Annotated in this window: 63 protein-coding genes (2 of these 63 only partly in view); 11 read left to right on the top strand and 52 right to left on the bottom strand. The window is 59.5% G+C overall.

Annotation, left to right across the window (positions count from 1 at the left end; genetic code table 11):
* The 3 genes from VWY60_RS03160 to VWY60_RS03150 form a co-directional block, all read right to left on the bottom strand.
* Positions 1-1,160: the 5' portion of an acetolactate synthase 3 large subunit gene (locus tag VWY60_RS03160; RefSeq protein ID WP_340545911.1), read on the bottom strand. 592 nt of this gene lie to the left of the window's left edge; the window shows 1,160 of its 1,752 coding nt (coding positions 1-1,160); the start codon lies at positions 1,158-1,160; its stop codon lies beyond the left edge, outside the window.
* 462 nt (positions 1,161-1,622) lie between these two features.
* The gene (locus tag VWY60_RS03155) at positions 1,623-2,267 is read right to left on the bottom strand and encodes a response regulator transcription factor (RefSeq protein WP_416534233.1); all 645 of its coding nucleotides are present in this window, start codon (positions 2,265-2,267) and stop codon (positions 1,623-1,625) included.
* 91 nt (positions 2,268-2,358) lie between these two features.
* Positions 2,359-3,792: a cache domain-containing protein gene (locus VWY60_RS03150; protein WP_416539803.1), complete on the bottom strand. Its 1,434-nt coding sequence runs from the start codon at positions 3,790-3,792 to the stop codon at positions 2,359-2,361.
* A gap of 252 nt (positions 3,793-4,044) precedes the next feature.
* On the opposite strand from VWY60_RS03150, the gene VWY60_RS03145 reads away from it, so the two are divergent.
* The 3 genes from VWY60_RS03145 (at position 4,045) to VWY60_RS03135 (ending at position 8,611) form a co-directional block, all read left to right on the top strand.
* A complete protein-coding gene (locus tag VWY60_RS03145; protein ID WP_340545908.1) occupies positions 4,045-5,127 on the top strand; it encodes a TRAP transporter substrate-binding protein in 1,083 nt (360 codons plus the stop codon).
* 183 nt (positions 5,128-5,310) lie between these two features.
* A complete protein-coding gene (locus VWY60_RS03140; protein ID WP_416534232.1) occupies positions 5,311-6,237 on the top strand; it encodes a TRAP transporter small permease subunit in 927 nt (308 codons plus the stop codon).
* A gap of 16 nt (positions 6,238-6,253) precedes the next feature.
* Positions 6,254-8,611 carry a TRAP transporter large permease gene (locus tag VWY60_RS03135; protein WP_416534231.1) on the top strand — a complete coding sequence of 786 codons (2,358 nt, stop codon included), beginning with the start codon at positions 6,254-6,256 and terminating at the stop codon, positions 8,609-8,611.
* A gap of 208 nt (positions 8,612-8,819) precedes the next feature.
* On the opposite strand, the gene VWY60_RS03130 is transcribed toward VWY60_RS03135, so the two are convergent.
* From VWY60_RS03130 to VWY60_RS03115, 4 genes are all read right to left on the bottom strand, one after another.
* Positions 8,820-9,203: a VOC family protein gene (locus tag VWY60_RS03130; RefSeq protein WP_340545905.1), complete on the bottom strand. Its 384-nt coding sequence runs from the start codon at positions 9,201-9,203 to the stop codon at positions 8,820-8,822.
* A 4-nt stretch (positions 9,204-9,207) separates the two neighbouring features.
* Complete coding sequence (locus VWY60_RS03125; RefSeq protein ID WP_340545904.1) at positions 9,208-10,029, bottom strand: arginyltransferase; 822 nt, start codon at positions 10,027-10,029, stop codon at positions 9,208-9,210.
* A 208-nt stretch (positions 10,030-10,237) separates the two neighbouring features.
* On the bottom strand, positions 10,238-10,669 hold the full coding sequence (locus VWY60_RS03120) for an RDD family protein (RefSeq protein ID WP_340545903.1): 432 nt from the start codon (positions 10,667-10,669) through the stop codon (positions 10,238-10,240).
* A 172-nt stretch (positions 10,670-10,841) separates the two neighbouring features.
* The gene (locus VWY60_RS03115; RefSeq protein WP_416539802.1) at positions 10,842-11,309 is read right to left on the bottom strand and encodes a DUF2852 domain-containing protein; all 468 of its coding nucleotides are present in this window, start codon (positions 11,307-11,309) and stop codon (positions 10,842-10,844) included.
* A gap of 627 nt (positions 11,310-11,936) precedes the next feature.
* On the opposite strand from VWY60_RS03115, the gene VWY60_RS03110 reads away from it, so the two are divergent.
* Together VWY60_RS03110 and VWY60_RS03105 are read left to right on the top strand one after the other, a co-directional pair.
* Positions 11,937-12,770, top strand: a complete 834-nt coding sequence (locus VWY60_RS03110; RefSeq protein WP_416539801.1) for a hypothetical protein — start codon at positions 11,937-11,939, stop codon at positions 12,768-12,770.
* A 538-nt stretch (positions 12,771-13,308) separates the two neighbouring features.
* Positions 13,309-13,821 (top strand): thermonuclease family protein, encoded by a 513-nt coding sequence (locus tag VWY60_RS03105; protein ID WP_416539800.1) that lies wholly within the window; start codon positions 13,309-13,311, stop codon positions 13,819-13,821.
* A gap of 39 nt (positions 13,822-13,860) precedes the next feature.
* Here the strand turns inward: VWY60_RS03105 and VWY60_RS03100 are convergent, their stop codons facing one another.
* From VWY60_RS03100 to VWY60_RS02890, 43 genes are all read right to left on the bottom strand, one after another.
* Positions 13,861-14,841, bottom strand: a complete 981-nt coding sequence (locus VWY60_RS03100) for a phage late control D family protein (protein WP_416539799.1) — start codon at positions 14,839-14,841, stop codon at positions 13,861-13,863.
* Positions 14,838-15,047 carry a tail protein X gene (locus tag VWY60_RS03095; protein ID WP_416539798.1) on the bottom strand — a complete coding sequence of 70 codons (210 nt, stop codon included), beginning with the start codon at positions 15,045-15,047 and terminating at the stop codon, positions 14,838-14,840. Before VWY60_RS03095 ends, VWY60_RS03100 begins: the two co-directional genes overlap by 4 nt.
* Positions 15,047-15,472 carry a phage tail protein gene (locus VWY60_RS03090; protein WP_416538862.1) on the bottom strand — a complete coding sequence of 142 codons (426 nt, stop codon included), beginning with the start codon at positions 15,470-15,472 and terminating at the stop codon, positions 15,047-15,049. Before VWY60_RS03090 ends, VWY60_RS03095 begins: the two co-directional genes overlap by 1 nt.
* Complete coding sequence (locus VWY60_RS03085; RefSeq protein WP_416539797.1) at positions 15,472-18,309, bottom strand: phage tail tape measure protein; 2,838 nt, start codon at positions 18,307-18,309, stop codon at positions 15,472-15,474. Before VWY60_RS03085 ends, VWY60_RS03090 begins: the two co-directional genes overlap by 1 nt.
* Positions 18,310-18,330: 21 nt before the next feature.
* Entirely contained in the window at positions 18,331-18,459 is a 129-nt protein-coding gene (locus VWY60_RS03080) for a GpE family phage tail protein (RefSeq protein ID WP_260079512.1), read from the bottom strand.
* Positions 18,460-18,485: 26 nt separating this feature from the next.
* Positions 18,486-18,806 carry a phage tail assembly protein gene (locus VWY60_RS03075; RefSeq protein ID WP_260079511.1) on the bottom strand — a complete coding sequence of 107 codons (321 nt, stop codon included), beginning with the start codon at positions 18,804-18,806 and terminating at the stop codon, positions 18,486-18,488.
* An 84-nt stretch (positions 18,807-18,890) separates the two neighbouring features.
* Positions 18,891-19,391 (bottom strand): phage major tail tube protein, encoded by a 501-nt coding sequence (locus VWY60_RS03070; RefSeq protein WP_260079510.1) that lies wholly within the window; start codon positions 19,389-19,391, stop codon positions 18,891-18,893.
* Between the two features lie 12 nt (positions 19,392-19,403).
* Positions 19,404-20,585 (bottom strand): phage tail sheath C-terminal domain-containing protein, encoded by a 1,182-nt coding sequence (locus VWY60_RS03065; protein ID WP_416538860.1) that lies wholly within the window; start codon positions 20,583-20,585, stop codon positions 19,404-19,406.
* Positions 20,586-20,627: 42 nt separating this feature from the next.
* Positions 20,628-21,110, bottom strand: coding sequence for a hypothetical protein (locus VWY60_RS03060; protein WP_416538859.1), 483 nt, complete (start codon positions 21,108-21,110; stop codon positions 20,628-20,630).
* 10 nt (positions 21,111-21,120) lie between these two features.
* Entirely contained in the window at positions 21,121-22,014 is an 894-nt protein-coding gene (locus VWY60_RS03055) for a hypothetical protein (RefSeq protein WP_416538858.1), read from the bottom strand.
* Complete coding sequence (locus tag VWY60_RS03050; protein WP_416539796.1) at positions 22,011-22,337, bottom strand: hypothetical protein; 327 nt, start codon at positions 22,335-22,337, stop codon at positions 22,011-22,013. Before VWY60_RS03050 ends, VWY60_RS03055 begins: the two co-directional genes overlap by 4 nt.
* Positions 22,338-22,341: 4 nt before the next feature.
* Complete coding sequence (locus tag VWY60_RS03045) at positions 22,342-22,956, bottom strand: phage tail protein (RefSeq protein WP_416539795.1); 615 nt, start codon at positions 22,954-22,956, stop codon at positions 22,342-22,344.
* Positions 22,956-23,660 carry a phage tail protein I gene (locus VWY60_RS03040; protein WP_416539794.1) on the bottom strand — a complete coding sequence of 235 codons (705 nt, stop codon included), beginning with the start codon at positions 23,658-23,660 and terminating at the stop codon, positions 22,956-22,958. Before VWY60_RS03040 ends, VWY60_RS03045 begins: the two co-directional genes overlap by 1 nt.
* Positions 23,653-24,660: a baseplate assembly protein gene (locus VWY60_RS03035; protein ID WP_416539793.1), complete on the bottom strand. Its 1,008-nt coding sequence runs from the start codon at positions 24,658-24,660 to the stop codon at positions 23,653-23,655. Before VWY60_RS03035 ends, VWY60_RS03040 begins: the two co-directional genes overlap by 8 nt.
* A complete protein-coding gene (locus VWY60_RS03030; protein ID WP_244918460.1) occupies positions 24,657-24,989 on the bottom strand; it encodes a GPW/gp25 family protein in 333 nt (110 codons plus the stop codon). The genes VWY60_RS03035 and VWY60_RS03030 overlap by 4 nt, the downstream gene beginning before the upstream one ends.
* Before the next feature lie 5 nt (positions 24,990-24,994).
* Complete coding sequence (locus VWY60_RS03025; protein WP_416538853.1) at positions 24,995-25,180, bottom strand: hypothetical protein; 186 nt, start codon at positions 25,178-25,180, stop codon at positions 24,995-24,997.
* A gap of 1 nt (position 25,181) precedes the next feature.
* On the bottom strand, positions 25,182-25,472 hold the full coding sequence (locus VWY60_RS03020; protein ID WP_416539792.1) for a PAAR domain-containing protein: 291 nt from the start codon (positions 25,470-25,472) through the stop codon (positions 25,182-25,184).
* Entirely contained in the window at positions 25,472-25,870 is a 399-nt protein-coding gene (locus VWY60_RS03015; protein ID WP_416538851.1) for a phage baseplate assembly protein V, read from the bottom strand. The genes VWY60_RS03020 and VWY60_RS03015 overlap by 1 nt, the downstream gene beginning before the upstream one ends.
* On the bottom strand, positions 25,863-26,420 hold the full coding sequence (locus tag VWY60_RS03010; protein WP_416539791.1) for a hypothetical protein: 558 nt from the start codon (positions 26,418-26,420) through the stop codon (positions 25,863-25,865). The genes VWY60_RS03015 and VWY60_RS03010 overlap by 8 nt, the downstream gene beginning before the upstream one ends.
* The gene (locus VWY60_RS03005) at positions 26,417-26,863 is read right to left on the bottom strand and encodes a phage virion morphogenesis protein (RefSeq protein WP_416539790.1); all 447 of its coding nucleotides are present in this window, start codon (positions 26,861-26,863) and stop codon (positions 26,417-26,419) included. The genes VWY60_RS03010 and VWY60_RS03005 overlap by 4 nt, the downstream gene beginning before the upstream one ends.
* A gap of 3 nt (positions 26,864-26,866) precedes the next feature.
* Positions 26,867-27,310: a gp436 family protein gene (locus VWY60_RS03000; RefSeq protein ID WP_260083097.1), complete on the bottom strand. Its 444-nt coding sequence runs from the start codon at positions 27,308-27,310 to the stop codon at positions 26,867-26,869.
* Between the two features lie 96 nt (positions 27,311-27,406).
* Positions 27,407-27,796, bottom strand: a complete 390-nt coding sequence (locus VWY60_RS02995; RefSeq protein ID WP_260112269.1) for an HI1506-related protein — start codon at positions 27,794-27,796, stop codon at positions 27,407-27,409.
* Between the two features lie 14 nt (positions 27,797-27,810).
* The gene (locus tag VWY60_RS02990; protein WP_416539789.1) at positions 27,811-28,725 is read right to left on the bottom strand and encodes a Mu-like prophage major head subunit gpT family protein; all 915 of its coding nucleotides are present in this window, start codon (positions 28,723-28,725) and stop codon (positions 27,811-27,813) included.
* A gap of 2 nt (positions 28,726-28,727) precedes the next feature.
* On the bottom strand, positions 28,728-29,711 hold the full coding sequence (locus VWY60_RS02985; RefSeq protein WP_416539788.1) for a phage protease: 984 nt from the start codon (positions 29,709-29,711) through the stop codon (positions 28,728-28,730).
* Between the two features lie 337 nt (positions 29,712-30,048).
* Complete coding sequence (locus tag VWY60_RS02980; RefSeq protein ID WP_416539787.1) at positions 30,049-31,257, bottom strand: phage minor head protein; 1,209 nt, start codon at positions 31,255-31,257, stop codon at positions 30,049-30,051.
* The gene (locus tag VWY60_RS02975) at positions 31,250-32,821 is read right to left on the bottom strand and encodes a DUF935 domain-containing protein (protein ID WP_416539786.1); all 1,572 of its coding nucleotides are present in this window, start codon (positions 32,819-32,821) and stop codon (positions 31,250-31,252) included. Before VWY60_RS02975 ends, VWY60_RS02980 begins: the two co-directional genes overlap by 8 nt.
* Complete coding sequence (locus VWY60_RS02970; RefSeq protein ID WP_416539785.1) at positions 32,821-34,179, bottom strand: terminase large subunit domain-containing protein; 1,359 nt, start codon at positions 34,177-34,179, stop codon at positions 32,821-32,823. Before VWY60_RS02970 ends, VWY60_RS02975 begins: the two co-directional genes overlap by 1 nt.
* 279 nt (positions 34,180-34,458) lie before the next feature.
* Complete coding sequence (locus VWY60_RS02965; protein ID WP_416539784.1) at positions 34,459-34,995, bottom strand: phage protein Gp27 family protein; 537 nt, start codon at positions 34,993-34,995, stop codon at positions 34,459-34,461.
* A 2-nt stretch (positions 34,996-34,997) separates the two neighbouring features.
* Complete coding sequence (locus VWY60_RS02960; protein WP_040170660.1) at positions 34,998-35,297, bottom strand: hypothetical protein; 300 nt, start codon at positions 35,295-35,297, stop codon at positions 34,998-35,000.
* 6 nt (positions 35,298-35,303) lie between these two features.
* Positions 35,304-35,642 (bottom strand): DUF2730 family protein, encoded by a 339-nt coding sequence (locus tag VWY60_RS02955; RefSeq protein WP_036766944.1) that lies wholly within the window; start codon positions 35,640-35,642, stop codon positions 35,304-35,306.
* Positions 35,639-36,208, bottom strand: a complete 570-nt coding sequence (locus tag VWY60_RS02950) for a holin family protein (RefSeq protein ID WP_416539783.1) — start codon at positions 36,206-36,208, stop codon at positions 35,639-35,641. The genes VWY60_RS02955 and VWY60_RS02950 overlap by 4 nt, the downstream gene beginning before the upstream one ends.
* Positions 36,209-36,275: 67 nt before the next feature.
* Complete coding sequence (locus VWY60_RS02945; RefSeq protein WP_416539782.1) at positions 36,276-36,887, bottom strand: holin-associated N-acetylmuramidase; 612 nt, start codon at positions 36,885-36,887, stop codon at positions 36,276-36,278.
* A gap of 85 nt (positions 36,888-36,972) precedes the next feature.
* Positions 36,973-37,359, bottom strand: a complete 387-nt coding sequence (locus tag VWY60_RS02940) for a hypothetical protein (protein ID WP_416539781.1) — start codon at positions 37,357-37,359, stop codon at positions 36,973-36,975.
* A complete protein-coding gene (locus tag VWY60_RS02935; protein ID WP_260079485.1) occupies positions 37,356-37,811 on the bottom strand; it encodes a gp16 family protein in 456 nt (151 codons plus the stop codon). Before VWY60_RS02935 ends, VWY60_RS02940 begins: the two co-directional genes overlap by 4 nt.
* Complete coding sequence (locus tag VWY60_RS02930; protein ID WP_260079484.1) at positions 37,811-38,062, bottom strand: hypothetical protein; 252 nt, start codon at positions 38,060-38,062, stop codon at positions 37,811-37,813. The genes VWY60_RS02935 and VWY60_RS02930 overlap by 1 nt, the downstream gene beginning before the upstream one ends.
* 11 nt (positions 38,063-38,073) lie before the next feature.
* The gene (locus tag VWY60_RS02925) at positions 38,074-38,739 is read right to left on the bottom strand and encodes a DUF3164 family protein (RefSeq protein WP_260079483.1); all 666 of its coding nucleotides are present in this window, start codon (positions 38,737-38,739) and stop codon (positions 38,074-38,076) included.
* Positions 38,740-38,779: 40 nt separating this feature from the next.
* The gene (locus tag VWY60_RS02920) at positions 38,780-38,974 is read right to left on the bottom strand and encodes a hypothetical protein (RefSeq protein ID WP_260079482.1); all 195 of its coding nucleotides are present in this window, start codon (positions 38,972-38,974) and stop codon (positions 38,780-38,782) included.
* Positions 38,971-39,348, bottom strand: a complete 378-nt coding sequence (locus VWY60_RS02915; RefSeq protein ID WP_260079481.1) for a hypothetical protein — start codon at positions 39,346-39,348, stop codon at positions 38,971-38,973. Before VWY60_RS02915 ends, VWY60_RS02920 begins: the two co-directional genes overlap by 4 nt.
* Entirely contained in the window at positions 39,348-40,223 is an 876-nt protein-coding gene (locus VWY60_RS02910) for a hypothetical protein (protein WP_260079480.1), read from the bottom strand. Before VWY60_RS02910 ends, VWY60_RS02915 begins: the two co-directional genes overlap by 1 nt.
* Positions 40,217-40,963: an AAA family ATPase gene (locus VWY60_RS02905; protein ID WP_416539780.1), complete on the bottom strand. Its 747-nt coding sequence runs from the start codon at positions 40,961-40,963 to the stop codon at positions 40,217-40,219. The genes VWY60_RS02910 and VWY60_RS02905 overlap by 7 nt, the downstream gene beginning before the upstream one ends.
* 57 nt (positions 40,964-41,020) lie before the next feature.
* On the bottom strand, positions 41,021-43,159 hold the full coding sequence (locus tag VWY60_RS02900; RefSeq protein WP_416539779.1) for a transposase domain-containing protein: 2,139 nt from the start codon (positions 43,157-43,159) through the stop codon (positions 41,021-41,023).
* Positions 43,156-44,124 (bottom strand): ParB/RepB/Spo0J family partition protein, encoded by a 969-nt coding sequence (locus VWY60_RS02895; RefSeq protein WP_416539778.1) that lies wholly within the window; start codon positions 44,122-44,124, stop codon positions 43,156-43,158. Before VWY60_RS02895 ends, VWY60_RS02900 begins: the two co-directional genes overlap by 4 nt.
* Positions 44,124-44,429 (bottom strand): hypothetical protein, encoded by a 306-nt coding sequence (locus VWY60_RS02890; RefSeq protein ID WP_416539777.1) that lies wholly within the window; start codon positions 44,427-44,429, stop codon positions 44,124-44,126. The genes VWY60_RS02895 and VWY60_RS02890 overlap by 1 nt, the downstream gene beginning before the upstream one ends.
* Positions 44,430-45,099: 670 nt before the next feature.
* On the opposite strand from VWY60_RS02890, the gene VWY60_RS02885 reads away from it, so the two are divergent.
* The 3 genes from VWY60_RS02885 to VWY60_RS02875 all read left to right on the top strand — a co-directional run bounded on the left by VWY60_RS02885 (position 45,100) and on the right by VWY60_RS02875 (position 46,804).
* A complete protein-coding gene (locus VWY60_RS02885; RefSeq protein WP_416539775.1) occupies positions 45,100-45,408 on the top strand; it encodes a hypothetical protein in 309 nt (102 codons plus the stop codon).
* Between the two features lie 120 nt (positions 45,409-45,528).
* Entirely contained in the window at positions 45,529-46,167 is a 639-nt protein-coding gene (locus tag VWY60_RS02880; protein ID WP_416539774.1) for an autoinducer binding domain-containing protein, read from the top strand.
* Positions 46,168-46,228: 61 nt separating this feature from the next.
* Positions 46,229-46,804 (top strand): acyl-homoserine-lactone synthase, encoded by a 576-nt coding sequence (locus VWY60_RS02875; protein ID WP_416539773.1) that lies wholly within the window; start codon positions 46,229-46,231, stop codon positions 46,802-46,804.
* Positions 46,805-46,989: 185 nt separating this feature from the next.
* Here VWY60_RS02875 and VWY60_RS02870 read toward each other — a convergent pair whose 3' ends face one another.
* Together VWY60_RS02870 and VWY60_RS02865 are read right to left on the bottom strand one after the other, a co-directional pair.
* Positions 46,990-48,111, bottom strand: coding sequence for a hypothetical protein (locus VWY60_RS02870; protein ID WP_416539772.1), 1,122 nt, complete (start codon positions 48,109-48,111; stop codon positions 46,990-46,992).
* A complete protein-coding gene (locus VWY60_RS02865) occupies positions 48,111-49,280 on the bottom strand; it encodes a hypothetical protein (RefSeq protein ID WP_416539771.1) in 1,170 nt (389 codons plus the stop codon). The genes VWY60_RS02870 and VWY60_RS02865 overlap by 1 nt, the downstream gene beginning before the upstream one ends.
* Before the next feature lie 1,125 nt (positions 49,281-50,405).
* Between VWY60_RS02865 and VWY60_RS02860 the strand changes: the two genes are divergently transcribed.
* From VWY60_RS02860 to VWY60_RS02850, 3 genes are all read left to right on the top strand, one after another.
* Positions 50,406-53,222, top strand: coding sequence for a glutamine-synthetase adenylyltransferase (locus tag VWY60_RS02860; protein ID WP_416539770.1), 2,817 nt, complete (start codon positions 50,406-50,408; stop codon positions 53,220-53,222).
* Positions 53,212-53,505, top strand: a complete 294-nt coding sequence (locus tag VWY60_RS02855; RefSeq protein WP_416538958.1) for a hypothetical protein — start codon at positions 53,212-53,214, stop codon at positions 53,503-53,505. The genes VWY60_RS02860 and VWY60_RS02855 overlap by 11 nt, the downstream gene beginning before the upstream one ends.
* Before the next feature lie 110 nt (positions 53,506-53,615).
* Positions 53,616-54,734, top strand: the 5' portion of a protein-coding gene (locus VWY60_RS02850; RefSeq protein WP_416539769.1) for an RSP_2647 family RNA methyltransferase. Its footprint extends 96 nt past the window's final position; the window shows 1,119 of its 1,215 coding nt (coding positions 1-1,119); its start codon is at positions 53,616-53,618; its stop codon lies beyond the right edge, outside the window.

Genomic DNA, 54,734 nt, shown 5'->3' with positions numbered 1-54,734 from the left:
TCCTTGGTCAGGGCTTCCAGACGCTCCAGCGCGTATTGCGGTTTGATGGAGGTCTCCGAGGCGGTGTAGGACAGACAGCGAATATTGCGCCATTCGGTGATCTGCTCCTGCCATTTTGCGATGGCAGCGCTGTTCACCTTGCGGCCGCGGCTCTTCCAGACTTTCAGAACGTCTTCCAGCACGTGGCCGATGTCGCCGACGATCGGAATATCGACGCGGATCACCTTGTTGATCGACGAGGGGTCGATGTCGATATGCGCCTTGGTCGATTTCGGGCTGAAGGCATCCAGACGACCGGTGATGCGGTCATCAAAGCGGGCGCCGATATTGATCATCAGGTCGCAGCCGTGCATGGCCATATTGGCCTCGTAAAGACCGTGCATCCCCAGCATCCCGAGCCAGTTCTTGCCCGAGGCCGGATAGGCCCCAAGCCCCATCAGCGTGGAGGTCACCGGAATGCCTGTGGCCTCGGCCAGCTCGCGCAGCAGCTGGCTGGCGCCGGGGCCGGAGTTGATCACGCCACCGCCGGTGTAGAATACCGGGCGTTTTGCGGTTTCCATAGCCGCCACCAGCTCGGTGATGGCCTCCAGATCGCCCTTCACCGGCGGCTGGTAATGCGACGCGGCGGGTTTCGGCCCCTGATAGGTGCCGGTGGCAAACTGCACATCCTTCGGGATGTCGATCAGCACCGGGCCGGGACGACCCGCGGTGGCGACATGAAAGGCCTCATGCAGGGTGCTGGCCAGCTTTTCGGTGTCTTTCACCAGCCAGTTGTGTTTGGTGCAGGGGCGGGTGATGCCCACGGTGTCGGCTTCCTGAAAGGCATCGGAGCCAATCATGAAGGTTGGAACCTGACCGGTGAGAACAACCAGCGGAATGGAATCCAGCAGCGCGTCGGTCAGGCCGGTCACCGCATTGGTGGCGCCGGGACCGGAGGTCACCAGAACAACACCGGGCTTGCCGGTTGAGCGGGCATAGCCTTCGGCGGCGTGAACCGCGCCCTGTTCATGGCGCACAAGAATGTGCCGGATATCATTCTGCAAAAAGATCTCGTCATAGATCGGCAGAACGGCACCGCCGGGGTAGCCAAAGACGGTGTCCACCCCCTGATCCTTCAGGGCCTGAACAACCATTTTTGCGCCGGTCATCTCACGTTTCATCTGCTTTAGCTCCAATTGGCGGCATCGTCCGTTTCGCATAAAAAAAGCCCCCGATTTCTGGTCGGAGGCGCATGGGTTCGATTATGGTCTACCGTTACCGGCCCATGCGCGTGGTTCCTACGATTACGACTAGGATATTCATCGTGTTGGCTCCTTTAGCGTTGCAGCGGACCTTAGGACCGGTGGCCGGGGGCGTCAACAGGGAAATGAACCGAAAATACCCCAGTTTCGGACATTTTGTTGCGCTGGCGGGGTTCCTGGCGACATTTTCGCCTTTCGCACGGCCGAAAATCGGACCACTTCGGCCCTAAAGTCGAAAATCTCCCTGAACCAAAGGCCAAGGTCAGATCACGCGCGACGGCGTTTTGCCAAATTGCGAGGCGCATCGGACCTAGTTTGCGGGAGTTTCTGCTGCATTGCGGCGCAATTTTAGCTCTGCCACCAGGCGGCGGGGTGGGCGGGTCAGAAACTGTGACCGGTGCCCTGCAGCACGCCATGTTCCAGCGCGTAGCGTGTGAGACCGGCGGTCGAGGAAATGCCAAGCTTGCGTTTGATGTTCTTGCGATGGGTTTCCACTGTGCGCACCGAGATATCCAGCGCCAGGGCAACGTCCTTGTTGGATTTGCCCTGTGCGAGTTCGAGCAGAATGGTCTGCTCACGTCCGGTCAGCGCCTCGCGGGCGGGGTCGTCTTTCGGCTTCAGCGAGCCTTCGGCGCCGGTGCAGAGATAGGTCTCGCCACGCATCACCGTGTCGATGGCCTGGCGGATCTCCTCGGTTGGGACATCTTTCAGCACATAGCCCATGGCCCCATGCGCCAGCGCGCTGGAGATATATTCGGGGCTGTCGTGCATGGACAGGATCAGGATGCGGGTGGCAGGGGTCTGCTCGAGGATGATTTCCGTGGCGCTCAACCCGCCCAGTTTCGGCATATTGAGATCCATCAGGATCACATCGGGTTTCAGCGCGCGGGCCTCGGCCACCGCCTCTTCGCCGTTGCCGGGGATGCCGACAACCTCGATATCGTCATAGCTTTCAAGGATGGATTGAATGCCCTCGGCGACCATCGGGTGATCGTCAACGATCAGAACGCGAATGGTATTTGGCATGGTCTCCCCCCTCATTTGGCGTGGCGCGGTCCAGCCCGTCGCGTGCATCCACCGGTGCGGCGGCGACAGTCTGGCAAGAGCGCCGATTGGCTCAGGACACCCGCTTGGACGCCGGTTTGGAGGCATCACCCGGGGGCAGCAGATGGCTCAGCGGCAGCAGGACCTCGATCACGGTGCCGCTTTGCGTGCCCCGTGATGACAAAATCCTGAGGGTGCCGTCAAGCTGTTCGATTCGTTCCTGCATATTGCGCAGCCCGATGCCCGGGCCGCTGCGGTCCTGAACCGGGGGCAGGCCGCGGCCATTGTCGGTGATCCGCATAGTGGCGCCGCGCGCGTGTCCGCGCAGATCCATGGTGACCTCCGTCGCCTCGGCGTGGCGTTCGATATTGGTGAGCGCTTCCTGCGCGATCCGGTAGAGCGCAATCTTGGCATCCCCGTCCAGACGGTTGCGGAACACGACAGTGCTGAAACGGGTCTCGATGCCGGTGCGTGCGGCGAAATCATCGGTCAGTGCCTTCAGCGCCGGGCCAAGGCCGAGATCATCCAGCACACCGGGGCGCAGGTCGCGGCTGATGCGGCGCACCTCGGTGATGGCGGTGCCCAGATGCGAGATCCCTTTGTTCAGCGGATCCTCGACCCGGTCAAAATCTCCCCGCGACAGGCGTCTGCGCGCGTTGTCCAGCGCGTAGCGCACCCCGACGAGGAGCTGACTGATCCCGTCGTGCAGCTCGCGCGCCACCCGGCCGCGCTCTTCTTCCTGGGCGTCGAAAACCCGCTGGGTCAGCTCTTTCAACTTGGCGTCCGCCAGACGACGCTCGCGGATGTTCAGCACCATACCGGAGGCAAAGACCAGCCCCAGTGCAAACAGGGTGATGCCACCGATGTAGTAGAACGTACGGCGCACACGGGTCTCGACCTCGGCGCGCGAGGCCGCGACAGAGGCCAGCACATCATCAATGAACACCCCGGTTCCGATGGCCCATTGCCAGTCCTGCAAGCCCAGCACATAGGCAACCATCTGCGCCTCTTCGCCGGTTGAGGGTTTCTCCCACATAAACGTGTGCCATCCGGCGCCCTGACGGGCCAAGCGGATGAATTCATCCACGACCGGTGTGCCGCGGCTATCAGTCAGCCCCTTCCAGTTGTTGTTGATGAACTCGGTCTGGCGCGGGCTAACCAGATTGGTGCCGCCGTAGTCGTAGACAAAGAAAAACCCGTCGCGGTCATAGATCATTGCACTGAGAATCTGGGTGACCTTTTCCTTGGCCTCCTCGTCATCTGGCGCCGCCAGACCGTAGATGTGCGAAAACCCATTGCGGGCCTGGGTCACATAGTTGCGCAGCTCGGCCATCTTGGCCTGCAACAGCTGCTGTTCCAACGCTTTGATCTCGCGTTCGGCCAATGCGCGCGACTGCACGGAGACCAGCACGGCAATGGCGGCCCCGGCCACGATCAGCGGCAGCGTCGCCAGCAGGGACAGCTTCTGGGCGTAGTTGGGGCGCAAGAATTGGGGGATCAGCTGCATGGTCGAATCGTTACGCAATCCGCCCGGAGAATCAAAGCCCCCACAGCTGCGCTCAGCGCGCGAATCTCGGGATCGGCCTTGGCGGTTGTCACAGGCTGCCCAGATTTTGGCCAAATAATTTGTCCAAAATGCGGTTTTCTACGCAGTAGTAGGTATTCACATGACGCAGCGTACAGCTAGGCTTGCGTCACTCGACAAGACCCGCCTCGGGCACAGACCCGGGGCAATCCAATTAAATGGGAGGAGAAACCTATGGATCGTCGTTCCTTTTTGAAGACATCCGCGCTGGGGGGCAGCGCCGCTGCAGCAACCACTCTGGCCGCACCGGCTTATGCGCAGGGCAAGCGTACCCTGACCATGGTCACCACCTGGGGCCGTGGCGCCGCGGGCGTTCATGACTCCGCACAGCGCGTCGCAGATTCGATCACCGCCATGTCCGATGGCGACCTGACCATCGACCTCAAAGCTTCCGGCGAACTGGTTGGTGCATTTGAGGTATTTGACGCGGTGACCGCCGGTCAGGCCGACATGTACCACGGTGCCGACTATTATTTCACCGGCCAGCACCCGGCCTATGCCTATTTCACTGCCGTGCCTTTCGGCATGACGCCGCAGGAACTGGTGAACTGGTACTACCAGGGCGAAGGCATGGCCCTGCATGATGAGCTGGGCCAGATCTTCGGTCTGAAATCCTTCCTTGGCGGCAACACTGGCCCTCAGGCCGGTGGCTGGTTCAACAAGGAAATCAACAGCCCCGAAGATTTCAACGGTCTGAAGTTCCGTATGCCGGGTCTGGGCGGCAAGGCGCTCGGCAAGCTGGGCGCATCGGTTCAGAACATTCCCGGCTCCGAAGTGTATCAGGCGCTGTCCTCCGGTGCGATCGACGGCACCGAGTGGATCGGCCCCTGGGCAGATGAGAAGATGGGCTTCCAGGAAATCACCAAGGTCTACTACACCTCCGGTTTCCATGAGCCGGGTGCGGCGCTGTCCGTGGCGACCAACCGTGACGTGTTCGACAGCCTGTCGCCCGCGCATCAGAAAATCATCGAAATCGCGGCGGCCGAAGGTCACCAGTGGAGCCTGTCGCAGTTCATGAACAACCACGGTGCGGCTCTTCAGCGTCTGCAGACCGGTGGCGTGAAGACCCTGGAATTCCCTGACAGCGTCTGGGATGCCTTTGGCTCCGCGACCAAGGAAACCCTGGACGAGTTCATGGGTGACGAGCTGTTCGCAAAAATCCGCAACAGCGTCGAAGCGTCGATGAAAGCCTCTTCGGGCTGGATCACCAAATCTGAAGGTGCCTATCGCACCCAGCGCGACCGCGTTCTCGGCTAACCGCCCCAAGAGTGGGTTCAATCGGATCCTCCGCATCGGCGGGGGATCCTTTCGCAATAGCAGCCGACACGGATGGCTCGCGCCATTAGTGTCCATCGGGTCCCAGGATCCGTGCGGCCTGATTATTATCCCTATGATGACGATCCAGACCGCCCGCGCTGCACGCATTTATTCGAGGGAAAAATGCAGGACGAAAGTGGCGTTTCCTTTTTCGGGACCTTACTGGACGGCCTGATCTGGCTGGTACAGAACATCGCGGGCGCCTTTTACAACTTCGGCTATGCCGTCGCCAACCCGCAGCTCTGGCTCGACTGGTCGGACAAGGCTTCCATCATGCGGTTCGTCTACTATGGCGGGTCGGTTGAGTTCTTCTTTGTTGTCTTCACCGCGTTTCTGGTGCTGACGGCGGTCGGCATGTATCGCCGCTCCATCATGTGGGGGGTCGTGCGCGGACTGGAGGGCTTTGCCAACACGCTGGGTCGGCTGTTTGCCTGGGCAGGTCTTCTGATGGTGCTGCAACAGATCATCATCGTCTTCATGCAACGGGTGTTTGCGCGCCCGGACATGAGCTTTGGTCTGGGTATCGCGCTGGAAAAAGACATCAGCTGGTTCGCAGAAGAACTGAAGCTTTACAATGCCTTGGTGGTCTGCCTTTGTGTCACATACACCTTTGTGCAGGGCGGCCACGTGCGGGTCGATCTGATCTACTCCGGCATCAGCTTCCGGGCCAAGCGGGTGGTGGACATGCTGGGATCGCTGATCTTCATGATGCCCGCCGCCGTGCTGACCTGGATGTATGGCTGGTACTTCCTGTGGCGCCACCTGATCGTGCCGAAGCCCTCGGCCTCGGACACGCTGGAGCGTCTGGTGATGAAATCCCGCGCGCTGCGCTGGAACATCGAGACCATCGGCTTCAGCCCCAATGGGTTCAACGGATACTTCCTGTTCAAGATCCTTCTGGTGACATTCGCCGGTATCGTATTCCTGCATGCCATCGCGTTTTTCTACCGCTCGTATCTTGAGTTTGTGGAAGGCCCCGGCAGCGAGAACAAACACCTCGACAAGGACAGCCTTGGTGAAGGTGAAGAAGCCTATGAAGGCGCGCATTAAATAAGGGACAGCCCCCATGCTATTCGGACTTGATGGCGTTGAAATCGGCCTGATCATTGTCTTCTTCTGCCTTTTCGGAGGCATTCTCTCCGGCTTTCCAGTGGCCTTTGCCATTGGCGGAGCCGGCATCATCTCCTTCGGGATCATTGCGGCGCTCGACAGTGCCGGGATCCTGGTTCACCAGGCCATCGACACCTCGTCGCAGGTCTATCGCGACCTGGTGGGCTCCGGCGTCAAGCCGGATGTCATATCGGTGTTCAGATATCCTGAACTGCCACGGGTCGCCGAGGCGGTATTCCCGCAGGGTTGGGAAGTTGCGATGGACCGCAACATCTCCTTTGTCGTGAACCGTATGAACGAACGGGTTCTGGCCGGTGCCTCGATCGAGACCCTGCTGGCAGTGCTGATGTTCGTCCTGATGGGCATCACGCTGGAACGGTCGAAGATCGCCAACGACCTGCTGACCACCATGGCGCGCGTCTTTGGTCCGCTGCCCGGCGGTCTGGCAGTTTCCATCGTGGTTGTGGGCGCTTTCCTTGCGGCCTCCACCGGGATCGTCGGCGCAACCGTGGTGACCATGGGCCTGCTGGCGCTGCCCACCATGCTGCGCAACAACTATTCGCCGGAACTGGCGACCGGTGTGATCGCCGCCTCGGGCACGCTGGGGCAGATCATTCCGCCCTCCATCGTGATCGTTCTTCTGGGCACGCTTGCGGGGGATCTCTATTCCACCGCACAGGAAACCCGTGCGCAGGAATTCGGCTGCTCCGATGCGCTGACCTATCTGGGTGAGCCAGCGGTTGTTTCGGTCGGGACGCTGTTCCAGGCCGCGCTGCTGCCGGGTATCCTGCTGGCGCTTCTTTATGCGCTCTATGCCTTTGGCTATGCGCTGCTGAATCCGGAGAAAGCTCCGGCAGTTGTGCTTGAGGGCGGTACAGGCGAGCCGATCACCCGTGGCGAAGGCCTCACCTGGTTCCTCGGTGTGCCGGTGGCGCTGATTGCCGGTGCGTTGCTGCTGGGCCAGGTGAACCTGATCGGTAGCCAGAACATCACGGTTTCGACCTTCTCCGATGCGGGGCAGACGGCATCGCTGCGCACCAATGTGGGTGCGGACTGTCAGGCGGCAATGATTGACCTGCATGGTCAGGAGGCCTGGGATGCCGCTGTCGCCGAGCAGAAGAGCATCGACGACGCAGGCGGCGTTGCCCAGGCAACCAAGCTGACCGAGGACGAGATGGCCGCAGCCCGTGTCGCCAAGATCGAAGCCGCGGCTCCGATTGGCACCGGTCTGACCGTGCTGATGGTGCTGATGGGGCTGACGCTGGCGGTTGGTCGCGGGGTTTCGCCCTCGCGGGATCCCAAGCCCTTGATCCTGGGGGCGATTGGCGTGCTGCTGATTGCGCTGGTCGATATCGTGGCAATTTCACCGACCACGACGCCCGGGGTCACCGTGCTGCTGATCGCGCTGCCAAGCCTCCTGGCGCTCTATGGGTGCAAGGTCGCGGCGGTGCGCAGTTCACAGAATGATCTGATCCGCGTGGTGTTCCCGCCGCTGATCCTGATCATTGCGGTGCTGGGGTCCATTCTGGGCGGCATCACCAACCCGACGCCCGCTGCGGCGCTGGGGGCTGGGGGCGCCATCATGCTGGCGGCCTACCGCAAGCTGCAGGACCAGGGGAAATCCGGCTGGATCATCATCTGGGCAACCCTTGCGGTGGCGATCTGTATCCTAGTTGGTGTCAACTTCGATCTGCGGATCAATGGGCAGGATGGGGTTTCGGCAGAGACCATCATCGCCTTTGGTGTGGCCTATGGCGCCTATCTCTTTGCGCTCTTCGGGCTGCTCTACGGTTGCTGGGTGCTGTTCAAGGGCGGGGTGCTGACACCGGTGGTGCGCGAAACGGCCAAGGTCACGTCGATGGTCTTCACCATCCTGATCGGCTCGCAGCTGCTCAATCTGGTGGTGATCTCCTTTGGCGGGGAACACTATATCCAGCAGTTCCTCAAGAGCTTTGACAGCGAGCTGAAGGTCTTCCTGATCGTGATGGTGGTGCTGTTCATCCTTGGCTTCGTGCTCGACTTCCTGGAGATCATCTACATCGTGATCCCGATTGTCGGGCCGGTGATCTACGGCGGCTCCTTCGATCCGAAGTGGGTGACCATCATGGTTGCGGTGAACCTGCAGACGTCGTTCCTGACGCCGCCGTTTGGATTTGCGCTGTTCTATCTGCGCGGGGTGGCACCGAAGGAGGTGACCACAGGCCATATCTATCGCGGGATCCTGCCATTTGTGCTGATCCAGGTGGTGGGTCTGGGGATCCTGTGGATGTTCCCCTCCATCGTGACAATCGTGCCGGCGCTGATGCCAAACTGATTGCAATCAGCCAAAGACGACAAAGGGCCCCGCTTGCGGGGCCCTTTTTTCATGTCGGCACCGGGGCGAAAGCAGAAACAGGGGCGCTGCCCCTCTGCGCCATGCGGCGCATTCACCCCGGGATATTTGACGCCAGAAGATTGGCCATGCAGCCGTTTGCCGATGGCAGCTGAAGGGGCGGTGCCGAATGGGACCGGCGCCCTGCGGTTCAGGTGAGCTGGAGCAGATCCCAGCGGTTGCCGAACGGGTCGCGCCAGACCGCAACCCATCCGTAGGGTTCATGGCGGGGTGCTTCGTCGAAGGTGACGCCTGCGGCCAGCATGGCGGCATGGTCTCGGGCGAAGTCATCGGTGTGCAGGAACAATCCGACGCGGCCGCCAAATTGATTGCCGATGATGGTCTTTTGGGCATCACTGTCGGCCCGGGCCAGGATCAGGCTGCCCTCACGGGCGCCCGGCGGCAGGATCCGGACCCAGCGCTTGCGCCCCTGATCGACATCTTCGGCCAGCTGCCATCCGAGGGTGCCGCAGTAAAACGCGATCGCGCTGTCGTAGTCCGGGACGATCAGCGTCACGGCATGAAGAGATTGCATTGGGTTACCTGCTGTGGCTGCGCGATTCCGGCAGGTGAATATTAGCGACCTGTTCCGCAATCGGATCGGTCGACAGCGGGTGCGCCGTGTCATCAAAGGCGTCGGGATCGGTCATCGGCTGCCAGGCGCCGCGATGATAGACTTCAAGCCCGGTGAACTTCGCCTTGTAGCCCATCTTGGCGCTGCCTGGCACCCAATAGCCGAGGTAGACATAGGGCAGCCCGGCCTCGCGCGCGATGTCGATGTGATCCAGGATCATGAAGGTGCCGAGCGAGTTCTGCGGCAGATCGGGCCGATAGAAGGAATAGACCATGCTCAGCCCATCCTCCAGCACATCGGTCAGCGACACCGCCGTCAGCGCGTTGCTGTCGCGGTCGATATATTCGACGACGCGGCTGCGAATGGGCGTCTCCTCGATCATGGCGGCATACTCGAAGACATCCATATCGGCCATGCCGCCATCGGCGTGCCGGCTGTCGAGGTAGTTGCGGAACAGCGCATATTGATCTTCGGTCGCCCAGGGAGAGGTCGCGCGCCGATCCAGCCCGGCGTTGCGCTTCAACGTGCGTTTCTGCCCCCGGCTGGCGGTGAAGGCGGCGACATTGATCCGGGCAGACAGGCAGGCGGAGCAATCGGAGCAGGATGGCCGGTACAGAACATTCTGCGAGCGGCGGAATCCCTGCTGCGACAGGCTGTTGTTGAGCTGTTCGACACCATCGCCCTGCAGGGCGGTGAACAGTTTGCGCTCCATCCGATCTGCCAGATAGGGGCAGGGCTGCGGCGCAGTCACGTAGAACTGTGGGGCAATCGGCAGAGTGTGGCGCATCAGGCGGTCAGGTGTCCGTTTGGGCTTGGCACAAATGGCCCCGAGTGTCGCGCGGGCGCCGAGTACTGATCACGGAGCCGCTGACAGATCGGGGCATTCTGGCCACAGGGTTATCTTGAATGATAGCAATGCCATCGCACTGCGCCAAGAGGCCAGTTGGGATTAAGGTTTACAGATTGCCCATCTTCGCCTTGAACCAGACGGCAGATCAGCGGCGCCGGTTCAGCATGACGGTCCCCATCACCGCATCCGTCAGCCCCTGACCGCGCGCGGACATCAGCATCATGAGGATGGAGATCACCTGCAGCAGCGGGAAGGCCATGGAAACTGTATATCCGGCGGTATGCAGCAAGGCGCCCTGGCCGTCGAGCTTGCGTCCCGACAGGTCGCGCAATTCGATGCCTGCGACGGCCATGCCCCAGGTCGCGGAACCAGAAGCGATGGTTGCAGCACGATAGATGAAACCGATCACCAGATAGAGCAGCGGCCAGATGAACAGCCCGGTAAAGGCGGTGAAAACCACGGCGATACTGGCAAGAACGGTGATCAACAGGCTGTCGATAAGCCAGGCAAACAGACGTTTGGCAGGGACCAGCTGATAGAAATCAGCCTGGTAGTCTGGATCGGGCAGGGCGGTCATCAAAGCTTCCTTATCGCGATAACGGGGTCGAAAGAACCGGGGCGGGGAACCGGGCTCATGGTTTGGCCGTCTGGCCAGGGTGGCGGCTGACACGCGGGCTGATCATCAGCTTCGGCGTCAGGCCGCTCCCGCCGGGATAGGCCCCGCCCAATGCGGGCGGAGCTGGCTCTGGTCAGTGACGCTTGCTGCGCGGGCTGTCCGCGTCATCCTCTGAATCATCAATTTCGATGGCTTCATCGTCGTTCTGCAGCGCGCGTTCGTGCATGAACTGATCGAATTCCGATTTATCCTTTGCAGCCCGCAGACGTTGCAGGAAGGCTTCGAAATCATGCTGTTCCTGCTCCAGCCGGTGCAGCGTATCGGCCTTGTAGGCGTCAAAAGCGCTGTTGCCGGACGGGGTCATCGCGGACATGCCATGACGGGCCCAGGATTTACGGCGTGTGGTGCAGGATTTCGAGAACATGCGCTTGCTCCAGATCATGTAAAACAACAGGGCGAGGCCAACCGGCCAGAAAAAGACGAAGCCGAGGACCATGGCGGCAATCCAGGCGCCTTTGCCTTTGCTGTCGAGCCAGGATTCACTGCGGGAAAACCAGCCCTGTTCGGACGGGTGCGGGGCGGTAGAGGTGTAACTCGTCATCGGGGTCTCCAGGTTAACGTTGCGAGGTTCGGCGTCCATGTAAATGCGCTTCACATTATGGAATATCGGACTGCCCCCGCACGGTTTCAAGCCTGCATGTAAACATTTTTCACATTTTCGCAGATCGAAGCATGTAGCTTATTGATATGTTTGTATTAATTGATGATTGTAGCGGGACATTTCCGTTTGCAAACTTGGACACTTCAAGTTGCAGCAAATTATTTCTAAGTCCGACTCGGTGGTCAAAGATGATTGTCTCATCAAGAAGCGCAGCGGGGCGTAGAAGCTCTAAATAGTACACAACCTCTCCTCCCAGCCAAAGTACGTATAGCAGATCGCCTCGAATGTGCCGCCTGCCAATTTGAGCATGCATCAGCGCAGATTTCACCCTTTTCAAAGTCTAAGACGCAAGCCCGCTAACGAGGCGAGATCGGTCCGGAGCAGCCGTTCACGGAGCGAGTTTGACGCTGCGGTGCTGGGACACATGGGTTCGCGAAGTGAACCCTTAGGCGTCAGAGTTCTGCAACAGCCCCCAATCGTGATTGGCTTTTGTGTTTGATGTTGGATCGAAAATTCAGGAAGTTGACACGCAGAAAGCTCTAATCAACCTGTGCAATGGAGATGGTGATGTTTAAGAGGCTTTGGTCGAAGATTTTTAGTCTGCCTAAATTTGAGAGCAAAGCAGAGGCATTTTTCGCAAAACACTCGGTCACGCAGACCGTGCTTACCGCCATCGCAATATTCATAACAATCACAATTGGCTATCTCTCGCTCGTTAAACCCGGCACGGTGGTGCAGGGCATTGATGAGTTGATAGACGCCACGAGGGAAGGTGCTACTGCAACTCAGCAAGTCGTAGCAGCCCTAGAGCCTGACGATGCGATTGAGGCTTTAACGAAGCGTGGGTACGCATTTTCGAAGGACGCGTTTTGGCGCGCCATACGAAATGAAGATGATCGGTCGATCCGTTTGTTTTGCACAGGAGCTCCGCCTTCTTGGACCAGCAGTAGCAACTTTGACAAGGCCTCTATTCCCCAAGCCGCGCGCGCGACCCTTTCGGATTGCCACGCCTCTGAAAACTTTGTGTGCGATTATCAAGACCTTTCGAAATTTGACCATTATGAGTTGTCCGATGCTCTCTATGCCGATGCGCAACACGGTCTAATTTCTCTGATCTGTGGCTCGAATATTCGCCGTAAGTTAGAAAAGCAGGTTGCCAAATTGCAAAATGCCGAACGCACCCAGCTAAAAGATGAGTGCCAAGAAAACTATCGCTTACTGGAAGACACTGCGAATAAAAACACACACATTGCGTTGCGTCGAAATGCTGTTCAGATGCGCATTATGGAGCTGAGTGCGGCGACAAATTTTCGCTTCCCGGGCAGCAGTCTACCGGAAGTCTGCCGATCGGAGTTCAATATTGATTTTGAGCAAGTGCTGACCGAAATGCGTTCTCGTTAACCTCTCGTTGCCGCGTCAAACGCATGGCTTCATTGATGTACTGCGCACTCCATGGCGGCAAACTAGCAACTGTTTGCGTTGGGCGTCCTCCGCTTGAACCAGCACCGATGTCTGCTCAGGGCTGTAAACTGCTTTGCCAAGGCCCATGATTTCTGGAGGAAAAGGCTATTTTCATCCATCGCAAGCGCACCCTCGGCCCTTACGACAGGTTTTGCTGCGACTGATACAAGAGTTTCCACAGGCTTTCCCTTTGCGGCAGGTCTTACAGCAAGCGGCATTCCAGATCGTTGCCTCAGTGTCGATGCCAAGCGCACGAAGGCGCTCCCAAGTTGCCGCTGTGTAGGCTGCTGGGTTGGTACTTTCTTGTAGATCCGACATGCTGTGGTTCAGATCAGCCGCAACTGCGATGTCCCCAACACCAACGACAGCGAAAACTGCCAGAATATTTAGAAATTTGCGCATGGTTTCCCCCCGGAATATGAATCACCTATAAATTGCATGGATCGTGCGGCATTAAACTGACCCATATCAAGTCAGGATGGGAGCGGTGGCAGCAACTTTGGGCTGTCCTCGGCTGTGTTCGATGCTACGGAGAGGGCAACAGTTTCGAACACTAGGGCGTAGCAGAATGAGACTATCCAGTGCGGTCGCTATGAAACCTGCAATTGCCGTGGCGCTCGCTCTTGTGGTTTCAATTCCCGCTTCGGCTGCTGGGCTACGGGTGCGAGATGCTGACACAATCGTGGTTAACGGAACACCAGTTCGACTACAGGGCGTGGATGCGCCAGAGTTGAAAACCAGCGCGGGGAAGGACGCCAGGCGTTGGATGGTCAATTTCCTTGCCGGTAAGAGCGTAGAATGCAGCCTGAATGGCGAACGTTCTTATGATCGCTATATTGGTGTCTGCTATGCCGAAGGCCAAGATATTGGAGCGGCCGTTATCGCTGCTGGCCACGCGCTTGACTGTCGCCGTTATTCTGGTGGGCGATATAGTCATTTGGAGACCCCGGCTGCGAAGTCCCGAATACGCCGTGCTTCTTACTGCCGTTGAAACGGTTCGGTACCGTGAGGGCTGATCTCAGCGCGAGATCTATTTCTTAGCCTTTTCGTTGTCGCGTTCTGCTTTGAAACTGGTTGTGAGTTTGGCGTCGAGGCGGTGGGTGACGCTGGTGATCAACCATTCGCCTTCCAGTTCGGGCTTGATGCCGGTCAGGTTCACCTTGGCCTCGGCCATCAGATCACCCCAGAAGCCGCCGAGCTGAACACTAACAGATCCGCTGGCGCGGGCGGCGCGGGACAGGGCGGCGTCGGCGGCGCGCTGTGCTTCGGCCTCGTTCGGGTAGCGGTGGCGTAGCTTCAGCTTGGGGTCTTTGTCTCCGGCCTTGCATGTGCGGATTTCAGCGCTGCCAAGGTCGGCCCATTCCACGATGACGCAGCCATATTTGCCGCGCCCTTGCAGTTGCCAGTCGCAAGACGCCATCTGCGCGCGGTTCACTTCGAACACCGGCAGGGCAGAGCCATCAGCGGCCCTGTTTTCCCCGCGCTTGGCCACAACCAGAGCACCGCCCGCCGGTTTGGCAACGGCGTCCAGATCCTTGGCCAGACGGGTCAGGAAGTTGAGGTCGCTTTCGGTGGTCTGCGCAAGATACGCATAGCGATGGGCTTTCAGGCTGTCGCTGATCACCGGTTTCAGCCCGTGTTCACCCGCAATCTTGGTCACAATGTCGGCAAGGGACACGTTGCGCCAGGACCGCGATTTGCGCGCCCGGATACCGCTCAGCATATCGGCGGCCTTGGCACCGATGGTCAGAATATCCGGCGCAATGCTTCCGCTCAGCTCATCCACCACAAAGCGCCCGATCTCCACCAGATTGCCGGTGAAGCCAAGCGAGATTTGCAACGCGGCGCCGGTTTTAGGCAGGGCGATGGCATAGTCGCGGTCGTCCACTGTGATCTCTGCGCGGTCGGATTTGCTGCCCGCCTCATCAATGACGGTCAAGCCGATCAGCCGGTCGGCAAAATTGCCGGTGACGTCCTCACCATCGGCTATAATCTGATAGGCGACTTTCATGACGTGCCCCAGAGACGCAGCGGCTTACGGACGGTGGCCGGGGCCGGATCGGGCAGGGTGATCAGCACCCCCTTGGGGAGGATGGGGCCAAGCCGCGCCAGCCCCGGATTTGCCTCATAAACGGCAACGGTAATGTCCTCGTGGCCATAGTGATCCTTGCAGATCTCGTCGATCATATCGCCCTCGCTGGTGCGGTAGGTCTGCATCACAGCCCCCCGAGGAATGAGGACAGGACGCCGTTGTCCTGGCCATAGGCTTGCAGGGTCAGAGAGAACTCAATCTTGCGGGGAGCGCCATCGGCCAGAAAGACGCTTTTGCGTTCCTCAACATGGGTGATCACCCAGCGGTCCCAGACCCAGCCGAGGCCATCGACCATCATCATCGGTTTGGCCACCTTGGCCTGCAACCGCATCATTTCAACCTGCCGTAGACCGCCTTTGAAATGGGGGTAAATTACCCCTTCAAGCCGCAGCTCCTCGGCGTCTGGTCCGGTGAACTGAAGGGCCGGGGCACGTCCAATCCGATTCACCTTTTCCCAGCGGTAGGCGGCGGTGCGGGCAAACTGCTGGTAGGAACCCCCGCCCATACCAAAGCGAAAGCCGCCAAGGGCCATCATGACCATACTCAACATCAGTAATCCAACCCATCATGCAGGTCGGCGCGGCGGGCGCTTTCCCGTCGGTTCAGCTCTTGCATCACCATCCGCGCAATTGCAGCCTCATCGGTGCCCTGCGGCGGGGCGATGGTGATATTGATCGTGTCGCCCTGGCGGGTGATCTGCGGTGCGGCGGACTGCGTGGACAGAGCCGGGCGCGGATCAATCTGGCGCTGGATTTCGCCGGGACCTGCGACGGCGGCCGCCGGGATCGACAGCGAGGTCGCCGCCATTGCCGCCTTCAGAACCCGCGTGGGCAGGATGCTGCCGGATACGCCAGGCACAAAGATCTCGGCGCTGCGTTCCCCGACCAGATAGGGCATCCCGGCGCGCACCGGCCCGCCCGCGTCTCGCTGCCCGCTCAGGGGATGTGCTTTAGGCGAGCGTTCGCGCCCGCTGCCGGTCGCTGCCTTGGCGGTGGGGCTGTCGCCGCTGGCCCAGGCTTGCAGATCTGTCAGCCATTGCGGCTTGAGATTGGCCAGTTTGTTGGTGATGAACGTCACCGCCTGGTCCACGATTGAGGCCATGCCGTCCCAGAGTGTTTTCATCAACGTGACGCCGCTGGCAAAGAGAGAGATTTCGCGGAACTTGGCAATGATTTGCTGCGGGACGCCCAACAGCTCCATGACATAGGCCACCAGCCCGATGGCGCCCTCTATCGCAAGGGTGAAGGGGTTGAACTCTGCCAGCAGCTTGAACACGCCTTTGATCAGCCCTTCGTCAAAGGCCGCGCGCACCAGTTCGATTTTCTCGGTGACTGCGCCGACGATCTTGTCCCAATTGTCATAGACGACATAGGCAAGTGCGGCGACGGCTGCGATGACCAGGCCAATCGGATTGGCCATGGCCAGAGCGCCAAGGCGGACAAAGGCACCGCTCAGCAGCTTGACCCCGCGCAGCAACAACAACAGCGGACCTTTGCCAACCCACATCAGCAGTTTGCCCGCCGCGAAAATGGGGGCCATGGGCAGCCACCAGATCAGGCGCAACGCGGCAAAGCCCGCATAGAGTGCTGCGGCTGAGGCAATGACCCGGCCTAAGCTGCCGTCCCACTCAAACAGCGAGGCCACCATTTGACCAAGCGCGGCCCCAGCATCGGTGCCCCAGGACGTCCAGGCGTCGCGGCTGGCGTCCAGCGGTCCCAGGAGATTGCTAAACCACTCCCAAAGATCACGCGCGGCCTGGATGATTGCGTCCAGCATTGGCGCGGCAGGACCAAGGGCGGCGCGGAACCCTTCCCAGAATCCGGTAAAGAACGCGCCAAGGCCGGACCAGTTGTTGTAGATCCAGATACCCGCCATCGCGACACCGGCCAGGAGCGCGCCTATGCCGGTGGCCAGAAATGCCCAGCGGATCGCAATCAACGCGCCGCGCACCAGTTTCAGCGGGTTCAACAGCGCCAGCAATCCACGCGCCAGAAGTGGCGCCAACATCAGCAAGCCGCTGCCCGCACGGATGATGTGCAGGAATACCGGCAGGATCGAGAACAGCGACCAGCGCAGGGCAATGGATGCAAGCCGCAGGCTGAACAATGCGAGTGTCGCTTTCATCACGCCGTTGATCAGAGCGGGGTGGGCGGCGGCCCAATCTGTCATCGCAGCCACAATCGGCATCAGCGTGGCCATCAGCTCATTCATCTGCGGCAGAACGGCAGCGCCGACGACAACGGCCAGCCCCTTGGCGAACTCCAGCAGGCGCTGGCGCTGCACAAAGGTGGTGGCCGCCTGTCGGCTGTATTCTTCCTCCATCAGTCCGAGCAGGCTTGCGGTATCGGCGGCCTTGGCAAAGGCGGTCTCCAGCATTTCGACATTCGTGATCAGGGGGGTGATCGCGCCCTTGGCTTCCTCACCAAAAAGAATGCCGACCATCGAATTGCGCTGATGAACCGGGATGCTGTCAAACGACTTGATCACCTTCAAGATGGCGCCGGTCGCATCGTCCTGCATGTCTTTGGCGAGCTGTTCCGGGTCCAGGCCGAGGGCCTTGTAGACGGCGCGTTGGCGTTTGGTGACATTGCTGCCACGGGTCAGCGCGTTGGTGAAGTTTTTCAGCCCCGTTGCGGCCACCTCTGGAGCCGCGCCTGCGGCCAGCAATGTGGCGCTAAGCGCGGCGATTTCATCGGCGGCAAGACCGGCGGATTTGGCAACGGTGCCTTGCCGGTTGATCACGGCTAGAATGTCGGCCTCGCTGGTCGCCATGGTATTGCCGAGCAGGTTCACGGTATCGCCCAAGACCATGGCTTCGCTGTGGGTTAGGTTCAGGTTCTGACGCCAACGCGCCAGCGCGGTTCCGGCCTCATCGGCAGTGATGCCAAAGGCGGCGCTCATCTTGGCAGCGTCGGTGGCAAATTCCAGCAACTGGCGACGTTTCTCATCATCGGGCAGGTTTTCATCTACCACGCCCATCCGACCAGCGGCGGCGATGATATCGGTCATGCCTTCGGCGGTGGCGGCCAACCCGCCAGAGGTCACCAATTCGCGGATCTGCGTTTGCAGGATATTCAGCCCATCGGCGTCCTTGAATGACACCACCTTGGACACCTCGGCCAAACGCCGTTCGGCCTGAATGGCGGGTTCGGTCAAGCCAAGCAGGGTGCCGCCCAATGCGGCTAGCCCCAGAACCTCGCCTTGCAGGGCAGAGCGGCGCGCCTTGTTGGCTTCAAGCTGTTGATTGGCCCATTCCACACCACGGCGCCCGGTCTGTTCGGTGACGTGGCCGATCTTGTCCAGCGCCGCAGTCGCCTGCCGCGCCGGGGCCGACACCTGGTCAACCAGTTTCAAGATCAGGGCAATGTTCAGATCGCCTGTGGCCATGCCACCCACTCCAATATCAGCCTATTTCTGCGCGCCGTTCTGGGCCTCGGATCGCTCGCGCGCTTTTTCCCGCCACATGGCCAGCTCCTCGATGCTCATGCTGTCCATCACATCGGGGGGCCAGTGGAACACGAGGGCGATATCCGCCATCGCGTCCTCTACAAATTCGGGCAGTTTTAGGGGGTCGCCTCCAGTTCCAGAAGCTGCCCCTCCAACTGCTCTTTCTTCGCGAAAAAAAGCAGGGTTTTCGTCGCCAGTTCGGTGAAGTCCTCCGGTGCTAACTCAGAGGACAATTGCAGAGGGGACAGCGGCGGCTGGGTAATGCGGGGCAGCAATTTGAACATGGCGTCCACTTCCATCCGCAGGATATCCACCATCGACAAGCCGCGCAGCTCCCCTGGCGAGGGGCGGCGCAGGGTGATTTCGGTGACCTTCTCGCCGTCGATGGTAACGGGCGAGGACAGGGTGACAGCGTTTAGTTTTTGGGTCTGGCTCATGGGTCAGGCTTTCAAAAAAGGTGAGGGCGAGGGCAGGGCGGATGAGCCGCCCTGCGGGGTGTTCAAGGTGTTTCAAATGCTGCTTTAAAGGCCCATTGAGGCGCGAAGGGCCGCCAATTGATCAACGCCACCGATGACGCGCTTGCCCGCGCGCACGTCGATCTCGAACAGTTCTTCGCCATCGTGCAACATGCGGAAATAGTCAGCTTCAAGCGTGAGCTTCATTGGTACGTCAGAACCGGGCTTAAGGTCGGCAAAGTTGGTGACGGCGAACAGACCGCCAACGGTGGCGACATAGGTGTCAGAGGAAAAGTCATCTTCGCCCATCGCGCCGGGGCGCAGTGTCAGCCGCTTGCGAGTGCCAAACATCTTGATCAGCTCCGGCGGCCATTCCGCCAGCGTCAGCTCACAGCGCAAGGCCTCCATGCCCATGTCCTGGGCAACTGTGCCGTCCATGCCGGAACCGCGATGATTGGCAAGCTGGAGTTTCAGTTCCGGCAGCTTGCCTTCGGTGACGCGCCCGCAATAGCTGCGCCCGTCCACGAACGCGCCGAAATTGCGGATTGTGCGGGGGTATTGGATCATTGTTCAGCCTCCTTATGCTGCCTGTTTCACACCGGAAACAAGGTCGTCGTAATAGGCGCCATTGCGGTGGCCCCGGAAAATCAGGTGTTCCAGCGGGGCGGGCGGTTCCAGGTCATAGTCCAGATACAGCTTGCCTGCTTTCAGGGTGGCCTCGGTGTTCAGTTCCGCGTCCATCCAGCAGTTGAAACCCAAGAGGGCACCGCGCTGAACCAAGCCCCGGCCAAAGGCCAGAACGCCATCGCGAATATCCATGATGAGCTGCGCCGACATAGGACGATCCATGGCCCAATCATGGGCTTCGGCGATGCTCTGGGCCACGATATCGGCGGTCCGTACAACCGACAGGAACGCCCACTGTGCATCTGCCGAGGTTGTGCGGTTACCCCAGAGGCGGAACCCATTGTTGCGGATGATCGTGGCGACTTCCGCCTCGTTCATCCGGTTGGCTTCGGTAGCCGCCGAGTTGATGTGGAAACCGACCGGGCGGGCGGTGCCATTGATGCCGCGCACGATCTTGTTTGACGGGGAATGCCAATAGCCGTTTACAACGTCATTCTTGGCGATCAACCCGGCAACATAGCCGGAGGCTGGGCGGGTCACATTGCTGGCGCTGTCGGTGTCAAACGCGGTCACCGCTGGGTCGATGATGAACAGACGGTCGGATCCGTAATTCTGCCGATCCAACTTCCCGTCTTCTTCGGTGGTGTTGGGGCCGTCCTTCAGCACCACGGCGCGGGTCTTTTCCGCCAGGGTAATGAGATTGGACACAACCGGATTGACGCCCTCACCGGGCAGGCCAGAGGTAAAGCCGGGCGCCGCCGTGATCCGGGGGGTCATGTCCAAAACACTGCGCGCGTGTTCCAGGGCAAAAACCCCGGTTCCAGTGGTCGGATCGCCAACCACATTGGCCTTGGTTGCAGCCGCGTTTTCCCCCTCTGGTGCGGCCACCACGACCACCTCGGTTGCGCCGTTCTGATAGGCAGCCAGATAGGCATCGCGCAGGGTGCCGCCGACGCCCAGCTCATTGGCGTGGCGGGGGCCTTTCAGGTGAACCGGCTTGTTACGGGGAAAGCCGAGGGGCGCATCGGGCGCGGTGCCGACAAGCCCGATTACCGAGCTTTTGGCCGAGCGGATCGGGCGGAGGCCGTCGTCAATGCGAACGACTTCGACCCCGTGAAGAAACATTTCAGGCATTGTGAGCCTCCTTTGGTTGGGTTCGGGAAAATGGGCCATGTGTCAGCTCTCGACGGGCCAGGCGGCCAGCATGGCGGCCTTGTGTTCGGCGGTGGCGTAGCCTTCGGCGATCAGGCCGTCCAAGAAGATGCCGACGACAGCGTGTTCGCGGCGGATGCTCTGGGGCACATCGGTTTCCCATTTCATCCAAAGCAACCGCATGGCCGGGCTTGGATCCTCGCGCATGGCCAGCTCGCCCGCGTCATCCATGCCGGTGATGTGCCGGAACAGGGTCATGGCTTCCAGCTTGGTCAGGGGGCGGTAGACCGGATCGCGGGGCGGCAGCGGTTCGACCGTCCAGCTGCCATCCTGCCAGTCCAGCCGCTCGGTGGCCGGATCATAGGCGGGTTTTGCCGGGGCCAGCGCATATCCCGCAGCCGTCAGATCCGCTTCGGCATAGGGGGCAGTCCGCCAGCGGCCATTGGGCAGGCGCAGTTTTTGAGGAAGAGACGCGGGACGCGCGCCATTCAGCGTGTATTGGCTCACAATGGCCTCCTTAATATTGCTCGGTGAGGTAGCCCCGGTTCTCAACCAGCCAGAGCGTTCGGTCAGGGGCATAGGCGAATTGTTCGCTGCTGGAGTTATGCGGATCCGGGCGCTGCCCCTGATAGGTCAGCGTGTCCAAATCGCCATTGGTGCCATATCTCAGGGTCTGAACCCCGTAACCAAGACCGACGTCTGACGAATTGAAACAGCACAGCTCATCGTCCGCTGGCATAAAAATTCCGGCACCGCCGTTGTTCTTTATCTCGCTGGGCACAAGCACGCTTTGATCGGGGGTCGCGGTGTCAATGCCGGAGAAATCCCAGGGCGTGGCGGCGTTCCACTTGTCGAGATAGCTGACGTAATCCGGTGATCCGGTCTCTTGGCGAAAACGCAGCAAGTAGCTGCCGTCGCGGGCAAAACAGGCATAACTGCTGGCATGTGAAATCGGATTTCCCACGGACCAGTCCAACACCATCGTATTGACGTCCCAAGGGGTGGTCAGCCGGTAAACGCTGATCGCGGAGGCAGATCCGAAAAATGCAAAATGAGATCCATCAGCAGCGGCCACCATCATTCGGTTTCCGGGCGAGACTTGCCCATGGCTCACAACCGAATTGGCAGGATCCGAAAGATCCTCCCAATTTCGGATATCATAGACGATGAGGGCACCGCCGGTATCCTCCGATGACACGATCAATTTGCCGCCTCCGGAGGCGTCTGGGACGACACAGATGCCCTTCAGGATGCTGAGGCTTGGGCTACCAACAATGCCCGAAAGAGACAGCTGTCGCCGAAAGAGGCCGGTCGCCGCACCTATGCTACCGCCGCCCCCAGCTTTACCTGCGCTGCCCAGCGACAGCAGTGGGCTGCTCAGCGCGCCGTCATGTCCGACGACGCGTCTCATGCGGGCACCGGGCGATCATGGTAGCTGACCCAGACATCAAGCGCTGCATCGTCGCTGGCAACAAAGCGCAGCACGTCACCGGCCAAGAGTGTGCCGGGGCCGACCATACTGGCGCGGGCGTCGCCCTCGGTGATGGTCTGGGCGGGCGTCACCTTGTAGGTCTCGCCGCCTGCGTCGATTTCGCAGGTCAGGATAACGCCGGATGCCGCGTCATTGCTGGTCTGGATGGTGGCAATATGGCGGGTGTGATCCGCCGGGACCGGTGGCATGGCGACACCGGCTTGCGTGACATGCGCCAGAAAACGGTTTGGGATGATGCTCATGGGTTCAGGCTCCTGCGATCATGGCGAGGTGTTCGGTGTCGGACAGGGCGTCAGAGCGCGGCACCCATTGAGCGCTACCGTCTGGGGCGCCTTGCAGCATCGCCCCCGGTTGCGGCGCATCGTCGGGCAACAAGCGTGGGTCCAGCGCGTCCAGGTCTTGTTTGGTGGCGAGGGTCAGCAGTTCATTGATCTGGGCCGTGACATTCTGGGCCTGGCCAATCACGGTGATCAGATCAAAGGTCTGTTCAATGACGGTTGCGCCGCCTTCAGCGGGCATGAAATCCGGCGTATCGGCGGCATGGGTGTAGCCATAAAGCTGTTCATCACCTGTCGCCGGATCGCGGGCAAACACGCCCAGCTCGCGGATATAGAACCCATCGGCCAGCCCTTGGTTGGTGACAAAGGCGCGGATGCGCGATGTACCATCGCCCAGAACCTCCATTGACTGGATGCCAAGCGACAGCCGTTCATTGACCAGGGCATTCAGTGGCTTGATCTCTGCCGGTTCTGCGCCGTCGCCCAGGGCAACGCGGGTGAACTCCAGGGGCTGGCCGATCTGGGCCTTGGCTTGCAGGTTGTCGCCTGCGGCGGTGGTGACTGTGCCGGAAAAATTCGCCATCAGATTGACCTCGGTTGAATGGTGGTTTTGGCGGTGATGTGGGCGGCTGTGCCGCGCATGAGCCGGGCAGGTGCGACGGCAATGCTGGGCCGTGCCGGGCGGATCTCGGTGCGCTTGACCTGGTGCATTGCGGCACCGATGGTCCGGCGGGTCGGCGCGACCTTCACGTCAAAACGGATACCGACACGCAGATGCGTCCCGCTGTGCAAGGCGGTAGCTTTGTAGAACGTCGTCACAGCGGATCGGGTGACGCGGATTGCGCTCAGGCGTGACCGCACGGGTTTCACGCTCTCAACAACACGGATCAGCTCCGCATAGCTGGTGGCTTGCAGCCCCTGATCGGGGGCAAGGGACAGCGCGAAGGCATGGGGCGCAAGGCGCGTGTCATTGCGCGGCTCAGCAATGCTGATTTGACCGACGATACCCTTCAAAACGCGACGCAGTGCCGTGACCGTGCCCTTGCGACGGTGAACCTCGAGCGCGGCCTTGATCACCCGGCGTTTGGTCGTCTCATCCCAGGACGGTTCCCAGACATCCACGGAAAACGCCCAGGCCAACCAGCCCAGTAAATCGGCGGGGCAGCTATCAGGGTTCATCAGCGTGGCAACGGGTGACAGATCCGGGCGTGTGCTTTGGATCAGCCGTTCCAAGGACCGCTCCAGCGATGTGCTGTTTGGTGGCAGGATGGACGGTTGATCAGACATGCTGCCCCCCAACGGTCAGGGCCACGCCTTCGGGCGCGCAATAGGCCGCTTGCCAGTCTCCGACCTCGATGTCGGCGGCAGGGTTGATGAGATTTACACGCTGCACACCTTCGACAAACAGCGCGGCATAGATTGCGCCGCGTGTGACGTCGTGGCCAAGCCGGTGACTGCGGTTGATATAGTCGGCCAGTGAGGATTGCGCGGTGTCCAAAACCAAGGCGCGATCGGGGCCGTCCTTCAGGGTCAATTCCGCGGTGATCTCATAGGGTAGAATACCGGCGCTGCGCGGGCGTGGGTTGTCGGTGATCGGTCGGACGTCTTCGGCGTTCACAGAGGTTTCAACGGCGCTTAAAACCTCGTTTGAAGCGCTGCCGTCACCGGTTTGGCTCAAGACAGTAATGGCCACGTCACCCGGCATCGGGTCCACCAGACCGGCATCATCCAGAACGCCAAGCACCAGGGCACCGGCGGGCAACTGCGCGGCCAGCTCGGGCGTGATTTGCAAACGCGTAAAGGCGGGCGCTGCCACGTCCACGTCTTTGATGCCGCCCGCTGCTGACAGTGCCCAGTAGATGTAGGAGCCGCGCGGCCCGGCGGTGCTGCGACCTTCCATGGATAGTTGGATGCGGTGGCGGAATGCGTCGTCGCTTTCCTTCAGCTCAGGGATCGGTGGAATGGGGCTGTCGTCGGCCTCTTGAATGGTCAGGCGTTCAACGCCCCAGAACACACCGAGGTGATCCAGTGTTGCACCGGTGGAAAGCGCCAGCAGCAGGCCGCGCGCATCGTCGTTAAACTCCAAACGATCCAGCAGGCGGTAGTAGGCAAAGACGCGGATCAGTTTTGTGACCGGCTCGCTTTCAAGCTGAAGGAATGGCGCCAGCTCCGGCTCCAGGCGGACCGCCTCTGCCTTCATATCGGCAAACAATGTGTCAAAGCCGACCGAGCGCAGGATTTCCGGCGCGGGAAGCTTGCTGTGGTCGATGGCGGTAAAGCCGCTCATTGGCTGGCCTCCGGTGACAGATCCACGGGCAAGGGCAACAGGTTGCCGTCGGGGTCGCTCAATTCCAGAACCGCATAGCCGGGGCGCGCCTCGGTGACCTGCACCCGCGCAAGCGTGATGCGCGGCTCCCAGAGAGCCAGCGCCTCGGCGGTGGCCTGGTAGACGTCAATGAGGGTGTCCCCGTTCAAGGGCTGGTCGATGATAAAGGGCAGGTCTGAGCCATAGTCCCGCAGCATCACCGTTGACCCCTTTGGGGTGGTCAGGATGTCGTGGATCGACTGGGCAAGATGCCCGTCGCCCTGCAACGCCCGCCCGCTATGTCGGTTCATACCGGTCACGACTTGGCGCGCTCCGGCTTGCCCGCGCCTGATTTGGCAGCGGGTTTCGGGGCCTCATCCGCCAGGGCAACATTCTCATATTGCGCCTGGGCTGCGGTCAGTTGCAAAGGCGCGCCTTTGGGGCGCCATTCGCCGGCCGTCCAGCCTGCGGCGGTGGTCACATAGTCCAGTTTCAATGGCATCTTAGCCTCCTACAATCACGGTTCCGGCGCCGGTCGCGATGGATGAGCCGCAGCCCACCGCATCGCCAACGCGGGCCAAGGGTTTGCCGTTTACAAAAACGGTGGATGAGCCTGTTGCCTGGCTTGCGCCGTGGCAAAGGGGTTCGGGGTTGCAGTGGGTTGCCCAGCTATCGCCTTGGCGCAGGGCGGCGAGGCCCTCGATGTCCACATTCGGGCTGCCGCCAGTGGCGGGCCGGGGTGGATAATCGGCATGGCCGGTGCAGGTGTCGGTTTTGCGGGCTGCTTTTGGCATTAGTTGATCCTGACTTTGGCGCCTTGCAGGAACAGCTCACCAACCGCTTTGATGGTGATATTGCCACCAGCAGCTTCGATGTATGAGCCGCCCTCAAAGCTGAGGCGGAATGTGTCTGGCGCCCCGTGGGGCGGGTTCTTTCCTGTGGGCAGGGCGCCCAGAATGACAGCCTGGGCCAGATCACCGAATGGGGCGGCCAGCATCACCCATTCGCCGGTCTGCAAGGGCCACCACGAATGGTTGCTCGCGGCGCGCTGTGCCATCCAGGGGATCAGGTCGGTCTCAATGTCACCGCATTGGACGCGCGCCCGGCCTGAGGCCGCATCAACCGCAATGACCTTTCCAGTCATCAGCAAGTTTTCAATGCGGCGGTCTGCTTCTGCGAGTTGTTCACTCATCGTCAGAGCCTCCAACGTGTTCGTAGTCATCGGCATGATCCGCGCCGACCTTGGGCGCGATGCCGACATGCAGCTCCACACCCAAAGATCGGGGCGCAGGCTGGAAAAAGCTGATGGGCTGAAGCCAGGTGACCGCCCAAAGGGAAACGGCTTTTGATTTCACCTTGGTCGATATCAACGTGTGCATCGCCGTGGTCCGGGCGGGGCCGATGCCGTCCAGGCCCCAAGTCTGTTCGGGGATCGTGGCCAGCAGCGTCTGGCAGATTTGGGCGGCCAAAAGGTCCCGTCTGGTGCCGAGGCCATCACGGGTGACCACATATGCGGCCATCAACAGCAGAAAGGTTGCCGGTGCCCCTGCATAGGTTTGGTCCTGCTTTGCGCCGAGACACGAAACCTTCACCGCAGGCGCGGGAATGCCTTCGCGTTTCAGGTCATCAAGGGTGTATTTGCCCTCATGCGGCGCACACTCGCGAAGATCCGGCAACAGGGCGTTGAACCGGGTGCAGATGTGGGCGGGCAGTTCAGCCATAACGTTGTTCGGATCGCTCATTGCAACAGATCCTCCAGCGTCACGGTGACGAGGTCGTACAGATCCAGCTCGTCCTCATCAGAGACGCCAAGATAGGGCCGGGCCGGAATGCCGCTGTCGATTTCATCACCGCCGATCTGGTGGTGGGCGGCATAGACAAGATTGGAGCCGACCTGGACCTCGCTCTCGCTGGCATAGCTGGCGATGCTGTCCCGCAAATCTCCCTCATCGACCAGCAGCGAATGCACGTCATGGTCGCGGGTTTCGTCATAGCTTTCTGACCAGGGCGCCCAACGGTCGCCGTCGGGGGCTACGGCAGTGTCAAACCGGCGCCGGGTAGAGCTTTCCAGAACCGCCCCGGCATCATCTGCCAGTTCAGCCATGCGAAAGCCCTCAAGGCGGCGGACCTTGGCAATGGCTTCGGTCAAGCCCGAGGATGTGAGAGTTGCAGCAACACCGGCCATGGATCAAAGCCCCCGCATTTTATCACGGGTGAACTCGCGTTCCGGGCCGACCGTAACCACCGGGCGGGGGCGGGCGGGGGCGACAGGATCGTCTCCGTCGCCTGATTGCGGCGCGCCTGTGTTTAATGTGGCGGTGCCGCGCGCGATGTCCTTCAGGTGTTTCTGGGCGTCCTCGTAGCGGGTGCGGTGTTCGTCCGACAGCACGTCGCTGGACAGCGCGAGCCGGTAAAGAGCGATATCCACGCTGAACTGAACCAAGAGGCCGGGCACGGTCTCCAGCGGCAAGCTGAACCGGACGCCCAGATAGCTGTCGATCTCATCACCCGCTGTTTGCAAGGCGCGGGCAATGGCTGCCTCGTCGGGTACGCCGTCGCCGTCACGATCCGCCACATAGAGCGCGTCCTGCGAATAGAGCGTCACGATATCTGTCTGAGTGGCGTAGGCCATCAGGTCACCTTTGGTTACTGGTCTTGGATAAGTCGTCGGGGCAAGAGGCTCCCCGATGCAGCACCCCGTGGCCGCGTCGGATCATCGCCCCCCGGTTTAAGCCGGTGCAGTGGCGGCTGGGGTTTCAAACCCGCCACTGGTGAGAGCATCCCAGGCCGCGTTGCGCTCGGCGGTGGTGATCTTGCCCAGGTCATCGCCCAGAAGGTCGAACAGGGCGTCGATTTTCGGCTTGCCGTCCTTCTGGAAATCCTCGGGGCTGAGGCTTTTGATGGCCTCGCGGATCTGGGCGTCGCGCGCTGCTGCGTCTGAAGCCGGGTCAGCCTCGGCCAATGCCACCCGCAGGTTTGGCTCTGCCTTCAGGCGGCGCCATTGATCGGCGTCGAAATCCTCGGCGTTGACCGGGATGCCAGCGTTGGGAAAGAACGTGCCGCAGCGGCAAAAACCCTCTTTTGGTACGCCTGAAATTGTATAGTTCTTGGATGTCATAGCGCGGCCCTCCTTTAAGGCAGCCAGGGGTTCACCAGAACCTTGACCTCGTTGTAGTTGGGGTTGGATGCGCCACCGTCGCCGAGCATCATCTTGACGACCTTGTTGGCCTTGGAGCGGTTGGACCGGCCCACCATGATGTGTGAGGGCATCAGGCCCAATTCGCGCCCGCCGTCGCCGGTCACGCCCATCATGGCCTCAAAGGCGGCATCAAAATTGTCGCCGTTCAGTTCGGCCTTGGACATATGGGCCATTTGCCAGAAGCCATAGCCAGCCGCCCAATATGCGTCGGCGCCATAGAGGTACTGGTTGCGCATGAACACATGGTCGCTGGTCTTGGGGTCTTCCTTGCCAATGAGGCTGACCTTTTCGCGCTCTTGGAAAATGAACGGGCGCAGGACGGAATTCAGATCCAGCATATACCAGGGCGACCCGGCGCCATCGGTCATGTTGGAAATGGTTGTAACCGCGCCGGTGCCGTCATGCCCGGCATAAACCGGGTGGTCAGTGTCAAAGAAATACTGACCGTCATAGCAAGTCTGGCTTGCTCCGTTGATGATCAGATCGCGGACCATCTGGTCGGGCTTGCGGGCGGCGGCTTCACCGAGGCGGCGGAAACGAGGACCGTAGGTGCCCAGCTTGTCGTTCTTGATGTCCTTGGCTTTGACGCCGATGGTTGTCTCGAACTCTTGGTTGATGATCTGGTAGCCATGCGACTTGATATCTTTGACCACCCGGTCGCCGATCCATTCGCGCATTTCCGGTGCATCGCCCAACCAGTCGTAGGTCTCGCGATCATCATTGGAATTCACGATGGTGCAGACGTCCTTGTAAAAGGACTGATTGGCCATCGCCTCATAGCCATCATTGAAGTTCTTTTTGGCGCCTGTCCAAAGTGCTGTCAGCACCGCTGGGGTAATTGCAGCCATGATCAGCTCTCCTCGGTTTCAGCTTGCGCCGCGTGGAAGTCTTCAGCGGTGAGGCCCATCTGGCGGCAGATTGCCAGCTCGTCGGCCGACAGCGCCTTGTTTTTGGCGGTGGGGGTCTTGTCGCGCAGCTCGCTGTCTGCGGCGATGACGGGGCTGGCATCGACCAGTTGCTGGAATTTCTCCAGCCCGCCCTCGGAGCGGCAGGCCGCCACATGGTACTCGCGGCTGCTTGGCGCAATTTTACCCGCCTCAATGGCGGCGCCGACGGCGGTGTTGATCGCCTCGTCCTGGCGTTCTTTCTCAGCGGTTTCAAAGGCACTGATCTTGTTCATCGCCAGATCGTAATCGGCGCGCGGGATGAATTTGCCGCTGTCAGGGTTTTCGGCCCGATTGCGGGCGGTTGCCTCATCCGTTTTCATTTTGTTGATCGCCGTCACCACATCCAGATCGGACGCGTTTTCCGGCAGGCCGAGGGCCTCAAGGATCGCCTTGTTCATCGGCAGTACCTCATCAGCGCCACCCTGATGGTCTTCAGTGTTCAGGGCGGCTAGTTCCAGGTTGGGTTGGTTGGTCAGGCCCGCCGAAATCATCTTGCTGATTTCCTTGGCCGCCTTGGTGAAGGTGAAAACGGGGCTCACATAGCGGTATCCTTTCGACGCGATGGAATTGCGGCCTGCGTCATTCCATTCAACGCGCCCCCAGATCGCCCCGTTGCGCGCTTCCAGTTCCTTGATCCAGCCGACCGCAGGGGCGGCATCGCCCTTTGCGCCCTTCACTTGGGTGGCATGTTCAAAATCAACGGGGAGGTCAGCACGGTTGCGCGCAAATTCAGCGACAACCGCGTCGGGATTGGTCAGCCGCCATTGGCGCCCGTCACGGCCCGTCAGGTGCGGGCCGGTTGGCGTGAGCTGGATCCAATCGGGAACGCTGTCGCCTTCGGCGTTCAGCGCTAGCGCAATGGTGGTTATGGAGGTGGCCTGTGTCATGAGGCCACAATGCCCCGCCGCGCCGCGCTACTCAGGCCTGGCAGGTGTCGGGGGCAAAATCGAGGGTCAGAAAGAGGTTGCCGAAAGAGGGGGCTTAGACGGGCGAAACGGCTGATCTCGCATGATGCCGCCCGAAAACCCGTTCCACCCCTTTCTACCCCCTTTAACCCCCCTTTAAAAACGATCCTCGCAGCATGAGGTCGGGGCGATCAGCGGCTCGCAGGCACTATTCGGGCCAGTATTGAAAATTTCATACCTGATTGCTATCTTTGTGATGCGCGTGAGCCTAGGGAAGCCGGTCTTGAGCCGCGAGGGAATTTCCGCCCCTCCACGCGCGTCACTCCCTCACTATGGTTACGTTTTTTCCGCGCAGCAGCTTTGCCCATTTGGCGGGTGTGCTGCGATGGAATGTACTTAGGAAGATCTCATCCCCGGCCACAGTGCGCTTTAGAACCAGCCGCCAGCGCTTGGCGCCTTGTCCTTCAAAGATCAGGCTTTCGGTTCCGGTGCCTGATACCTCATGAGCCACGGCGCCGGTTTCCAGCAGCTCCGCAACGCGTCTGAACTGGTCGGCGGTGGCCTCACCATGTTTTTGCCGGGTCTTCTCGGCTGTGTAATCGGAGAACTGCACCACGCGGGTTTTGGCGCCGATCCGGTCTGCCAGCTCCTGCGGCAGCATGGCGACAGGGGCCGATCCGGTGGCCGAACCGTCATGGATGCGGCGCACACGCCAGCTTGTTGCCGTATCGCGGGCGGCGGCGTGGGCGATGGCCGGATCTGCGGCGTTCAGTTTGTCTTGCAGGAACTCGGCCATGCGGCGTTGGCGGTAGAGGCCGGGATTGCTTTCCCATCCGGGGTCGATGCCAACCGGGATTTCCTTCAGCTCGCCGGTACGCGGATTGAACACCTCGCGGCTGGGGGTGTCGGGGTTTTCACTGATGCCGATTTCTTCAGCTTCGCGGCGGGTGATCTGGCGAACATGGCATTTGCAACCAAAGCCATTGGGCGGATACCAAACCTGCCAAGCCGGATCATCGACCGGCAGCACCATGCCGCTTCGGGCCGCGTGGCTGGGCCGGTGGCGAACGCTGGGGCCGAGCAGATAGACCAGATAGGGCAGGGCGCGCTTGCTGCGCTGGATGCGTTGCCATTGGCCGGCCGCGCGGGCCGAGCGCATATTGGCGCGATAGATGGTCTTGAGACGGCGAGGCGATCCAAGGCGCACTTTCTTTACGTCACCAGTAAGCGGATCCACCTGTTCCTCGACGCCCCACCAGCCCATCCGACGCAGGCGTGGGATCAAAGTCGTCTGGAATTCTTCAAAGGGAATGCCCTTCTCCAGCGCCGCTTGCAGCTCGTCGCGGATGGTTTGCAGGACATCGACCTGCATGGCCTTGGCCACGGTGAAGGCGACGGCGTGTTCCTCAGGCTCAACATCGCGAAAGCTGAAGCTGGGGCGCATGGCCTTGTTGCGGAAAAAATCCGCCACCTCAGGTGGCGCGCCGGGATTGAAGCTGTAGCCGGGCCGGTCGCGAAACTCAGCCATCGCTGATGTCTCCCAGGGCGCGGGATTTCACGGCGGATTTAACCAGGCTGTCCAAGAGCAGGCGGGTGTCCATTTTGGGGAACGCATCTGCCAGTGTCGCAAGCGCATCCTCATAGGAGGTGGCGGTTTCCAGAAGTTCCAGAACCGGGGCAACAACTGGTCCCATGATCGCCTCCCAATCTTCTGCCAGTTCGGCCTCCAAGTCGTCCAGCGGCGCGTAGGGATTGCTTGCGGCTGTTGAGGTTTCAGACCGGTTGGTGGCGGTTTCTGTGGGCGGCGCTGACGGCCTTGCATCTGCGGCGTTGGATTTCGCCCGTGATGGCGTCAGGATCTCGTCGCCCGCATCGGGTTCAGAATAGCCAAGCTTACCGCGCACCTCGGACTGGCGCACCCGAATGCCTCGATCCACCATCTCAGCGGTGTGACGCAGGATCATGTCCACGTCTTCTATCTCATCAATCGTGATCACCAGGCGTGGATATCGCTTCTGGACCCCAAAATGCAGATCTACATAGGGCTTCACCAGATCACGGTTCAGAGTGGTGGTGACAGATTTGGCATCGGCCTTGGCAACGTCGTGGCGGACGTCATTATGCACCTCGGCCTGGGCCATGGAGGAGCCATTGTCTGAGGTCATGGTCTGGCCGAGCACGGCCTTTGATGTCTGTTCATCGACCCAGCGTGCAAGGCTTTCAAACACCTCGGCGCTGGCGCTGCCGCTCATGGCCTGCACAAATTCAATTTTCATGGCCTCGGGGATAACCGCCGCTGCGTCGGTGCCGATATTGGCAACAGCTTGAAAGAGCACCTCGACGTCGTCGGGCGTGGCACTTGGCCCATATTTCCCAACACGCAAGGGCAGACCGTAGGTTTCTGCAAAGGCCATCCAGTCTTTCACCGTATAGGCTTTGCACATCCAGCCAAAGGATACGAGCCGGGCCAGACCGCCCCGGATCGGCAAACCGGACTTCAGTTTGGCTTGGTGGGAAATCCACTTGAACGGCTCCAGCTCGACGCCGTCGATCATATCCCGCTCGTCCAACATTCGGATCTTACGACCTGTTTCGCGGTCTACAGTGAAGAACCTCGGGTCGTGATGTAAGAACTCTTTGACCCACCATTCTGTCTTGCTCCGGTCCCAGATAATTTCCGTTTGGGAGAATCCCTTTCCGAGCGCGTCCAGCATATCCTCAATCAGGTCGGAAAACCCGTCATGCTCTGCAATGTTTTCGCGAACGGCGTCGGCTATTTTTTCGTCTTGAGCGTCACCGGAGGCCGGAGTGACAACGGGATCAACCCCTGAAATCGCGCGCTTTCGGATGCCCAGGACCGAACCATAGTGCTGGTCTCGCTCCTCCATTTCTTCAGCCAGAACAAGATAGTCCTGAATATTGCCCTCATTGGCCGCCAGCAGGATCCGCGACAGGCGCTGCGGTGTCAGACCAAGTGCAACAGAGGGTGCCCATGCGTTGCGGATGGATGTGATTCCCGGTTCGGGCACCCGCTGCGTCAGGCTCTGGAGTTTGATCGGGCGCCCATAGGCATCAAGCAAGCGGGGTGTCATCACCAAATTCCTTTTCTGGCATTAAAACCTGCGGTCAGGTTGATGAGCCGTTTTGTGTGTTTGTCGCCGCCTGGTGCGACAGGGCGATAGACCAGCGGCTGGTATTCGGTTTCTGCTGCTTCGCAGGCCAGGGCTGCTGCCCAGAAGCGGTCGGCGTGGCCGTCGGTGTCGGTGTCCGCGACAAGGCGCCGGATGCCCGTGGGGCCGGTCACAGATTTGATGGCATGAAGATCCGCGCGCAGCTTGGGGTCGCCTTCGGGGATCAACATTGAGCGATCCTGAAAACGGTCTTTCATGCCAGTGGCCAGATCCAGCTTAACCGGCGCGCTGAACAACACGCCGAGAACAAGGTCCTCGCCGTGATTGCGCTTGGCATCTTCCACCGGCTTTTCGCCCATGCCGGTCTGATCCATGCAGCAGCGCGCCACCCGGTAGCGGCGGAACACATCTGCTAAAAGCTGGTCCTGCCGCGCGAAGCTGATACGGCGCTCGGCAACAACTTCGCGGGTGATCAACTGACCTTCGACCAGTTCCATCACCCAGATCACAAAGAGGTCGTTTCGTGCCGCGATATCCACGCCGACGTAGCAAAGCCCGCCACGATAGAGCGCAGGGTGACCGGCCCGCACATCTTCGCAGGATGAAATCAGATCGTAGTCCAGCCAGGCCGAGGCCGCGTCCAGCCATTTCAGCTCAAATTCCTGTGCCCAGGCGTCTTCGTCGGACATACCGGCGCGCAATTCGTCGATATCAACGTCCAGCCCCTGTTTGACCGCCTCGTAGATATCGACGTGGTGTTTGGAAAACCCATTGTTGAGCGTGGTCATCAGCTCATGGAACTTGTTGCCCTTGCCATTGGGGGTGCTGATCACCCGGATTTTATGGCCACCGCGCGCGGCGACTGGAAAAGCCGATCCCCAGATCCGGCGGCTGTCGGCGTGAAAGGCAAACTCGTCAAACAGCATGTTGCCGCCAAAGCCACGGGCGGCGTCAGGTGAGGCGGAAATCGCTGTGACGCGTGAACCACCCGGAAATCGGACTTCCTGCGCCTTGTAGGTTGCCGCCTCAACATCAATCAGATGGGTTGCGCCGTTCTGGACGACCTCGCGTTTGTGGGCCGGGACGTGGAAATCTTCCTCGGAAAACTCTGGCCGACCCTTGCGCGCCAAGGTGGAGAGGGCCGCGTAATAGCCCTCAGTCATGGGTTTTACGGCGTCTTCAATAGCCTCTTTGGCGGTTGCCTCTGATCGTGACAGGATCGTCCAACGCGTTTTGCGCCCTTCAATCTCGGCATCAACGCAGTCGCCTACGATTTCGCCGCCTGAGCCGAACGTCTTGCCGCCCCGCCTGGTAAACATGCCAATCTTGAAACGGGATGTGTCGGCGATCCACGCCTTTTGGTAGGGTAGGAAGTCAATGACCGGCCCAACGCTAACCGCCATTTTTGGCCTCGGGCGCCTCGCGCATTGCAATCAGGTAGGGCTGTTCTTTGTACCACGCGATTGTGCAGCGCATTCCAAGGTGGACGAACCTCTGGCGGCGTCCAAAGAGCAGAGCAGCTATTGAGGGCCACAGAGGCCCCTTGCGCCAGTTGTAGTCACCGACCAGGACAACAGTTCCAATTGCCATATCGCTCATCAGACAAACCCCATGATTTCGCGGGCCTTCTGCGCGGCCTCTTTTTCCACGTCGCCGGCTTCCACCGCCTCATCCAGTTTGCGCGCCATTGCGTCGCGTTCGGCCTTGGCGATTTCATCACGCAGCGAGGTGCTGCGGATTAGATTGTTGAGGGCCGTGGTCAGATCCTTCAGCCCGCGCGGATCGGGAAGCTGATCGGGATTGGCCATCGCCATCTGCAACCGCCATTGAATCGTTGTGAGCTGCTGGAACAGAGCCGAGGTGACATCGACCTCATCTTGCAGGCTGGCCTCTTCAAGAAAGGCGCGGATCTCGTCCTGGGCCTGTTCCTGCATCTTGGCGTAGTCGCGAAACTCCTGCCCGTAGGCGTGAACGGCAGACTTGCCGATCCGCATCTCCAGCCCGGCGTCTTCAAGGCGAAAATTCAGCGCCTCGGTGACATCCTCATAGGCAGAGAAACCGCGCGCCTTCAGCTCATCTTGCAGCCAGTGGCGCATCTCGCTTGGCAGTAGGTCGATCTTGCGGGGTGGGGGCATGATTACGGCCCAGGCCGGGGGCGTTGGACGCCTGAATGGCGCGCTTTGCCTTCGGCGACCTCAACACCGCGACTGGTCGCAGTGGCAATGCGGAATAGCCCGTTGTCAGTGACACTGGCCAAGCCCTGTTCGCTCAGCCAGTCCAGCTCCCCCATGACCTGGTCGCGGGTGGTAGCTACGCCGTAGCTATTGCAGACGTCCACGAGGATGGATGCGTTGGACGTATATTCCGGGCTGTCTGACAGGAATTTTAGAATTGTCAGGCGACGGTGTTTGGACAGGGTGTCTTGGTATGCGCTCATGGTCTCTTAGGTCCCGATTAGATGGTCTTCGTGTCGGCTGACGATGGTTTCAAGTCGGGCCATAATCTTGGCGTTGCCGTCCATCACAGCGCGGATTTCAGCCAGCGATCCTGTCTGTTTGACCAGCTCCAATTGCAGGGCGTGAATGTCGCCCGTGCCGGGGAGGATCTGCACCGTCTGCTCAAGTGCCGCGATACGGTTTTCGTGGCGGTCCATCCGCTTGGACCCTTCCTTGAACCGTTCGTCGGTGTCTTTCTGACGGGTGGCGAAGAACGTGTAGATGATGGCGCAGACCGAAATTCCGAGATTGGTCAGCTTTAGAATGGTCTCAAGATCCAGGGTCACCGTTTCTGCCCCGCTTCCCACCAGTCGATCACGGCTTGATTTTCCCCTTTCGGCTGCGCCTTAGCGATGTCATCGCCCGCCACGCCGCCCTCAGCGGCGCCGGGCGTGTCATGTCGTAGAGCGTCGATTGCGCTGATGTTTTCCAGAACCTGCGGCAACAACGCGGTGCCCTGGTTCAGCGACTGGCGGAACTGCTGCGACTTCACCTGAAACCGCCCGCCGAAATAGAACGCGACGATTGTTCCTGCCAGCCACCAGAGCGGATCTGGCACCAGGGCAAGCCCCTGCATCCGGGCAGCAAACCAAAGAGGGTCGAACATGGCCGAGGCAAAGAGGGCAAAAGTGGCGATCACCATCAGAGGGCGCGGCAGGCGGTTCATGCCATCCATAAACCGATCAAAACGCCCAAGGGCGGGTCGGTTGAACTCGGCGCCATGTTGGGACAGCGCGGATTGCACGTAAGCGGCGTCGCGCTGTGCGCTCGCCTCAGCATTGGGGCGAAATACGCCTGCTGTTTCAGCGATCACATTGCGACCACCGCCAAAGAGCCATTTCAAAAACTGCATATCTTGCCTCCTGAGTCGCAGCCAAACCGATGCGTAAACTGCGGAACCTGCCAATTGCCCGGCGCGTTCATCCCCATGCCGATGTCCGTTGCCGGAAAGCGGCGTCGCTCAGGTGGTAGCGGGGCGAAATGAATTCCTCGGCGCGCTTGATCCAGCCGCCTTTGCCGCCCACTCGGGTCCGGGCAAATTTACGGGATGCAGGCCGACGGTCAGCGAGGCGCAAATAGTAGTCCCGGCGGGCAATACCGTAGGCATCGACCAGATAGTCTCCGGCCTTTTCATAGGCCCGGTGGGCCGCTGCGGCGGTCTTTGGGCCAAGCGCGCCATCGACCGCGACCGGTTCCTGAAAACCCGCCAGCAGGCGCTGGAGGATCTTTATGGCATTGGCACCAGCATTGACCTGCATGTCAAAAACACTGGCTTGCAGCGCCTGCGGCAACAGGTCGATCCGGGCTCTTGTGAAATAATGCCGGATGAAAATTTCAACGGCCTGCGCGCGGCTCAAAGCGCGCACATCCAACACGTCAACATCGCCGTCGCGGTCTAAGTCCAATCCCAGACGGCGCATCGTATGGATGGTGACGCCGTAATTGGTCGCGCCGCCGGGGTCGGCGGGATCATTTACGAACCCGCCTTCGCGCGCGACGATTTCCTCTGCAATGGTCTGGACTGATGGCATGGCCGGTGGCTCCGTCTGTGTAAGACAAAACTACCTGTGGCGCCGGGTGATTGCCGTCCCGGCGGGTGTCGGGGGCAATGCGATATTAGATGAAAAAATCGCCTTGATCGTCGTTGCGTCGGCGCAGGCTGGCCGCGACACGCTCGACTGTTCGCAGGGTCACGTCAACCTCGGCGGCGACCACCGAATGACTTTTTCCTTGGCCCAGCAACGTGGCGATCCGCTGGCGGCGGCCGGCCTGCCCGCCAAAGTTTCCGGCGGGGACAACCAGTTTGCCGCCACCTAGTAGTTTGTAAAGGCGTAGAGCATCTTCTGCGCCCACCAGCTCCGCAAGGCTGGAGCCTGCCTTATCCGAGATGTAGATCTCACGCCCGCCCTTTGCCTCTGCCAGGCGCACCGCCAGATCAAGGCTGATTTCCTCGGCGATGTAGGACAGCACACCGGGCAGATATGGGCGGAAATTGCGGTTCATCGCTGATGGTCAGACCAGTCAAAGTCGATGTCCTGGCGGTGGCCCCAAGACTTCAACGCCTGAATGACCTGGTCGATCTGATCATGATCGCGGAGCATATCAACGTCAGCGGGCACCGACTGCCAGGCGGAGCCGAACCGTTTGCGAATGAATGTATTTAACCCGTTCCGGCTAGGGTCACGCAACGCGTCGGCCTCACCGAGCTTGCGCCAAAGGACATGGACCAAACGCAGGTCAGCACGGGGGGCTTTCTTGTGGCGGTGGTTCCCGGTTTTCGCGGGTTTGAAACCATCGTTTTTAAGGCGTTTTAAAACGCTTTTTAACTCGGCCTCGGTCATGTCTTTCATCGACGTTTTGCCCGTGACGGCCAGTTGCAGGCCGCGCCGTGCATCGCTGTCCATGCCTAGCTGACGACAGCCGATGTGGATCTTCTGTTGCAGGGCGCGGCTCATCAAACCACCTTGGCAATAGGTTGGGCAATCGGATGCCGGGCTGCATCGTCTCGCATCCGCTTGTCCGCTTGGTTCATTTCCACACGGGCCATCGCATCGAATGTCTCAGGCGCGATCTTGGCAATCTCCGCCTCACGCCGCAGAACGACCAAGCTATTGCCCAGGACCAGATTGGCGCGCCGCATTTTGGTGGCATAGCTGCTGAACGCACGGTGCAGAGCAGTTTGGATTTCGGATTGGGTCATTGCCATCGGACGCTCTCCTATGCCTTGGCCAAGTCAATCGTGATGTGTTCCCAGGGCGCATCAACGCTGGGCCGCTGATAGCAGCGCGTATAGCTGGCGGTGCCCACCACCCGCATGGCATCCTTGATCGCCGTCATGGCTCGTTTCCAGCGCTCATCGGTGATGTCCAGCCGCAAGAGCATCATCACCTCACCGCGATTGATCTGGCCGGGCTTTTCGGTGTTGAACGCACGGGTGACGATGGCGCGCAGCTCTGCCGGGGCATCTGCTGACCATTCGTTAAGGCATTCATCCAGCAACTGCTTGGCCACCTGCAATTCCGGGCCAAAGTCGATTTTGTCCGCGACGGACACGGTGATTTTGAACAGGCCGTCAAATGAGGTCAGGGTCATATTACCCTTAGCACCGCCAAGCTGTGCGCCGTATTCCTGAGCCAGCAGGGCCTGCAAATCGGCGACGTCGCGGCCAGTGTGGGATTTGAAACGGGCAACCTGGCTACGCAGCGGTAGCGCATAGCTGATGATCTTGCGGACGGTTTCGTCCTGGAGTTTGTCGCGGGCGTTGACCGTTTCCAGTGGAACCAGTTTGCCCTTGGCGTCGGTCATGTATTTGTTGCCATTGGCCTCGACGATGCCGTCGGGGATGTCTGCTCGTTCGAGGGAGGAGGTCTGGGCTTGGGTCATTGCAATTGCTTTCTTTCTGGGGGCTTGGGTTCAAGTCGGGCTATGCGCCTTCTGGGTCCAACGCGTCGGCCAGGCTGCGCAGGACAATGCCGGAATGAATGGGGTCTTTGATCATGATGGCGTCTGTGAGCGCCTCGACAGTACCGGCAGGGGCATCCGTACCTGCAACAAGGTCATTCACTGCTGCGCGCACCTTCTCAGGTGTCGGGCGGCAAAAGGGGCGCTGAGTGATCATGTTACACCTTCTGGTTTTGCGAATTTCGGGCAAGCGCGACAGGCGCGGGTCATGCGGACGCGAAAGGGGTTGGAGTGGGACCAGGTCTCAGCGCGGCGACGGTGGCCGAGGCAAGCCGCGCTAGAAATCTCCACCTGCAAGGCGGGGCATCTGACAGGTGCATTCATGAACACATCGCGCACGGTGGCTTCGATCCGCGTCATATTGCCAGCGTAGCGGTTGCGGATTGCTTGGCTGACGACGGTGGCACTCACACCGAGCTGCTTTGCGACCACGTTTTGCGAAGCGCGGTCGCATTCGGCGATCAGGACGGCGATCCACTCCGGCAGGGTTTCGCCCCAACCATCCTGGGCAAGGATCAGGCGGTCGCTCATCAAAGACGCCCTCCGGGTGCGTAGACAATCTTTTCGTCGTTGCTGTCCACGACAACCGTCATGCTCCGTTTCACAGGGGGTAGGGGGCCGCTATCTTTGATGAGCCGCAGGGGCGTATCCTCGCCCAGGCCACGATTATTGGCGGCTGCGCGCAGGTATCCGGCCAACCGCAGGGTGCGGCAATAGGCCAGAATGGCTTTCTGAGTGATATCGGGCCGGGCCGGTACAATGGCTGCAAACAGGTCGATGGGCCGAAACCGCTTTTGACGCCGAATTGCCGTCCACATGATGCCTTCCACGCTGTCGCGCTTGCTTTTGGCGCTGTCGCGGACCTCACTCGGCGATCTAGTGGTATAGTAGGTTTCTCCGTTACCGCGTCCGAACACGCGCACGGCTTTAGACTGCCTAAGACGCTGGAAGAACCTTGTTCTGATGGTCTCTGCGGCGCAAACGGTCTCAAGATCCTTAGTCGTGAAGTAAGCGAGGTCGTTGATATACTTCCATATCTGCGCTTCTTCGGGCGAACGCGGTTCGGGACTAGGCATTTCCAGATGGTTTGGGCCGGTCTCGTTCATGGTTTCAATTAGCGCTGCAAGGCGTTTCTTGGATCGCTCGGCATCGAGTTCATGCGGGTTTCCAGTTCCCGCAAGTTGCTGCGCTTCCACGGGGTCAAAGACTGTGTAGAAAGTGGCGTAACCGTCCTTGCCGCATTCGCGTACAACACCTTGGCGCTGGAGCGCGCGCAGGTAGTTTTGACGGGTCCACTCGCTGGCACCGCAGTAAGTTGCGACCTCTGCATGGGTGAAACGCAGGCGAGTGCTGATGTAATCAAGGATTTCCTGTTCAGCGCTGTTGTTGGCCACTGCGTTCACCATTTCAGCCCCCGGCGCGGAGCTGGGGCCTCGTTGGCCATGAACTCAATACCGCCCCACTCATCTGCCCCCATGGATTTTAGACCAAGCTTGATGGCTTCTTCTTTGACCTGGGCAATGTTTACTACCATTAGGCGTGGGTTGCCGGTGTTGCGTTCGATGATTGACCCCAGCAGATCATCGCGGATCTCCACACCTGCCGCGTAGATATTTGCCAGCAGACGGGCGTCTTTCAGGGACGCGGGCTGCGCGGCGACATAGCTCAGCACTCGGCTGTCAATGACCGGAAATTTCTTCAATTTCTGAGGGAAGCTTTCGTTGCCGATCATGATCACCGGCGTGTCAGATCCGTCATGCAGATCACGGATTAGCTCAATGACACCGCGATTTAGCGCATAGTCGGCTTCGTCCACCACCAATGTTCGGCCATTCAACGCCAAAGCCTCACAGGCTTGCAGCACCATGTCTGGGATCGTCTTATGGGCTGATACGCTCAGTTCTCCGAGCAGGCGGGAAAGAAGTGTTTTCTTGGTCCAGTCTGCCTGCATTGAGATATGGATGACGTCAAATTTGGACGCGCAGTAGATGGCCCCAAAGGTTTTGCCGTAGCCGGGATGGCTATAAAATACCGCGAGGCCGGGAACGCCAAAGGCACGGTCCTGCAACTGGTTCACCAGCGTTGCCAGTTTCGCGACATTGGTCAGCGGCTGGATACTATTGCCGACCTCGATAAGCTGTGACATAGTTTGCTCCTACTCAATATTAACCGTCGCCTCGGGGCCAGCCGGGCGGCGGTTTTCTTATCCGGCGCTGTTGCTGCCGAAATCTCCGAAAATCGCCGAATATGCCTTGTATTCAGCGTGTTCTAAAAACCCCTCCAGCCAACCGGCTTCGGCCTCACCAACAGGTTTCCCCTGCCGCTGTCGCTGAGCGATGTCTTCGGCCTGGCGGAACCGTTCCTCAGGGCTATCGGCAACCAAGAACCCAATGTGCTGCGGTTCTGGCCTGGCTGAGGGGGAGGCACTCATCTGCAAGATCAGTGCCTCTTGCGCGCGTTCGGCCGCCGGGTCCATGTGATCGCGGAACGTGGTAACCGCAGTTGGTCTGCGGAACACCGGCTTCACAACTTTGGCCTCCAAGTCTGCCAGAGCCTCAGACGGCGACGGGGCATAGTTGGTCATATCGGCGGCAAGTTGTTCGACCGGGATGGGCCGTTGCAGCTCTGCCAGGGCTTTTTCCGCTTTGACGATCTGGCGGTTGCGGCGGGCTGTTGACCGCGCGCCGTCCAGATCGAAGAAACCAACCTTCTGCTGGCATTCGGCAAAGCCCAAATATTGACCGTCGAGCGCTGAAAGATGTACGCCGCTGTGCAGGTCTTCGGGATCGAAGCGGATGATCACTTTGCGACCCGCTTCCTGGCTCATCCAATCGCAATGGTAGACATTGCCGTGCAGGGTGAGCTTGCCGCTGTCCTTGTGCAATTTCCCGTCTGCCTGACCCATCAACCAAAGGTGCCGCTGTTCTTCGGTCGCCTTGATGATCGGCGCGGTCGCATAGCTTTCGGCAAATGTCTCATCAAAGGACCGGCCCTTGGCGGTATCGGATCGGCGACCCGTGCGGGCGTTGTGTTCGGCTATACCTTCCGCCAGGACTTCCAGAAACTCAGCGGCCTTGATTGCTCGGCTACCGTAGTTTTCCGGTTTGGCGTCGGGCCGGTTGCCGACATAGGCGCCTGCAAAGCGCACATCCTTGGCCACATCACTGGCCAGATCGCGGAACGCGCGTTCAATGGGTTTCGCCTGACCGTGGGCTGGGGTGGCCCAGTGCATGTCGATGCCGAGCAAGGGCAAAACACCGATTGGATCGTCTTCCCGGACTTTGAAACGGAACCGGGTTGGCGCGCCTGCTGTCATCCATTTGTTGGCAAATTCGCGCCCGTTGTCGAACAGGCAACGCTTTGGAATACCCCAGTTGTCGACCAATTCACCAAATGCCGCCATCACCATGACTTTGTTCGGGTCGTGATCCACGCGCCAGGACAGAAACTTGCCGGAGTAGAGGTCTTGAAACGCCACGATTTGGGGCCGGTTGACGGTGCCGTCGGGCCATTCGACAAAGACGTCGATCTTGTGACAATCGGCGTTGACGGCTTCCAGTGCATGGAGGCTCGACCGGTCGCGAATTTGGGCGGGGTAGCAGCGCATTAGGCCATTAACGCCTTCGCGGAGATAGACTTGCGTTGTGCGTGGCACCTCGGCATCTACCCAGCGCTTTGCGGTCTTCTCAATCGGGATGGGCCATCCCGCCTGTTCGGCCTGACGCATGGACATACGGTAGCATTGCGCAAAGGTAGGGCGCTCGGGACGAAGCCAAGCGCTCTTGAGCCAATCCATAAACGGCTGATAGGCGGTGCGATCTGCCTGTTGGGTGCGTTTTTTCGGCGCCTTGGGCGCGACGAATGCAAGCCGGTCCTCTGGTGCTGCACCGGCGACAAGGTCGATCCAGTTATAGATCGTCCGGGTACTGGACCCGATTTCTGCGGCGACGGTGTCAACAGCGTGGACATGGCCCGCACCGCTGGTGTGAAGCAATTCAACCTTGGTGATCGCATCCAGGCGGCGCGCGGCCTCATCTTTGGATTTCTGGGGTAGGGCTGCATAGGCGGCCCAAGCGCTGCTACGGTCGAGCTTTTTGACCGGGCGGCTGGCGTCATGCTTGATCAGTTTAGTACGTGCGGCCAGCGGCAGCACTGACCAATGATAGAGTAAACCACCACCGCGACCGACCTTGCGTTTGATCGCACCGGGCACGTCCCGCCAGCCTTCACGGTCGGCTTTTGAAGTCACCCCCCGAGCAGTCCCAGGAATGTCGGGCAGGCGGGCCGCAGCCAGCTCAGCCACAGACCACCATTCCTGTTTGGGCGAGACGGGCGATGTCATACCTGTGCCCCGCCTTTGGCATCTTCGATCAACTCGACCAAGACGTCGCCATACTGCGCGACAAACTGGCGGCGGGCTTCTTTGCTGGCGCGGATGAAGGCGTCTGCCAGCTTTGAAAACTGTTGCTCAACAGGGGTTTTAAGCGCCGCGCCTGGGGCTTTTTTCCGGTCCAGGACCTCTTTAGCGGATTTGGCAGTCCCATCGCCTAAGGCAGCGCAGATGGCGGTCCTGTCCGCTTGTTCGCCGCATTTGGCGATGTGCTCAAGGTCTTTGAATTGGACCTTTTGCGGGGCGCCCCGGAGCTGGGCGATTTCATTAGGTGAGAGCTTTTCGCCGACGCTGATCAGGCGTTGCATAGTTTTTTGAGACTTACCAAATGTCTCGGCTGCATTTGCCGTGAACGATGCAAGCGACATTTTGTCGTTTGCATCCCAGCGCCCGTGTGCGCCCGCTTTTCCGCGCGCAGTTTCGGGATTTTCCCTCTCATATAGTTCTTTGTGTGCGGCAAGAAACACCGCCATATCCAGTGGCGTCAAAGGCGCGCCGGCCACATTGGCGTCCACCTCAATACGGATCGCCTGATCGTTGGTGCATTCGCTGACTTTAACCGGCACCTCGGCTAATCCTGCTTCTTTTGCGGCAGTTAGGCGGTGCAGACCGTCCAGCAGGCGATAGCCGTCTTTGACACGGCGGACCAGGAGCGGTTGCAGGATGCTGCCAACCTCTTGAATAGAGGACACAATGCTTGCAACCGCTGTTTCAGAGGCGGTGCGCAACCGTTCCTCTACCTGAATATCATCTACGGGCAGGGTGTGGATTTGTTGCCAGACGGGTGGGGTCATTGGGGATGCTCCATCGTAGCTGAGGGTCGAGTTTGCTGGTCTGTCGTTCTGTGCGACATGGCCGATGAGGTTGCGGCGCTTCACCTGGGCCGCATGGCCTCCATGGGTCAGCACGCCGGGCATCAGGGACGCCCGCTGGTTTCGAGTTTCAGAAGGTCGGCGAGGCACTCCAGAGAACCGCGACCATTTAGGTGGGCGACAAGGTCGGCGACTCGCTCCTGAGCCGTGCCAACCGCCTCTGCGGCGCTATCCACCGCGTCAGCCAAAGCTCCGGTGTCCTGGCTTCCGCGGGTTCGGGCCTCTTGATGGGCCGTAATCGCTTGCTCCAGTACTGACCGGCATCGCGCATAGTCGGCAGCCTGTTTTGTCAGCTCATTGGCCAGCCGGTGTTGTGGGAATTGGATCAATTCAAAGTCAATCGCGCTCATTGCAAAAGGCTCCAAAGTAAGGGGGCGACGGGCAGCACAAAAACACAGGCTGCGCCGATAAGGTCGCCCCAGAAGTCGAACGGGTTAGCGAAGTAGTGTTTGAAACCGTCGCGCAACATCCGCTGCACGGCTGCTGCGTTGCGCTGAAAAGCCCCCAGCGGCGCATCCCCATGGCCGCTGGGGGAAGGCGCCCGCTGGGGTCGCGAAGGGAGGTTGCGTCCTAAACGGGATACCGTGTGGGGCTTCGAGTTCACGCTCATCTGTCCGCCTCGGATTTGAGGCGACGCTCAAGCGCTTGAACAGCCTCCAAGCGCTCAAAAGCGTCTGTGATCTGCTTCATCTTTTTTACTGACGGGAATTGAAACTGCTTCGCAATCCAATGCCCATAATAGGAAGGTTCGAGACCGGCCTTAACCGAAAACCCCCGCGCGCTGAGTTGGAGCGCGCGGCGGCGGGCCTCGCACTCGTTGATCATCTTCTGACGTATCGCGTCATCTCTGTCGGCTGGGTTTGGCATGTTCCACAATCGCATGTTTTCGACTTATATCACGCATTATCGTGATTAATCACGCATTGTCAATTCGACTTATTAGTCGTATTGTTGTGACCAAATAGGCATGGCGGTAGCATTGACGTGGAAGACTGGCGGGTACGACTGAAGGCGGAACTGATGAGCAAGAAAGCTACTGACGGCTTGCTTGTAACTAAGCTTTCTGAGGCTCTTGGCTGGAGCCGCGACCGCGTAAGTCGGATGACTTCTCCAGGAAGTAACCCCGGAATTCAGGATGTAATAACCCTGTGTGAAGCCTCTGGTATTTCAATAACTTACGTTCTCACTGGTAAGAGAGATGACCCTGTCTATGACAGGGTCATCTCGGAAATGTCAAAACTAACGCAGGCTGAGCTTAAGTCTCTTCAAAATCACTTGAGCGCTGCTCCTCTGGTGTCCGAGCCAGACGAAGAACCCGGCAATAGTTAAGCGCCTTTTCTGCATCCTCCGGTTTAAGTGCGAGTACAAAGGTTACTAGTTCCAATAGAAGGCTGCTGTTCATTTTAGGCATATATTCTTTTTTGGTACAATTTATATGGAACCTATTGCATGAATAATAGTGACTGGCAACAACTGAAGGGAGAGTTGATCGCGTTCGGCAAGCGAGTATCTAGCCATGGATTTACAGCTGGATTTGACTTTATTGCGGGCGTTCCTGCTGAGGTTGTAACTACCTTTTCACAAGACTGGCTTGATGAATATCAAGGTGGCGGGTACGTGATCCACGATCCCGTGGTAATTTGGGGGTCGCAGTTCGAAGGTGTTCAATCTTGGGACCAACTCGCCAGCCAGTTTCCCACCTGTACACCTGATGTGATTGCTATCGCGAGGGCGCGCGGTATGAAAAACGGCACAGTTGTGTCTATCACCGTCAATAGAAAAAGAGCGATTATCGGGATCACGCATGATGCTGCGGAGATTTCTAAAGAAGATCTTCAAATCTTGCAGGGGCTTATGGCGAATATGTTGATTGCTTGCCCCGACCCGCGAGAGGAACTTCTGACGATAAAGGGCAGGAAGTATATCTCACAGGTTGCCCAAGGCCTTACCGACCAAGAGATTGCGGGTATAGAGGGGCGCTCAGTCCGCGCGGTTGCTGCGTTGAGAGAGAGGGTAATGGAAAAGCTTTCAGCACCAACGCTGGCCGTTGCCGTGCTTAGAGCATATAAGTCGCGAATAATCGACTAATTGGTCGCTGAATAGTTGTGCGCAACAGAGCTAATGTGCCGTTTTACACAAGGAACGGCAAATGCAGAACGTGTTGATTATTGATGACAAAAACATGGGACTTTATGGGGGGCTGCTCCATGAACAGTTCAGGAAACGCCATGCCTTGTTCGCCGAAGAGCTGAAGTGGGACGTGCCTAGATCGGCTCACATTGAGCGGGATCAGTACGATAGGGCGGAAACTGTCTATGTACTCATTGAGGAAGCCGGTTGTCTCTCTGCTTACGCCCGTCTTTTGCCGACGACTGCACGAGTTAACTATGGCTCGTCCAGCTTTAGTTATCTGGTGCGGGACGCTTGTCTAGGCAAGCTGCCGGGCATTCCGAGCGACATACTTGAAGGTCAAGATCCGCCGAGCTCAAATGATGTCTGGGAAATGACAAGAGTGGAGGCCAAAGGGCGAAAGTCCCTTGTTTCTTTGTTCGACGCGGCCAATGGATTTCTGACCTCACAAGGGGCACAGCGGGTCATCACCTTCACCCGCCGGAGTTTCTCAGGGATATTGAATTCTCTCGGATACAAAACTGACATACTAGGCAGAGACATCGACTACGGTGGTAAATCGTACTGCTCAATGATGACTATGCTCGCCAAGTAGACGACTTTAGTTGGGCTAAAGATTGGGTAAGGTGCGGTTGTTGGGTCATCTGGCGCTCACTTTACCCAACACAATGGTGCTTATTGTGAGGAGTAAGTGAAAGGCAGTGGCCAGCCCGAAGCTGACATTTGACCTTCTCCAGCGCGGCCATAGAGGCAGGCTCTATTGACAATTTGCAGGGTTCTTTACAGTAAGTCCTTTAATGCCTGCGAAGAAAAAATCTGGGAGCAAAACTCCAGCAGGAGAGGTTCGGCGAAATCCTCCACAAAACCCGTTTCTGCATCAGTTAAGATAAACTCGCCTATCCTGCTGTGGGCGATTGAGCATCGAACTCGGTAGATCCAGTAACCAGAAATTTTCGAGATGAATGCGTTATAGTCCTCTTTTGGCTTCAGCGCATTGTCGCCCTTAAGGTCAGTCTCTTTGTAGCGGCCTGCACTCAAGCTCGCGACTACGCTGGCCCACCGTGGTGGGTTCGCGGAAGGAGCGATGGGATTTCCAGACTTGGAGTGATCATCGAAGATCTTCTTAGCAAGGTGTTCGTATCCAGAAATTAAAGTTAGTTTTTGAGCCAGGGCTTCATGCCCGTAAATGAAGTCGCTCGATATAGAAATAAGGCGGTCCACCTCCTTTGTCCCGTGTGCATTCAGGATCGTGGATAAGTCACGAATATCACTCGATAGTTTTTTGACCCTGAGAACGGTGATCGTGTCGAAGAGCAACTCGATACAGTGGTAAAGGCGTAAAAAACGCTCAAAAGGATTTCGAGCATATGTGTAGCGAGCAAAGGCTTCAGAGTGGTGTAGCGATGGGACGGAAATCTTAGAGTTCGCGACAATACTCGATATTGGCGCTCCGGTACTTGGCGGGGGAGGTGAATGACTAAAACCACCCCAGATGTCCGATGTACCTCTCAGATCACGGCTGTATTCCGCTGCGGAAATGTCCGATGTTACAAGAAAGTCTTTGGAAAAAATGTGACCTAATTCACCGAATTGTTCGCAGGGAACATCAGCCACATACGCCAAAAATTCAGCAGAAGAAAGTGAATAAAAATCCTCGAGCGTCGTTCCTTTTAATAGAAGAAGCTGTCCGAGGTCTCGGCCATCTTCATGAGTGATGTCGACGCTGGCTCCGCTCCGGATGGTTTTCGAAGAAATTTCATAAACGGGAAATACGCCTGATCTTGCAATTTCAAGGTAGTGATCGTGATCATCTATTTTCCCGGGCGCAAAATCTTCTTGGGTGCCAAAAATACGATCAAATGCACCCGAAGTGAACGCATCTTCTATTTCTTCAGCGAGCATTAGTCAGCAGCCAGATTCCAGGCGTCGGCCAAAGTAATATCGCCCTCAGCTCGAAAATACTCTTTCAGCCCATTTGCAAGAAGCCGTCGCGTGTAGGTTCCCACATTGACTTTTCTTGCACTTTTCCCCATTCGAATTGCGTCAAGGTCTTCGAGATGTAGAGGGTCAGAGCCGGGTGCGGAATTAGATATATCTGCAACAAGCTTTTCCAGAGCCGACTTTGTTCTGCGTTTCTTTTCTGTGCTGATTTTCTCAATGGCGCTTCCATGTGGAGCGTATTGGGCGATAGATGCAAAGAATGAAATGCAGGTGTTCTCATTGGTCAGCCAATGCGGAGAACGAAGATTTGACTTTTCGTCTTCCTCGTCGCCTTCAGCGTTAGCGCTTGAGTAAACTCTAAAGACTTCTTCGTCCAGCTTTGCGTATATCCGAAAGTAATCAATGAATTCTGAGAATTGTTCCCGTATGCTTTTCTCCCCCATATCAAGTGCGTTGTCGACTTGAAGCTTCTGAGAAATTAGGTTGTCCTTGTTCAGCTCAGTCGCTCCGGAAACGAATGCTTGGTATCCAGAAATAACCACTTGAAGGGGATAGATTCTTGCTCGACGGCGCCTTTTTTGATCCCTTTCCGTGACAAGGGTGATGCTTCCTATTTCGTCTTCGATAGCCTTATGGAGTGAGGCGAAGAGAAGCTCGATCTGATGCCTTGCGGACATGGGCTTCTGTCCGGCGTTCAGTACGATGATGCGGTAAACTAACTTTTGAAGGTCGCTTTCGATCCAGATTTCGAGAAGAAGTTCCTGCCCTTCTTTGAATTGGAAATTTTCTTTTTTTAAATCATCTAGGATGTAGGTCCTTTGCAGTCCGTCCAGGATATTGCAGCGCCCGGTCATTGATAGATAATTTGTCAGTTTCTCATTCTCCCCAAGAACCGCAGTCGCACCTTCGACGTATTCTGGCTTCAGCGCGAGCGTTATGGTTGGAAGAGAGGCACCTAGGCGTATATCATCTTTTAGCCTTCCATAAGCCTTGTGTGTTTCACGCTTTCTCTGGATTGCAAAGGTTCCATAATCGTCCCCAACTATTCCCAAATACTCATCGGGCGTGACCTGCGCGTAGATGATTTTAGTCTCTGATCTAAGGTCCTTGGCTTCACCGATGATTTTCATTCTATACTCCACGTCCTGGTGCGCAGGCATCTTGGGGCTGAATTTCGCCTTTTTAGCTAAGCCGGTATGACTTGATGGCAAGAAATCTACCCGTGTTTCTTGTTGCGATACAAGCGGCATACTGAATGGTATATTCACGCACCACAACTGTGTCCAGCCAGCCTAAGAACTCACTGCCCGTGAAGGCGTGATCAAGTGACCGCTGTTCAGACTTTGCAAAGTCCGCTTCCTGCGCAGTACCGACGTTGAGGGCAACAGAACTGCGCTTCCCAGCAACTTCGGTGAAGTGTGCAAGTCCGCTAGAATCAGTTCCAGGTTAAGGGTGGTGGGTAAGATAGTCGTATTCGATCATCTGTTTGATTTTATGTAGCTAATCTCGTTCTAGGAACTGACCCTTCCGATGGTGTGCTAGTTCCAAGTTCGGCGGACGACATGGCGATTCGGAACTTAACATAAGCGCGCTTATTGGGATCTTGCGGCGCTGCTGTGGTGGTGCCGTTTTGGCTGGGGCTATGCCCTCACAGCCTTACAATGAAGGCCGACAGGGCAGGTGGGCGCTGCTGTGCGCTACGCTGGGAAGCCTGGGCAGCATAGAGGCAGGTAGCCCCGGATAATTTGAAACTTGAACTGTCTCAGTTTTCGACATCGGCCCCAAAGTCGCCCGATTTTCAAGTTGTGCAAGACAAGCGCCATTTTGGCCCGAGCCTTTAAAACCCTCTTGAAAGCCCAATTTTTTAGGCTTCATCCGCGTTTGTCCGGCTTCCTCCGGCCTCTTCCGGTTACTGCAATATAAATTGTCTCCTAACAATGATTTTGTGGCTAAGGGGAGATAAACGGCTGCGCTTTGCTGTCAGACTTTGTGATACATATCCGATGACCTGAACACGCGTTGTATCGCCATTTTGGCAATACTAGGGTGCCGGTCGGTCACTGGTTCACTGGTTACTAAGACGCTGTCTGACATGCCCCCGGAACTTGAGCGCAGCCGCAGTACCAGCATTAATGTCTCATTCATAAAAGGGCTATTCCGGTATTCCTTACCTTACGTAACCTTTTGAACTCTGGCAGGGCCAAAGGGTGGTTTCCTCAATTGACGACGGCGGCGTCTCACCCCAGTGTCTGCGGATGGGACAGTCGATTGATATTCAGCGCCTTCCACGGGCATTTGATGCGGATCTGGCCGGCGATGCGCTTGCGCTTGTGCCGGACCTTGGCGGCGATGAGGCGCGCCTGGTCGCAGGGGCGGCGGGCTCCAGCCCCTATCTGAAGGAGCTGATCACCCGCGAGGCCGCCTGGCTGGCGCCCGCACTGGCGGATCCGCTGGCTGCGCTTGGTAAGATCATGGAGGCTGTGCGCGGTTTGGCGCCGGATCAGCTGAAGCCGGGGCTGCGGCAGGCCAAGCGCCGACTTGCGCTGCTGAGCGGGCTTTGCGATCTGGCCGGGGCCTGGGATCTGATGCAGGTGACCACGGCGCTGACGCAATTTGCCGAACTCTGCGCCGATCGGGCGATCAAGGCGGAAATTGCCGCACTGATCCGCCGTCAAAAACTGCCGGGCCTGACCGAGGCCGATGTGGAGACCGCCGGCGGGTTGACCCTGCTGGCCATGGGCAAGATGGGCGCCTATGAGCTCAACTACAGCTCCGACATCGACATGATCTGCCTGTTTGACGAGACGCGGTTTGATCCGGCCGATTTCTATGAGGCGCGTCAGGGCATGGTGCGGGCGACGCGCAACATGTGCACGGTACTGAGCGAACGCACTGCCGACGGCTATGTCTTCCGTACCGATCTGCGCTTGCGGCCCGACCCGGGGGTTACACCGGTGGCCATGGCGATGGAGGCGGCGGAGCGCTATTACGAGAGCCTCGGGCGCACCTGGGAGCGCGCCGCCTATATCAAGGCGCGCCCCTGCGCCGGTGATCTGAAGGCGGGGGCCGAGTTCCTGCAGACGCTGCGCCCCTTTGTCTGGCGGCGGCATCTGGATTTCGCGGCTATTCAGGACGCCCATGACATGCGTTTGCGGATCCGCGAAAACAAGGGGACCGGCGGGCCACTGACGGTGCCCGGCCATGACATGAAACTGGGGCGTGGCGGCATCCGCGAAATCGAGTTCTTTACCCAGACCCGGCAGCTGATCGCCGGCGGGCGGGATGAGAGCCTGCGTCAGCGCGGCACGCTCGATGGGCTGACCGCGCTCGCGGCCAAGGGCTGGGTGCCGCAGGAGGCCTGCGCGCGGCTCAGCGCGCATTACATTGCCCACCGCGAGGTGGAGCACCGCATCCAGATGGTGCATGACGCCCAGACCCACCGGGTGCCGCAGTCCGAAGATGGCATTGCCAGGATTGCCTGTCTGATGGACCGCGACCCGCAGGCGCTGCAGGCGGAGATCCGTGGGCGGTTGCAGGAGGTGCATGAGCTGACCGAGGGGTTCTTTGCCCCGGATGTGCCAAGGCCGCAACCGGCCGCGGCGGTGCCGGAGGCTCTGGATGGCGATATTCTGGCGCGCTGGCCGACCTATCCTGCGCTGCGCTCGGCGCGCGGTGCGCAGATATTCGAGCGGCTGAAACCGGAGCTGCTGGCGCGACTGTCCCGCACCGCCCAGCCGGCCGAGGCGCTGGTGGCGCTGGATGGGTTCCTGGCGGGGCTGCCTGCCGGTGTGCAGCTGTTTTCACTCTTTGAAGCCAACCCGCAACTGATTGATTTGCTGATAGATATTGTCGGCACCTCTGGTACGCTGGCGAGCTATCTGTCGCGTAATTCCGGGGTATTCGATGCTGTGATCGGCGGCTCGTTCTTCAGTGACTGGCCCAAGCGGGAGGGGCTCTGCCAGTCGCTTGCGGCGGTGCTGGCGCAGGAAGAGGATTATGAAACCCAGCTGGATGCCACCCGGCGCTGGTGCAAGGAGTGGCATTTCCGTATCGGGGTGCATCATCTGCGCGGGCTGATCGATGCTGCCACCGCAGGGGTGCAATATGCCGAACTGGCCGAGGTGGTGATTGCCGGGGTGGCGCCGGTTGTCCTGCAGCAGTTTGCAAAGAAACACGGAACGCCTCCAGGGCGCGGGGCGGCGGTTCTGGCCATGGGATCGCTGGGTGCGGGGCGGATCAATGCGCTGTCGGATCTCGACCTGATTGTGATTTATGACCCCGGAACCGCGGAGGCCTCGGAGGGGCCGCGACCGCTGGCGACACGCCCGTATTATGCGCGGCTGACCCAGGCGCTGATCACGGCGCTGACTGCGCGTATGTCGCAGGGGCAGCTCTATGAGGTGGACATGCGGCTGCGACCCTCCGGCACCCAAGGCCCGGTGGCCACGAGCCTCGAGAGCTTCTGTGCGTATCAGCGCAATGACGCCTGGGTCTGGGAACATCTGGCGCTGACCCGGGCGCGGGTGATGGCGGCTGTGCCAGCACCGGGTGCGGAGGGGCTGGCACAGGATATCAACGCATTTCGAACGGGTTTTCTCGGGGCGCCGCGCAGCCGCGCGGCGATCCTGCCCGAGGTCGCCAAAATGCGCGCCCGTCTGGCCGCCGCCAAGGTGCCGACAGGTCCCTGGGACGCCAAGACCGGCGCGGGTCGGCTGATGGATATCGAGCTGATCGCCCAGGCCGGGGTCCTGCTGAGCGATGCCACCGGGCAGGACGTGGCCGCCGGGCTGGCGGGCGCTGTCGCCTGTGGCTGGCTGGATGCCGCAGATGCAGCGGAATTGCAGCGCGGCTATGATCTATTCTGGTCGGTACAGACGGCGGCGCGGCTGGTCTCGGGCAAGGCAATTGATGCACGGACATTGGGAGAGGGCGGCGCGCTCTTTCTATGTCGCAGCACCGGCTATGACGATCTCGCCGCGCTGGAGGCGACGCTGACCGAGAGCTACGGCAGATGCGGTGACATCATCGCCGCCGCATTGGAGAGAGAGGGGGCGACAGGCCATGACGAATGAGGCGACGGTTGATGCGGCGCAGCTGGCGCGTCTGGATCCCAAGGGGTTGATCCGGGAAAGCTACCGTATCGAGGGGATTGGCGAGGGCGAATGCCGCAGCATCTTTCTGGATTGGGCGCTGAGCCTGCCTGATGGGGTCGACAGCCGTGTGGCAACCATCGCGCTCGTGGAGCAGCTGGCGGCAGTGCATCCCGATCACCCGATGACGGTTGTTCTGCGCGAGGGGCAGGAGGCTGCCGACAGGCCTCGCAGGCGCGGCGGCTGGCGTTCCCGCCCGCGGTGAACTCACTTGCGCCGCGCGGGATCGTGCCGCAGAGCCTGACGCGACCAAGGCATCGTCTCTGCGTTGCGGATGCCCTTTCAACCGCGCGTCGTTGGGAGTAAGAGAGGCGCATGACAGCATCTTCCTCCGCGCCCGAGCGCGCCCGCGTAAAACTGAAACCCAAAGCCAATGCCCGTGCCCTACGCCACGGCTTTCCCTGGGTCTATGCCAATGAACTGGTCACCGACCGGCGCACCCGGAAACTGTCACCCGGCACCCTGGCGGTGCTGGAAGACGACGCGATGACGCAGATGGGGCTGGTTGCGGTCAACCCCGAAAGCAAGATCATCGCGCGGATGCTGGACAGCGATCCTGCGGCCGAGCTGAGCGTGGAGTGGTTCAGCGCCCGCCTGCGCCGCGCGCTGGAGCTGCGCGAACAGCTGTATGATGCGCCGTTCTACCGGCTGGTCCATGCTGAATCCGATGGTCTGCCCGGCGTGGTGATCGACCGCTTTGGCGATACCTGCGTGGTGCAGCCCAATGCCGCCTGGGCCGAAGCCCATATCGAACCGCTGACCGAGGCGCTGGTGGCGGTGACCGGGGTGACAACGGTATTGAAAAACGCCTCGGGCCGGACGCGCAGCCTGGAAGGGCTGGACGATATCAGCACTGCCCTGCGCGGCACCGCCCCCGAGGCGCCGGTAGAAGTGTCCATGAATGGCGCCACCTATATGGCGGATCTGACCGGCGGGCAGAAAACCGGCCTGTTCTACGACCAGCGCGACAATCACGCCTTTGCCGCCAAGCTGGTCAGGCCGGGCGCAAATGTGCTTGACGTGTTTTCCCACGTCGGCGGCTTTGGTCTGGCGATGCTGGCGGCTGGCGCAGCGACGGCAACCTGTGTCGACGGATCCGCTCCGGCGCTGGATCTGGCGCGGGACGGCGCAGGTGCCAGCGGTTTTGGCGATCGGTTCAACGCACGGCAGGGCGATGCCTTTGAGGTGCTGGCCCAGCTCGCCGAAGAAGGGGCGCAGTTTGATGTGGTGATCTGCGATCCGCCAGCCTTCGCACCTTCGAAACAGGCGCTTGAGGCGGGGTTGCGGGCCTATGAGCGGATTGCCAAACTGGCCGCCCCTCTGGTGGCGCCGGGTGGCTATCTGGGGCTGTGCTCCTGCTCGCATGCGGCTGACCTCAGCCGGTTCCGCAATGCCTCGGCGCGTGGCATCGGGCGCGGCGGGCGGCGCAGCCAG

Source organism: Phaeobacter sp. JH20_26, assembly GCF_048056275.1.
Lineage (GTDB): Bacteria > Pseudomonadota > Alphaproteobacteria > Rhodobacterales > Rhodobacteraceae > Phaeobacter > Phaeobacter bryozoorum.
Note: the sequence above shows the minus strand (reverse complement) of the source record. Positions and strands in the feature narration are given on the sequence as shown.

Bases quoted from the DNA above. Each gene is read 5' to 3' on its own strand.
- VWY60_RS03050 (WP_416539796.1), bottom strand. From the start codon at position 22,337: ATGAGCATCATCCCAAACCGTTTTCTGGCGCATGTCACGCAAGCCGGT.
- VWY60_RS03020 (WP_416539792.1), bottom strand. From the start codon at position 25,472: ATGCCAAAAGCAGCCCGCAAAACCGACACCTGCACCGGCCATGCCGAT.
- VWY60_RS03085 (WP_416539797.1), bottom strand. From the start codon at position 18,309: ATGGCCACAGGCGATCTGAACATTGCCCTGATCTTGAAACTGGTTGAC.
- VWY60_RS03090 (WP_416538862.1), bottom strand. From the start codon at position 15,472: ATGTTGAGTATGGTCATGATGGCCCTTGGCGGCTTTCGCTTTGGTATG.
- VWY60_RS02895 (WP_416539778.1), bottom strand. From the start codon at position 44,124: ATGCCCGGCGTGCTGACCCATGGAGGCCATGCGGCCCAGGTGAAGCGC.
- VWY60_RS03080 (WP_260079512.1), bottom strand. From the start codon at position 18,459: ATGGCGGATATCGCCCTCGTGTTCCACTGGCCCCCCGATGTGATGGAC.
- VWY60_RS03070 (WP_260079510.1), bottom strand. From the start codon at position 19,391: ATGATCCAATACCCCCGCACAATCCGCAATTTCGGCGCGTTCGTGGAC.
- VWY60_RS02935 (WP_260079485.1), bottom strand. From the start codon at position 37,811: ATGAGCCGCGCCCTGCAACAGAAGATCCACATCGGCTGTCGTCAGCTA.
- VWY60_RS02940 (WP_416539781.1), bottom strand. From the start codon at position 37,359: ATGAACCGCAATTTCCGCCCATATCTGCCCGGTGTGCTGTCCTACATC.
- VWY60_RS03110 (WP_416539801.1), top strand. From the start codon at position 11,937: ATGTTTAAGAGGCTTTGGTCGAAGATTTTTAGTCTGCCTAAATTTGAG.
- VWY60_RS02915 (WP_260079481.1), bottom strand. From the start codon at position 39,348: ATGAGCGACCGCCTGATCCTTGCCCAGGATGGTTGGGGCGAAACCCTG.
- VWY60_RS02870 (WP_416539772.1), bottom strand. From the start codon at position 48,111: ATGCTCGCTGAAGAAATAGAAGATGCGTTCACTTCGGGTGCATTTGAT.
- VWY60_RS02880 (WP_416539774.1), top strand. From the start codon at position 45,529: ATGAATAATAGTGACTGGCAACAACTGAAGGGAGAGTTGATCGCGTTC.
- VWY60_RS02960 (WP_040170660.1), bottom strand. From the start codon at position 35,297: ATGAGCGCATACCAAGACACCCTGTCCAAACACCGTCGCCTGACAATT.
- VWY60_RS03075 (WP_260079511.1), bottom strand. From the start codon at position 18,806: ATGAGCCAGACCCAAAAACTAAACGCTGTCACCCTGTCCTCGCCCGTT.
- VWY60_RS03105 (WP_416539800.1), top strand. From the start codon at position 13,309: ATGGGAGCGGTGGCAGCAACTTTGGGCTGTCCTCGGCTGTGTTCGATG.
- VWY60_RS02905 (WP_416539780.1), bottom strand. From the start codon at position 40,963: ATGTCACAGCTTATCGAGGTCGGCAATAGTATCCAGCCGCTGACCAAT.
- VWY60_RS02930 (WP_260079484.1), bottom strand. From the start codon at position 38,062: ATGGCAATGACCCAATCCGAAATCCAAACTGCTCTGCACCGTGCGTTC.
- VWY60_RS03135 (WP_416534231.1), top strand. From the start codon at position 6,254: ATGCTATTCGGACTTGATGGCGTTGAAATCGGCCTGATCATTGTCTTC.
- VWY60_RS03015 (WP_416538851.1), bottom strand. From the start codon at position 25,870: ATGAGTGAACAACTCGCAGAAGCAGACCGCCGCATTGAAAACTTGCTG.
- VWY60_RS03145 (WP_340545908.1), top strand. From the start codon at position 4,045: ATGGATCGTCGTTCCTTTTTGAAGACATCCGCGCTGGGGGGCAGCGCC.
- VWY60_RS03040 (WP_416539794.1), bottom strand. From the start codon at position 23,660: ATGTCTGATCAACCGTCCATCCTGCCACCAAACAGCACATCGCTGGAG.
- VWY60_RS02990 (WP_416539789.1), bottom strand. From the start codon at position 28,725: ATGGCTGCAATTACCCCAGCGGTGCTGACAGCACTTTGGACAGGCGCC.
- VWY60_RS02950 (WP_416539783.1), bottom strand. From the start codon at position 36,208: ATGCAGTTTTTGAAATGGCTCTTTGGCGGTGGTCGCAATGTGATCGCT.
- VWY60_RS03120 (WP_340545903.1), bottom strand. From the start codon at position 10,669: ATGACCGCCCTGCCCGATCCAGACTACCAGGCTGATTTCTATCAGCTG.
- VWY60_RS03140 (WP_416534232.1), top strand. From the start codon at position 5,311: ATGCAGGACGAAAGTGGCGTTTCCTTTTTCGGGACCTTACTGGACGGC.
- VWY60_RS03010 (WP_416539791.1), bottom strand. From the start codon at position 26,420: ATGAGCGATCCGAACAACGTTATGGCTGAACTGCCCGCCCACATCTGC.
- VWY60_RS03045 (WP_416539795.1), bottom strand. From the start codon at position 22,956: ATGGCGAATTTTTCCGGCACAGTCACCACCGCCGCAGGCGACAACCTG.
- VWY60_RS02925 (WP_260079483.1), bottom strand. From the start codon at position 38,739: ATGACCCAAGCCCAGACCTCCTCCCTCGAACGAGCAGACATCCCCGAC.
- VWY60_RS03035 (WP_416539793.1), bottom strand. From the start codon at position 24,660: ATGAGCGGCTTTACCGCCATCGACCACAGCAAGCTTCCCGCGCCGGAA.
- VWY60_RS02970 (WP_416539785.1), bottom strand. From the start codon at position 34,179: ATGTTTACCAGGCGGGGCGGCAAGACGTTCGGCTCAGGCGGCGAAATC.
- VWY60_RS02900 (WP_416539779.1), bottom strand. From the start codon at position 43,159: ATGACATCGCCCGTCTCGCCCAAACAGGAATGGTGGTCTGTGGCTGAG.
- VWY60_RS02965 (WP_416539784.1), bottom strand. From the start codon at position 34,995: ATGCCCCCACCCCGCAAGATCGACCTACTGCCAAGCGAGATGCGCCAC.
- VWY60_RS02855 (WP_416538958.1), top strand. From the start codon at position 53,212: ATGACGAATGAGGCGACGGTTGATGCGGCGCAGCTGGCGCGTCTGGAT.
- VWY60_RS03125 (WP_340545904.1), bottom strand. From the start codon at position 10,029: ATGCGCCACACTCTGCCGATTGCCCCACAGTTCTACGTGACTGCGCCG.
- VWY60_RS03055 (WP_416538858.1), bottom strand. From the start codon at position 22,014: ATGAGACGCGTCGTCGGACATGACGGCGCGCTGAGCAGCCCACTGCTG.
- VWY60_RS03025 (WP_416538853.1), bottom strand. From the start codon at position 25,180: ATGCCATTGAAACTGGACTATGTGACCACCGCCGCAGGCTGGACGGCC.
- VWY60_RS03150 (WP_416539803.1), bottom strand. From the start codon at position 3,792: ATGCAGCTGATCCCCCAATTCTTGCGCCCCAACTACGCCCAGAAGCTG.
- VWY60_RS02885 (WP_416539775.1), top strand. From the start codon at position 45,100: ATGAGCAAGAAAGCTACTGACGGCTTGCTTGTAACTAAGCTTTCTGAG.
- VWY60_RS03155 (WP_416534233.1), bottom strand. From the start codon at position 2,267: ATGCCAAATACCATTCGCGTTCTGATCGTTGACGATCACCCGATGGTC.
- VWY60_RS03030 (WP_244918460.1), bottom strand. From the start codon at position 24,989: ATGAACCGACATAGCGGGCGGGCGTTGCAGGGCGACGGGCATCTTGCC.
- VWY60_RS02975 (WP_416539786.1), bottom strand. From the start codon at position 32,821: ATGACACCCCGCTTGCTTGATGCCTATGGGCGCCCGATCAAACTCCAG.
- VWY60_RS02860 (WP_416539770.1), top strand. From the start codon at position 50,406: ATGGGACAGTCGATTGATATTCAGCGCCTTCCACGGGCATTTGATGCG.
- VWY60_RS02995 (WP_260112269.1), bottom strand. From the start codon at position 27,796: ATGACATCCAAGAACTATACAATTTCAGGCGTACCAAAAGAGGGTTTT.
- VWY60_RS03005 (WP_416539790.1), bottom strand. From the start codon at position 26,863: ATGGCCGGTGTTGCTGCAACTCTCACATCCTCGGGCTTGACCGAAGCC.
- VWY60_RS02920 (WP_260079482.1), bottom strand. From the start codon at position 38,974: ATGATCACTCAGCGCCCCTTTTGCCGCCCGACACCTGAGAAGGTGCGC.
- VWY60_RS02985 (WP_416539788.1), bottom strand. From the start codon at position 29,711: ATGACACAGGCCACCTCCATAACCACCATTGCGCTAGCGCTGAACGCC.
- VWY60_RS02865 (WP_416539771.1), bottom strand. From the start codon at position 49,280: ATGAAAATCATCGGTGAAGCCAAGGACCTTAGATCAGAGACTAAAATC.
- VWY60_RS02875 (WP_416539773.1), top strand. From the start codon at position 46,229: ATGCAGAACGTGTTGATTATTGATGACAAAAACATGGGACTTTATGGG.
- VWY60_RS03095 (WP_416539798.1), bottom strand. From the start codon at position 15,047: ATGCAGACCTACCGCACCAGCGAGGGCGATATGATCGACGAGATCTGC.
- VWY60_RS02980 (WP_416539787.1), bottom strand. From the start codon at position 31,257: ATGGCTGAGTTTCGCGACCGGCCCGGCTACAGCTTCAATCCCGGCGCG.
- VWY60_RS02945 (WP_416539782.1), bottom strand. From the start codon at position 36,887: ATGCCATCAGTCCAGACCATTGCAGAGGAAATCGTCGCGCGCGAAGGC.
- VWY60_RS03115 (WP_416539802.1), bottom strand. From the start codon at position 11,309: ATGACGAGTTACACCTCTACCGCCCCGCACCCGTCCGAACAGGGCTGG.
- VWY60_RS03065 (WP_416538860.1), bottom strand. From the start codon at position 20,585: ATGCCTGAAATGTTTCTTCACGGGGTCGAAGTCGTTCGCATTGACGAC.
- VWY60_RS02910 (WP_260079480.1), bottom strand. From the start codon at position 40,223: ATGGTGAACGCAGTGGCCAACAACAGCGCTGAACAGGAAATCCTTGAT.
- VWY60_RS02890 (WP_416539777.1), bottom strand. From the start codon at position 44,429: ATGAGCGCGATTGACTTTGAATTGATCCAATTCCCACAACACCGGCTG.
- VWY60_RS03000 (WP_260083097.1), bottom strand. From the start codon at position 27,310: ATGGCCTACGCCACTCAGACAGATATCGTGACGCTCTATTCGCAGGAC.
- VWY60_RS03130 (WP_340545905.1), bottom strand. From the start codon at position 9,203: ATGCAATCTCTTCATGCCGTGACGCTGATCGTCCCGGACTACGACAGC.
- VWY60_RS03100 (WP_416539799.1), bottom strand. From the start codon at position 14,841: ATGAAAGTCGCCTATCAGATTATAGCCGATGGTGAGGACGTCACCGGC.